49 protein-coding genes (2 of these 49 only partly in view) are annotated in these 56,701 nt (G+C 74.9%); 20 read left to right on the top strand and 29 right to left on the bottom strand.

The annotated features are described in order from the left end of the window. A protein-coding gene (locus C892_RS0120415) for an SDR family NAD(P)-dependent oxidoreductase (protein ID WP_017558695.1) crosses the window boundary here: on the top strand, positions 1-723 show its 3' portion. The gene continues 84 nt to the left of window position 1, outside the view; 723 of the gene's 807 nt are visible here — the last part of the coding sequence; its start codon lies beyond the left edge, outside the window; it ends in the stop codon at positions 721-723. 108 nt (positions 724-831) lie between these two features. Here the strand turns inward: C892_RS0120415 and C892_RS0120410 are convergent, their stop codons facing one another. Continuing rightward, on the bottom strand, positions 832-2,022 hold the full coding sequence (locus C892_RS0120410) for a serine hydrolase domain-containing protein (RefSeq protein WP_017558694.1): 1,191 nt from the start codon (positions 2,020-2,022) through the stop codon (positions 832-834). Positions 2,023-2,196: 174 nt separating this feature from the next. Here C892_RS0120410 and C892_RS0120405 point away from each other — a divergent pair, with 174 nt between their 5' ends. After that, positions 2,197-3,156, top strand: a complete 960-nt coding sequence (locus C892_RS0120405; protein WP_017558693.1) for a cyclase family protein — start codon at positions 2,197-2,199, stop codon at positions 3,154-3,156. 397 nt (positions 3,157-3,553) lie between these two features. Here the strand turns inward: C892_RS0120405 and C892_RS0120400 are convergent, their stop codons facing one another. Together C892_RS0120400 and C892_RS0120395 are read right to left on the bottom strand one after the other, a co-directional pair. Further along, on the bottom strand, positions 3,554-5,134 hold the full coding sequence (locus C892_RS0120400) for an AMP-binding protein (protein ID WP_017558692.1): 1,581 nt from the start codon (positions 5,132-5,134) through the stop codon (positions 3,554-3,556). A 55-nt stretch (positions 5,135-5,189) separates the two neighbouring features. Then, positions 5,190-6,260, bottom strand: a complete 1,071-nt coding sequence (locus tag C892_RS0120395) for an LLM class flavin-dependent oxidoreductase (RefSeq protein WP_017558691.1) — start codon at positions 6,258-6,260, stop codon at positions 5,190-5,192. A 180-nt stretch (positions 6,261-6,440) separates the two neighbouring features. Between C892_RS0120395 and C892_RS0120390 the strand changes: the two genes are divergently transcribed. Then, positions 6,441-6,746, top strand: a complete 306-nt coding sequence (locus tag C892_RS0120390) for a Dabb family protein (protein ID WP_017558690.1) — start codon at positions 6,441-6,443, stop codon at positions 6,744-6,746. A 467-nt stretch (positions 6,747-7,213) separates the two neighbouring features. Further along, a complete protein-coding gene (locus C892_RS0120385) occupies positions 7,214-8,374 on the top strand; it encodes a thiolase C-terminal domain-containing protein (protein ID WP_017558689.1) in 1,161 nt (386 codons plus the stop codon). Between the two features lie 336 nt (positions 8,375-8,710). Here the strand turns inward: C892_RS0120385 and C892_RS0120380 are convergent, their stop codons facing one another. Next, a complete protein-coding gene (locus C892_RS0120380; RefSeq protein ID WP_017558688.1) occupies positions 8,711-9,805 on the bottom strand; it encodes an FkbM family methyltransferase in 1,095 nt (364 codons plus the stop codon). 305 nt (positions 9,806-10,110) lie between these two features. Between C892_RS0120380 and C892_RS31870 the strand changes: the two genes are divergently transcribed. Beyond that, positions 10,111-10,287, top strand: a complete 177-nt coding sequence (locus C892_RS31870) for a hypothetical protein (RefSeq protein ID WP_017558687.1) — start codon at positions 10,111-10,113, stop codon at positions 10,285-10,287. Between the two features lie 509 nt (positions 10,288-10,796). Here the strand turns inward: C892_RS31870 and C892_RS0120370 are convergent. The 9 genes from C892_RS0120370 to C892_RS0120330 form a co-directional block, all read right to left on the bottom strand. Further along, on the bottom strand, positions 10,797-11,528 hold the full coding sequence (locus C892_RS0120370; protein WP_017558686.1) for a TetR/AcrR family transcriptional regulator: 732 nt from the start codon (positions 11,526-11,528) through the stop codon (positions 10,797-10,799). A gap of 284 nt (positions 11,529-11,812) precedes the next feature. Continuing rightward, on the bottom strand, positions 11,813-12,181 hold the full coding sequence (locus C892_RS0120365; RefSeq protein WP_017558685.1) for a hypothetical protein: 369 nt from the start codon (positions 12,179-12,181) through the stop codon (positions 11,813-11,815). Between the two features lie 170 nt (positions 12,182-12,351). Continuing rightward, a complete protein-coding gene (locus C892_RS0120360; protein ID WP_017558684.1) occupies positions 12,352-13,410 on the bottom strand; it encodes a cytochrome d ubiquinol oxidase subunit II in 1,059 nt (352 codons plus the stop codon). A 24-nt stretch (positions 13,411-13,434) separates the two neighbouring features. Next, entirely contained in the window at positions 13,435-14,688 is a 1,254-nt protein-coding gene (locus C892_RS0120355) for a cytochrome ubiquinol oxidase subunit I (protein WP_017558683.1), read from the bottom strand. Between the two features lie 355 nt (positions 14,689-15,043). Further along, positions 15,044-15,712, bottom strand: a complete 669-nt coding sequence (locus C892_RS0120350) for a response regulator (protein ID WP_017558682.1) — start codon at positions 15,710-15,712, stop codon at positions 15,044-15,046. Continuing rightward, entirely contained in the window at positions 15,709-16,944 is a 1,236-nt protein-coding gene (locus tag C892_RS0120345; RefSeq protein ID WP_017558681.1) for a sensor histidine kinase, read from the bottom strand. The genes C892_RS0120350 and C892_RS0120345 overlap by 4 nt, the downstream gene beginning before the upstream one ends. 138 nt (positions 16,945-17,082) lie before the next feature. Further along, positions 17,083-18,033: a DMT family transporter gene (locus C892_RS0120340; protein ID WP_017558680.1), complete on the bottom strand. Its 951-nt coding sequence runs from the start codon at positions 18,031-18,033 to the stop codon at positions 17,083-17,085. A 435-nt stretch (positions 18,034-18,468) separates the two neighbouring features. Continuing rightward, complete coding sequence (locus tag C892_RS0120335) at positions 18,469-19,302, bottom strand: spermidine synthase (protein ID WP_017558679.1); 834 nt, start codon at positions 19,300-19,302, stop codon at positions 18,469-18,471. A 413-nt stretch (positions 19,303-19,715) separates the two neighbouring features. Further along, complete coding sequence (locus C892_RS0120330) at positions 19,716-20,279, bottom strand: flavin reductase family protein (RefSeq protein ID WP_449406523.1); 564 nt, start codon at positions 20,277-20,279, stop codon at positions 19,716-19,718. Positions 20,280-20,457: 178 nt separating this feature from the next. Between C892_RS0120330 and C892_RS0120325 the strand changes: the two genes are divergently transcribed. Both C892_RS0120325 and C892_RS0120320 read left to right on the top strand, forming a co-directional pair. Then, positions 20,458-21,639 carry a thiolase C-terminal domain-containing protein gene (locus C892_RS0120325; protein WP_017558677.1) on the top strand — a complete coding sequence of 394 codons (1,182 nt, stop codon included), beginning with the start codon at positions 20,458-20,460 and terminating at the stop codon, positions 21,637-21,639. Positions 21,640-21,801: 162 nt separating this feature from the next. After that, positions 21,802-22,230, top strand: coding sequence for a Zn-ribbon domain-containing OB-fold protein (locus tag C892_RS0120320; RefSeq protein WP_338040874.1), 429 nt, complete (start codon positions 21,802-21,804; stop codon positions 22,228-22,230). Positions 22,231-22,532: 302 nt separating this feature from the next. Here C892_RS0120320 and C892_RS0120315 read toward each other — a convergent pair whose 3' ends face one another. The 3 genes from C892_RS0120315 to C892_RS0120305 are packed head-to-tail and all read right to left on the bottom strand — an operon-like array spanning position 22,533 to position 26,449. Continuing rightward, positions 22,533-24,248: an AMP-binding protein gene (locus C892_RS0120315; RefSeq protein WP_017558675.1), complete on the bottom strand. Its 1,716-nt coding sequence runs from the start codon at positions 24,246-24,248 to the stop codon at positions 22,533-22,535. A gap of 27 nt (positions 24,249-24,275) precedes the next feature. Beyond that, positions 24,276-25,382 (bottom strand): phenylacetate--CoA ligase family protein, encoded by a 1,107-nt coding sequence (locus C892_RS0120310; RefSeq protein ID WP_017558674.1) that lies wholly within the window; start codon positions 25,380-25,382, stop codon positions 24,276-24,278. After that, positions 25,379-26,449 carry an LLM class flavin-dependent oxidoreductase gene (locus C892_RS0120305; RefSeq protein ID WP_017558673.1) on the bottom strand — a complete coding sequence of 357 codons (1,071 nt, stop codon included), beginning with the start codon at positions 26,447-26,449 and terminating at the stop codon, positions 25,379-25,381. The genes C892_RS0120310 and C892_RS0120305 overlap by 4 nt, the downstream gene beginning before the upstream one ends. 274 nt (positions 26,450-26,723) lie before the next feature. On the opposite strand from C892_RS0120305, the gene C892_RS0120300 reads away from it, so the two are divergent. Together C892_RS0120300 and C892_RS0120295 are read left to right on the top strand one after the other, a co-directional pair. Then, positions 26,724-28,241 carry an endonuclease/exonuclease/phosphatase family protein gene (locus C892_RS0120300; RefSeq protein WP_017558672.1) on the top strand — a complete coding sequence of 506 codons (1,518 nt, stop codon included), beginning with the start codon at positions 26,724-26,726 and terminating at the stop codon, positions 28,239-28,241. 173 nt (positions 28,242-28,414) lie between these two features. Then, positions 28,415-30,166 (top strand): proline--tRNA ligase, encoded by a 1,752-nt coding sequence (locus tag C892_RS0120295; protein ID WP_026124513.1) that lies wholly within the window; start codon positions 28,415-28,417, stop codon positions 30,164-30,166. A 137-nt stretch (positions 30,167-30,303) separates the two neighbouring features. On the opposite strand, the gene C892_RS0120290 is transcribed toward C892_RS0120295, so the two are convergent. Both C892_RS0120290 and C892_RS0120285 read right to left on the bottom strand, forming a co-directional pair. Beyond that, positions 30,304-30,795 (bottom strand): ferritin-like domain-containing protein, encoded by a 492-nt coding sequence (locus tag C892_RS0120290; RefSeq protein WP_017558670.1) that lies wholly within the window; start codon positions 30,793-30,795, stop codon positions 30,304-30,306. Then, positions 30,792-31,295, bottom strand: a complete 504-nt coding sequence (locus C892_RS0120285; RefSeq protein WP_017558669.1) for a hypothetical protein — start codon at positions 31,293-31,295, stop codon at positions 30,792-30,794. The genes C892_RS0120290 and C892_RS0120285 overlap by 4 nt, the downstream gene beginning before the upstream one ends. 315 nt (positions 31,296-31,610) lie before the next feature. Between C892_RS0120285 and rimP the strand changes: the two genes are divergently transcribed. The 11 genes from rimP to C892_RS0120235 all read left to right on the top strand — a co-directional run bounded on the left by rimP (position 31,611) and on the right by C892_RS0120235 (position 44,213). Then, positions 31,611-32,099 carry a ribosome maturation factor RimP gene (gene rimP / locus C892_RS0120280; protein ID WP_017558668.1) on the top strand — a complete coding sequence of 163 codons (489 nt, stop codon included), beginning with the start codon at positions 31,611-31,613 and terminating at the stop codon, positions 32,097-32,099. Positions 32,100-32,123: 24 nt separating this feature from the next. Continuing rightward, a complete protein-coding gene (gene nusA / locus C892_RS0120275) occupies positions 32,124-33,152 on the top strand; it encodes a transcription termination factor NusA (RefSeq protein ID WP_017538996.1) in 1,029 nt (342 codons plus the stop codon). Beyond that, positions 33,136-33,450 (top strand): YlxR family protein, encoded by a 315-nt coding sequence (locus C892_RS30790; RefSeq protein WP_051063578.1) that lies wholly within the window; start codon positions 33,136-33,138, stop codon positions 33,448-33,450. The genes nusA and C892_RS30790 overlap by 17 nt, the downstream gene beginning before the upstream one ends. 213 nt (positions 33,451-33,663) lie before the next feature. Further along, a complete protein-coding gene (infB, locus tag C892_RS0120270; RefSeq protein WP_017558667.1) occupies positions 33,664-36,642 on the top strand; it encodes a translation initiation factor IF-2 in 2,979 nt (992 codons plus the stop codon). A gap of 88 nt (positions 36,643-36,730) precedes the next feature. After that, on the top strand, positions 36,731-37,072 hold the full coding sequence (locus C892_RS0120265) for a DUF503 domain-containing protein (protein ID WP_051060575.1): 342 nt from the start codon (positions 36,731-36,733) through the stop codon (positions 37,070-37,072). A gap of 5 nt (positions 37,073-37,077) precedes the next feature. Next, a complete protein-coding gene (gene rbfA / locus C892_RS0120260) occupies positions 37,078-37,521 on the top strand; it encodes a 30S ribosome-binding factor RbfA (protein ID WP_026124512.1) in 444 nt (147 codons plus the stop codon). 34 nt (positions 37,522-37,555) lie between these two features. Further along, positions 37,556-38,428, top strand: coding sequence for a tRNA pseudouridine(55) synthase TruB (gene truB / locus C892_RS0120255; protein WP_017558666.1), 873 nt, complete (start codon positions 37,556-37,558; stop codon positions 38,426-38,428). A 150-nt stretch (positions 38,429-38,578) separates the two neighbouring features. Further along, entirely contained in the window at positions 38,579-39,073 is a 495-nt protein-coding gene (locus tag C892_RS0120250; protein WP_040685530.1) for a riboflavin kinase, read from the top strand. 387 nt (positions 39,074-39,460) lie between these two features. After that, positions 39,461-39,730, top strand: coding sequence for a 30S ribosomal protein S15 (gene rpsO, locus C892_RS0120245; RefSeq protein ID WP_017539003.1), 270 nt, complete (start codon positions 39,461-39,463; stop codon positions 39,728-39,730). A 381-nt stretch (positions 39,731-40,111) separates the two neighbouring features. Continuing rightward, positions 40,112-42,421: a polyribonucleotide nucleotidyltransferase gene (locus tag C892_RS0120240; protein WP_017558664.1), complete on the top strand. Its 2,310-nt coding sequence runs from the start codon at positions 40,112-40,114 to the stop codon at positions 42,419-42,421. A gap of 457 nt (positions 42,422-42,878) precedes the next feature. Beyond that, positions 42,879-44,213, top strand: coding sequence for a M16 family metallopeptidase (locus C892_RS0120235; RefSeq protein WP_017558663.1), 1,335 nt, complete (start codon positions 42,879-42,881; stop codon positions 44,211-44,213). Between the two features lie 99 nt (positions 44,214-44,312). Here C892_RS0120235 and C892_RS0120230 read toward each other — a convergent pair whose 3' ends face one another. The 11 genes from C892_RS0120230 to C892_RS0120180 all read right to left on the bottom strand — a co-directional run. Beyond that, positions 44,313-44,780, bottom strand: a complete 468-nt coding sequence (locus tag C892_RS0120230) for an Hsp20/alpha crystallin family protein (protein WP_017558662.1) — start codon at positions 44,778-44,780, stop codon at positions 44,313-44,315. Between the two features lie 13 nt (positions 44,781-44,793). Beyond that, a complete protein-coding gene (locus C892_RS0120225) occupies positions 44,794-46,446 on the bottom strand; it encodes a BCCT family transporter (RefSeq protein WP_017558661.1) in 1,653 nt (550 codons plus the stop codon). Positions 46,447-47,102: 656 nt separating this feature from the next. Next, positions 47,103-47,768: a hypothetical protein gene (locus C892_RS0120220; protein WP_017558660.1), complete on the bottom strand. Its 666-nt coding sequence runs from the start codon at positions 47,766-47,768 to the stop codon at positions 47,103-47,105. A gap of 222 nt (positions 47,769-47,990) precedes the next feature. Further along, complete coding sequence (locus C892_RS0120215; protein WP_017558659.1) at positions 47,991-48,470, bottom strand: hypothetical protein; 480 nt, start codon at positions 48,468-48,470, stop codon at positions 47,991-47,993. Positions 48,471-48,526: 56 nt separating this feature from the next. Further along, positions 48,527-48,793, bottom strand: a complete 267-nt coding sequence (locus C892_RS0120210; protein ID WP_017558658.1) for a hypothetical protein — start codon at positions 48,791-48,793, stop codon at positions 48,527-48,529. A 71-nt stretch (positions 48,794-48,864) separates the two neighbouring features. Beyond that, positions 48,865-49,572 carry an SDR family NAD(P)-dependent oxidoreductase gene (locus tag C892_RS0120205; RefSeq protein ID WP_017558657.1) on the bottom strand — a complete coding sequence of 236 codons (708 nt, stop codon included), beginning with the start codon at positions 49,570-49,572 and terminating at the stop codon, positions 48,865-48,867. A gap of 190 nt (positions 49,573-49,762) precedes the next feature. Further along, positions 49,763-51,481, bottom strand: coding sequence for an ABC transporter ATP-binding protein (locus C892_RS0120200; protein ID WP_017558656.1), 1,719 nt, complete (start codon positions 51,479-51,481; stop codon positions 49,763-49,765). Continuing rightward, entirely contained in the window at positions 51,478-53,190 is a 1,713-nt protein-coding gene (locus tag C892_RS0120195; protein WP_026124511.1) for an ATP-binding cassette domain-containing protein, read from the bottom strand. The genes C892_RS0120200 and C892_RS0120195 overlap by 4 nt, the downstream gene beginning before the upstream one ends. Continuing rightward, the gene (locus C892_RS31640; RefSeq protein ID WP_026124510.1) at positions 53,187-54,344 is read right to left on the bottom strand and encodes a nitroreductase family protein; all 1,158 of its coding nucleotides are present in this window, start codon (positions 54,342-54,344) and stop codon (positions 53,187-53,189) included. Before C892_RS31640 ends, C892_RS0120195 begins: the two co-directional genes overlap by 4 nt. A 13-nt stretch (positions 54,345-54,357) precedes the next feature. Further along, positions 54,358-55,821 (bottom strand): YcaO-like family protein, encoded by a 1,464-nt coding sequence (locus C892_RS0120185; RefSeq protein WP_017558654.1) that lies wholly within the window; start codon positions 55,819-55,821, stop codon positions 54,358-54,360. Beyond that, positions 55,818-56,701: the 3' portion of a CocE/NonD family hydrolase gene (locus C892_RS0120180; RefSeq protein WP_017558653.1), read on the bottom strand. The gene runs 142 nt beyond the window's last position; the window shows 884 of its 1,026 coding nt (coding positions 143-1,026); its start codon lies beyond the right edge, outside the window; its stop codon occupies positions 55,818-55,820. Before C892_RS0120180 ends, C892_RS0120185 begins: the two co-directional genes overlap by 4 nt.

The raw sequence follows: 56,701 nt of genomic DNA, 5'->3' as shown, positions 1-56,701 counted from the left end.
ACCGCACTGGTCACCGGAGGGGCCGGAGGGATCGGCCGGGCCGTGTGCGCGGCCCTGGCCCGGGCCGGGGCCGCGGTGGTGGCGGCCGACCTGGACGCGGCCGCCGCGCGGAGGGCCGTCGCGGACCTGCCCGGCGCCGCCGCCGTCGGCGCGGACCTGGCCGACCCCGGCGGCGTGGACGCGGCCGTCGCCGGGGTGCGGGCCGCCGTGGGCCGGGTGGACGTGCTGGTGCACAACGCGGGGGTGGGGGTCATGGGCCCGTTCGTGCAGAGCGACCCGGGCGACTGGGACCTGATGTGGCGGGTCAACGCCCGCGCCCCGATGCTCCTCACCCGCGCGTTCCTGCCCGGCATGGTGGAGCGCGGGTTCGGCCGCCTGGTGTTCGTCTCCTCCGACGGTGCCCGTGCGGGGGCCGGCGGCGAGGCGGCCTACGCGGCGACGAAGGCCGCGCTGCTGGGCCTGGCCAAGTCCCTCGCCCGGGAGACGGCGCGCCAGGGCGTGACGAGCAATGCGGTGTGCCCGGGGCCGACCGACACCCCGATGCTGCGCCGGGTGGCCGAGGACCACCCGGGCATGGTCGAGGCGCTGACGCGCAGGATCCCGGCCGGCCGCCTGGGCGAGGCCGCCGACGTCGCGGCGGCCGTGGCCTTCCTGGCCGACCCGGCGGCGTCCTACATCACCGGCCAGACCCTGTCGGTGAGCGGCGGCATCACCATGCACTGACCGGCGTTCCGGGGCGGGGCGGAGAGGAGGAGCGATGCGGGTGGGGCGTCCGTCCCGTGGCCTTCCCTCCGCCCGGCGGATGAACAGGAGCGGTGAATGCGCGCCGACTCAGCGCAGGCTGTCGTACACGGCCTTCACCAGGCGCATGGACCGCATGCCGCCCGACAGTTCGGCGCCCAGGCCGTTCATCACGTACCCGATGGAGATGCCGTGGTCGAGGTCGGCCAGTCCGATCGAGCCGCCCGAACCGGTGTGGCCGAACGCCCCCTCCTGGGCCGCGCGGGGCAGGGCGAACACCAGGGAGGGGCGCATGAACCCCAGGCCGAAGGAGCTGGTCAGGTGCAGCACACGGTCCGGGCCGCTCACCCGCGGGACCACGGCCGCGCGCAGCGTGTCCGGGGAGACGATGCGCCCGGCGGCCAAGTCCCGGTAGAACCCGGCCAGGCCGGTGGCGGTGGTGGTCAGCCCCGCGGCGGGCCAGCCCGCCGCCATCACGCCGGGGTCGTTGAACCCGCCCCGCACCGCGGTCATGTCCGGGTTGCGGAAGGAGCGCGAGTACAGGCTCTCCGGATCACGGGCGGCCCGCGCCATCTGCGCGATCGGGTCGTCGGAGGGGCCGTCGGCGATGTCCGCGGACCGGGACGGGCCCGCCGCGTGCCGGGTCAGCCGCGCCGCCCGCTCGGCGACCTCCGGCGGCGCGCCCACCCACATGTCCAGCCCGAGCGGCCCGGCGATCTCGTCGGCGGTGTAGGCGCCGACGGCCCGCCCGTCCAGCCGCCGCACGATCTCACCGGCCAGCCAGCCGTAGGTGAAGGCGTGGTAGCCGTGGGCGGTTCCGGGCTCCCAGGCGGGCGCCTGCCCGGCCAGCAGCTCGGCCATGGCCGCCGGGTCGGCGGCCTCCTCGGCGCCGACCGGCGTGTCGAAGGCGGGCAGCCCCGCCTGGTGGGAGAGCAGGTGCTCGCCGGTGGTCTTGCCCTTGCCGTGCGCGTCGTACCCCGGCCACCAGGAGGCGACCGGCTCGGTGAGGTCGTGCCCGCCCCGCTCGGCCACCCGCAGCGCGGCCGCCGCGGTCACGGCCTTGGTGCAGGAGAACGCGAAGCAGGGGGTGTCGCGCCGCCACGGGCGCTCCGCCCGGCGGTCGGCCCAGCCGCCCCACAGCTCGACGACCTGCTCGTCGCCCACGTAGACGCTGACGGCGGCGCCGACCTCCAGCCCGCGCGCGAAGTTGTTCTCGAAGACCGTGCGCACCCGCTCGAACCCGGGCGCGCACGCCCCCTGGACCCCGCTCTCCTCGGTCACTGCCCCCTGCCTTCCCGTTCTCGGGCGATCCGCGCATCGTATCGACCGCCCTGCGGACGCCGGCGTCCGGCCCGGACCGACCGAGCGAGCGGCCCCGGGCCCACTCGCCGGAGCGGTGCGAGCGTCGACGACCGCGATCGCCTGCCCCCTGGGCCCGGACGAGAGGAGTCCCGTATGCCGGACGAGAACCCCGCACCCGCTCCCGACGGGCCGCACAACTGGGGCCGCTGGGGCCCCGGGGACCAGCTCGGCGCCCTCAACCTGCTCACCCCGCCGACGGTGCTGCGCGCGCTGGGCGCCGCCCGCGAGGGGCGGGTCGTCAGCCTCGCCCAGCCGATCGAGGGCGCGACGGCGAGCGGCCGTCCCGCCCGTGTCCCCCACCTGGCCGACCGGCCCCTCCCGCAGCACTACATGGCCGTGGACGGGGGCGACCAGGCGGCCGGGGCGCCGCCGCTGCCCGGGGGCCGCCGGGTCGCCGACGACGCCCTGGTGCTCTCCCCGCACGGCACCTCCACCCACATGGACGCCCTGTGCCACATGTGGGCGGGGGAGCGCCTGTACAACGGCCACCCCGCCGGCCGGGTCGGCAGCCGCGGCGCCGCCCGGCTCGGCATCGAGCACGCCGCCGCACAAGGGGTGCTGGCGCGCGGGGTGCTGTTCGACGCGGCACGGCACCGGGGCGCCGACCGGCTCGGACCGGGCGAGGGCATCGGCGCCGCGGACCTGGAGGGCATGCCCGGCGCGGCGCTGCTGCGCCCGGGGGACGCCGCCGTCGTGCGCACCGGATGGCCGCTGGCCTGGGAGGAGGACCCCCGGATGTACCAGGGGGCCCAGCCCGGCCTGGACGGATCGGCGGTGCGGTGGCTGGCCGCCCGGGACGTGGCCCTGGTGGTGGGCGACAACGCGGCGGTGCAGGCGCTGGGCGCCGACGGCGGGCCGGTGGACGCGCCCGAGGACGACGCGCACCTGGTGCTGCTCTGGCGGCACGGTGTACCGCTGGTCGAGATGGCCCGGCTGGAGGAACTCGGCTCCGCACTGTCCGGGACGGGGCGCGCGGACTTCCTGCTCGCGGTGGTCCCGCTGCCGGTCGGGGGCGGTACCGCCAGCCCCGTCAACCCCCTGGCGGTGCTCTGATGCGTCCGGATGCGGCCGGATCCGGACGCCGAATCCCCCTGGCGAGTCGCTTATCCCGCATTTATCGTTGCTGCTCATGTGGGCCACAGGTGAGGCAGGCGAGGAGGAATCGAGACATTCCGGTTATCGGAAATGGGTACGGGCGTGACCGGAGCGCCGCTAGGTTCTTCTCGGCGGTGCGGCCCCGCCCCCCAGGGCGCCGAATCCCGAGAACCGCACCCGGCCGGGCTCCCCGGACCCCCACGTCCGCAAGGGGAGCCGTGACGGCCGCGGATTTCCCCCCGCGGCCGGCCCCAGGGGCTGTCCCCCGCCCCTGGGCCCGGCTCCTTCCTCCCTGCCGCCTGTGGCCGCGACGAGCCCTCTCCCCGTGCCCCCTTCCTCAAGCGCGCCCGCCGCATCACCCGCCGGGATACCCGCCCCCGCCGTAGGCGGCGTCCAGCGCGTCGTAGTCGGGCAGGTGGCCGTCCTTGGGAAGCGCATCGGTGAACACCACCCGGCGCGGCTTCTTATAGGAGGCGAGCAGGCCCCGCACGTGCGCGACCACCTCCTCCTCGGTCGGCGCCGGTCCGGGAGTGCACTGGACCACGGCCGCCACGCTCTGCCCCCAGGTGTCGTCGGGGACGCCGATGACCGCGGCGTCGGCGATCCGCGGGTGCGCCCTCAGCGCGCGCTCGACCTCGGCGGGGTAGACGTTCTCGTTCCCCGTCTTGATCATGCGCATCCGCGGGCCGATGAAGGTGATCGTGCCGTCGGCCTCCCGGCGCCCGAGGTCGCCGGTGCGGTGCCAGCCCCCGCGGAGCGAGCGCGCGGTCGCCTCGGGGCGGGCGTGGTAGCCGCTGAACAGGCTCGGCCCCCGGGCGGTGATCTCACCGGTCTCCCCGGCGGGCAGCTCCTCGCCGCCGGGCCCGGTGATGCGCACCCGCACCATCGGTGACGGCCGCCCCGCGGTTCCCTCGCCGTCCGGCCCCAGTGCCAGGTAGGTGAGCATGCCGCAGGCCTGCGTCTGGCCGTAGCCGCCCATGCCGGACGCGCTCCAAGGGTCGGTCCCGACGGTGACCTGGGCGTCCCATTCGGGGGAGTGCGAGGCGAAGTTCAGGCTGGACAGGTCGTGCACGGGCGCGCCGTCCTTGCCCCGGTTGGCCTCGGCGACCGCGTCGAGCATGGGGCCGAAGCCGAACATGTGGTCCGCGCGCTCGGTCTCGATGAGCCGCGCCGCCTCGGCGGCGTCGAACGCCGGCATGTACACGTTGGTCCCGCCGGCGTGGAACGTCGCCAGGTTGAACATCATGGTGCCGACATGGAACAGCGGTCCGCTGTTCAGGAAGGTGAACCCGGGGCCGATCCGGCGCACCTGGAACAGGGCGGCGTTGTGCGCGATGAGGGCGCCATGACTCAGCAGGGCGCACGCCGGGCGGCCGTCGAAGGCGGCGGTGTACAGGCCCAGGACGGGGAGCGAGCCGTCGGTGTCGCCCGCCGGGTCCTCCTCGGGCGCCGAAGCGATCAGCTCCTCATAGGGGTCGCCGCCGGCGGCCCCCTCGCCGCCGGCGTCCGCCGCGCCGTCGCAGCGGATCCACAGGCACTTCTCCTGTGCGGGCTCGGCGGACACGGCCGCATGCGCCTCCCGCACGGCCGGCTCCAGGTCGCCCCCCTGCCACAGCACGGCCGCCGGGGCGAGGTCGCGCAGGACGAACGCGAGCTCGTCGGCGCTCTGCCGCCAGTTGGCGGGGACGAAGACCGCGCCCAGCCGGGCCGCCGCGAGCAGGCCCTCCTGGAGCCGGACCGAGTTCCGGCCGATGTAGAGGACGCGGTCGCCGGGCCCGGCCCCGGCGTCGGCCAGCGCGCGGGCCAGCCGGGCGGTGCGGGCGTCGAGCCGGGCGTAGGACAGGCGGAGCGGGCCGTCGACGGCGGCCGTGGTCGCGGGCCGCGAGCGGCGGTGCTCGCGCAGGACGTCGGCGAGGGTGAGCGTGTGCACGGACATCGGGCCTCCGGGGGGCGTGGCGCGGGGCTCGGTCTGCGGCGGGCGGGGGCCGTGATCAGGCGAAGGCGGGCATGACCTCGGCGGCGAAGAACTTCAGGACCTTCTTCATCTCCTCCAGCGGCATCCGCCGGGTGCTGCCGAAGTCGCACAGCAGGTGGCCGTAGCCCATCTCCTGGAGCATCCGCACCTGCCCGACCACGCGCTCGGGGTCGCCGACCACCTCCAGGCGCTCCCAGCGGAAGTCGGTTCCGACCTCGGCGCCCTTCATGTAGCGGTTCTGCCAGTACTCGAAGCCCTGGGCGACCTCGCCGGTGCGCCGGTCCAGCGGGGCGCTGCGCTCGTTGAAGATCCGGGTGCGGTCGAAGGAGGCCTCGAAGCGCTCCAGGTCCTCCCGGGCCTGGGCGGCGGTGGGGGCGACATGGACCGAGCGGCTCACCACCAGCTCGGCGCCGGCGGGGTCGTGGCCGTGGGCGGCCGCGGTGGAGCGCCAGGCCTCGGCGGCCCGGGCGACGCGGGAGAAGGGGGCCGCGGGGTCGGCGAGGATGGGCAGGCCGCGGGCGGCGTAGCGCTCGACGGTCTCGGGGCTGACGGCGGCCACGTGCACCGGCGGGCGCGGCTCCTGCAAAGGAAGGGGCATGAGGACGACGCCGTCCTCCAGGGCCGGGGCGACCGAGGAGTAGGCGCCCCGGCGGCGGACGGGGGCGCCCTCCCAGAGGGCGAGCACCGTCTCCAGTGCCTCGTCGAAGCGCGCACGGGCCTGGGACAGGTCGACGCCGAACCCGTCGAACTCATAGCCCTGGTAGCCGCGGCCGACGCCGAGGTCGAGGCGGCCGCCGGAGAGGACGTCGACCATCGCGGCCTGCTCGGCGACGTGCACCGGGTTGTACAGGGGGAGCACGACGATGCCGGTGCCCAGGCGCAGGCGCTCGGTCCGCCCGGCCATGTGCGCGAGGAAGGCCAGGCCGGAGGGGACCGAGCCGTAGTCGCGGAAGTGGTGCTCGGCGACGCGCGCGCCGTGGAAGCCGAGCTCTTCGGCGAGCTCGATGAGTTCGGCGTGGTGGTCGTAGACCTCTTTGACGGACTGGCCGGCGAACCGGTGGAAGAGGTGGAAGGTGGAGAACTTCATGGCCGCACCCTTCCTCGCGGACGGATCCTCGCGGGCGGACCGCGGGCCGGACTTCTACCAAGCGTTCGCTTGGTAGGCTAGCAGGGAGCCGGAGGCCCGGCCAGGTCCCCGGGTGCGCGCGGTCGTCCGCGGGCGGGGCGCAGCGGCGGCCTCCACGGGCGGCGCGGTAGGTTCGGCACCATGGCGATCAGGCACATCGCGCTGTTCCGCTGGAACGGCGAGGCGACCCCCGAGAAGGTGGACCAGGTCCGCGACGCGCTCTCCCTGCTGCCCGGACGCATCCCCGCGCTGCGGGCCTACACCTTCGGGCCCGACCTGGGCATCTCCGAGGGCACCTACGACTTCGGCGTGGCCGCCGACGTGGACGACGAGGCCGGTCTGGCCGCGTACCGGGACCACCCCGACCACCAGGCCGCCCTCGCGCTCATCCGGCCGCTGCTGGCCGACCGCGCCTCCGTGCAGATCGCCCTGCCCGACCCCGACTAGGAGGGGCGGGGGTCGGCGGGAGCGTGGGCCGCCCCCTCGGGGCTCGGAGTGCTCAAGGCCGTGACCTCTCGGCCGCCGGTGACCGCCGGTCCGCGGTGAGGGCGGCGCGCATCGCAGAGTCCACCCCTGCGGATATCGCTGAACTCCCGGGCGAGCGGCGTGTCCCCTGCCCGGTGACCGGGGCCGGGCCCTCCGGGGGCCTCGGGGCGGCCCGGCCGGTCGGACGTGCCGGCATCGGTGTGGTGTGCGTCATATCGAATCGATTGCGACCCTTGCGTTAGAACGTGTTTCAAAGCTAGCTTCAGTGGCGAGCCGAGCCCGGTGAGGGCGCCCGGTGGGCCCCGCCCGCCAGGCGTGCCGGACGGCAGGCATGAGAACGCGTCGCCTGCCGGGGATGGATCGCGCCCCGTCCCCGGCGGGCGGCGTCCGGCCCCCGCTCCCGCCCGTCCCCGCCTCCGGGAGGCCCCATGGGCGCAGACGGCATCGCCGAGCGTGCCGCCGTCGTCGGTGTCGGGGCGACCCCCCTCACCCGCGCCTCCGGCCGCACCCCTCTGGCACTGGCCGCCCAGGCCGCCCGCGCCGCCCTGGACGACGCGGGCATGGCCGCCGACCGGGTCGACGCCGTCCTCTCCTACCACCTGAACGACTCCGCACCCGCCACCGACCTCGCCCGCGAACTGGGCCTCGCCCGGCTGGGCTGGCACAACGACATGCACGGCGGCGGCACCCAGTGCGCATCGGTCCTCGGCGACGCCGCCATGCTGGTGGCGACCGGCCAGGCCGAGACCGTACTGGTCCACCGCTCGCTCAACGGCCGCTCGGGCCGTCGCATGACCGGGCTCGGCCTGCGCCAGGGCGAGGGAGTGGAGCACCAGTTCACCCTCCCCTACGGGCTGGCCGGCCCGGTCGCCCAGTTCGCCCTGGTGGCCCGCCGCTACCTGCACGACGCCGGGCTCGGCGAGCGCGACCTGGCCGCCGTGGTGGAGTCCTCGCGCGCGCAGGCGGCGGGCAACCCGCGCGCCCTGCGGCGCGAACCGCTGCCCTGGCGCGCCTACCTGGAGGAACCGGTGATCGCCGAGCCGCTGCGGCGCGCCGACTGCTGCCAGGAGGCCGACGGCGCGTGCGCCCTGGTGGTCACCGGCGCGCGGCGCCCCGAGGCCGAGGGCGCGCCCCGCATCCGCGCGGTGGTGCGCGGCGGCCGCCCGTCCCTGTCCCGGCTCGACCGCTCGCCCGACCCGGGGGCGGTCTTCTCCGACGAGGTCGCCCCGTGCCTGTACGCCGCGTCGGGCATGCGCCCCTGCGACGTGGACGCCGCCTACCTGTACGACGCCTACTCCTTCCTGGTCCCGCGCCAGCTCGCCGATTTCGGCCTGGTGGAGCCGGAGGAGATGGCACGGGTGCTGCGGGAGGGCGGCGTCACGGCGGCGGGGGCGGAGCGGGCGGGGGGAGTGCCGGTCAACCCGCACGGCGGCCTGCTTTCGGAGGGGTACGTGCACGGACTCAACAACGTCGCCGAGGCGGTGCGCGAGCTGCGCGGCGACGGCGCGGGGCGGATCCCCGGGGCATCGACGGCGCTGTGCACCGGCTTCGGGGGCGCCTACGGCAGCGCGGCCCTCCTGGTGCGCTGAGCAGTCCGGCCGGGTCCGGCGGTGCTGCGGTCATGAGCGCCGCCGGACGATGCGCGGCGTGCCTGCACGAGGGGGCGTGCTTCCCGCGTCCGTGCGGCCGACGGACGACCAGGACGCGGACCGGCCGGTCGACCCGCCGATCGGTGTCCTCGCGATCGGCCGCCGGCCTGTTCCCACGTCCCCCCGATGATCGGCCGGGGTCTTCGTCGGCTCTGTGGGGCGGGCGAGGCCGGCCCCGGCCGTGCGCGAGGGGCGGCCGGGGCCCGGAGGGTTCCACCGCGCCGGCGGACACGACCCCACTCGGCGCCGCAGGGGCCGACCCCACCCCCGGAACGCTCAGGAGGAGTGGTGTTCCGGCCTGTCGGTGACCGGCGCTTCGCCATGGCGGGAGCGCGAACGCGGAGCGGGCACGCCGCCCCCGGTGCGATCCGCGGCGTCGGCGCGGTGACCCGCGACCGGGATGCCGAGCCCTCTCAGCTCCTCGGCCGAACGGGTGGTGAACAGCCAGTCCCGGAATCGCGGGTCGGGCACCAGCGCCCCGGCGGGGGCCAGGGCCCGTGACCCGACCAGGTGGAAGCGGTACCCGAGCGGTTCCAGAAGACCGGACAGCCGCTCGGCGTCCGCCTGCGGAAGCACCTCGCACAGCACGTCGGGACGGTGCTCGTCCATGAAGGCCCGTCCGTGCTCGAACACGTCGGCCTCGGTGCCCTCCACGTCCACCTTCAGCAGGACCCGGCCGGCGCCCGGCAGGCCGGTGAAGGAGTCCAGGGCCACGGTGCGCACCGGGACACCGTCGGTGAACTCCATGCCGCTGGAGTAGTAGCACGGCAGGGCCGCGTCGCCGGATTCGGCGGGCATGGCGACGGTCGCCTCGGGGACGCCCACCCCCACGTGGTGCAGGGTGCACCGGTGCAGCACCCGGTTGCGCACGCAGTTGTCGAACAGGGCGCGGTAGACCTCGGGCACCATCTCGAAGGCGTGCGCCCGCAGGTCCGCGTTGGCGGCCGTGCCGACCAGGGTGAACAGGCCGGTGTAGGCGCCGATGTCGAACAGGTGCCGGGACCGGCGGGCGAGGGCGGCGAAGGCCTGCACCGCCAGGTCGTCGGCGGCCTGCGGGCGGCGCCCGCCGCCCCAGTACAGCTCCTTGGCGATCACGCAGTCGGCCGGGCGGAGCATCGTGAAGCACGCGCCGCCGGCCGCCCCCTGCACCTCGCGCAGCCGCGCGGGGGCGGGCAGGCGGCCCGAGGAGCGCAGCCCGGGGGCGGCCACGCGCACCGCACCGCGCAGGGCCAGATGGGGGACACGGGCGCCGAGGACCCGCTTGACGTGCCTCTTCGTTCCGTACCAGCTGTGTCGGCGGCCCTCCGCTGTGGAACGGAAGTCGGTCCGGTGGCCGGGACGGGGTGCGGCGGGGTCGGCCTGTCGGGACATGGCGCCCTCCGGGACGTCGGATGTCGGATGCCCGTTGTGGCGGGCCGCCGACGAGGGGTGGAACCGCCTCGCCGGTCAGGTTAGCGGCCGACCGGCCGCCGGCGTAGGGCCCGTTCCGGCGTGTGGACGACGGCGCCGGGAGCCGCCGCGGACCGGGTGACGAACCGGGGCGCACGGGGGCGCAGGGGAGCGACACGGGCGGGACGGCGAGTTTCGGACCGTCCCCCACTCCTGATCCGGACACCGTTATCAAGTCAGCGGTGCCCCCCGGAGACGTGCCCCTGAATTCATGTGAGGAGAGGCCGATGACCGAGAGGAACGCGAGGCTGGCCCTGGTGCTGGCCGCAGGCGTCCTGCTGATCGGAGGGCTGGCGATGGCCGGTGTCCTGCCTTTGGGCGCGGCGGGCCTGGGTGCGGAGAACGGCGTGCGGCTGGCCGCCGTCGACGTCGCGCTGAGCCCCGGGCTCGTCGGCGGGCCCTGACCCCGCCCGCCGCCCCGGGGGCCGTCCGGCGCCCCCGGGTTCGCGGGCCGGTGCGGACCCCGCACCGGCCCGCAGCCGCCTCGGCGGCCCGGCCGCCGACGCGGAGGCAGCCGCGTAGGCACCGTGGAGGCGCCGCGGGTGCGCACTGCCCCGGACGCCCCGCCTGGCGGCCGAGGACGGACACGGCCTTCGTCGAGCGTTGTGCCGGGGATACGGCACCGCCGCCGTCCTCAGGGCCGGGGCGGATGGTCCGGGGGCTCTTCCGCAGGGGGAGCAGGGGGAACGGTCGTCGCCTCGGTCGTGCCCCCGGCGTCGGCGGACCTGTGCCGGGTCGGCGCAGTGGCGCAGCAGGCGCGTCGGCCGTAGGCCGACTGCCGTCCGGGAACCGGCGTCCCCGTCCCCGGTCATCGCCTGCCCACCGGTGTGCGCCGCATTGAAGGCGGCACGACGGGCGCCCGCCGTCCCGCGCGGGCCTCAGCGGACGCCCGCCTCCGAGCTGATGCGCCTCGTCAGCCGTTCGGAGAAGGCTGGGAGTCCCGGCGGCCCACGCTGATCCCGTCGAAGAGCACCGTCATGAAGTGCTCGGCCAGGTCCGCGGTGCCCAGGTTCCCCTCCGGGCGGTACCAGCGCACGGCCACCCAGATGGTGTCGCGGATCATCCGGTAGGTCAGCTTCGGGTCGATGTCGGGGCGGAACGCGCCCTCGCGCTGGCCGTCGCGGATCACGCCGACCCAGATGTCCTCGATCTCCCGCTCGGTCTCGGCCAGATAGCCGAAGCGCGGGAACTGCTGCAGGTAGTTCCAGTCGTTCTGGACGACCGTGATCGCAGCCCGGTGCGGCTCCAGGGACCGGTAGGCCTCCTGGATCAGCCGGGAGAGCACGTCCCGCGGCGCGTCGCCTTCGTCCACCGCGGCGCGGTACCGGCCGAGCAGGTCGTCCAGGTAGGAGGAGAGCACCTCGTCCACGATCGACTCCTTGGAGTCGAAGTGGTGGTAGAGACTACCGGACAGGATCCCGGCCTCGTCGGCGATCTCCCGCACGGTGGTCGCCTGGAAGCCCTTGCGGGCGAACAGGTCGGCGGCCAGCCGGACCAGGTTCCCGCGGCGCTCGGAGGCGGCCGCGGAGGAGCGCCGCCCTCGCCCGCGCCCGCGGGGCGCGGCGCCGGGCGCCGGGGAGGCGGCGTCGTCAGGGGCGTCGTCGGTGGTGGAGACGCCGGAGGCGTCTCGGCTGCGGGTGTTCACGCCACCATTATGCTGCCGGTGTCCAATCGCTTGCTCGATAATCGCCGGACCTGCCCGAGATCGGACCGCGGGGCCGCGCGGCGGAACGCGCCGTGCGGCAGGACCTGCCGGGAGAAGGGGCACCGGAGAGGAGACGGGCCCGGTTGGCCAGGGGCGGTGACAGTCGAACGGGACCGATGTGTCCGCTGTCGGAGGCCCTGAGGGCGCCCCGATACAGGCGGTCACGGTCGCGGCAGGCCGTGCCGCCCCCAGAGGCCGCGCCCTCCCAATAGGGCGCGGTGCGGTCAGCCGAGGAGTTCGGCCATCTCCCGGATCGTCGGGCACGGCCAGCGCAGCATGCAGCACCGGCACCGCTGTGCGGCCGGGGCCGATGCGCTGCTGATGCCGCCGCCGTCCCTCGGGCGGTGCAGCGACAGCAGGTTCAGGCACAGGCCGGCGAAGGCCGAGATCTCATGGCGGGCGTTGGCATAGAACGCCACGTCGTTGATGCGCAGTAGACCGCTGTCGCAGCTCTGGCGGGGGATGCCGACGGTGTCGGGCCCCCAGGGCACCGCCCGGTCGGCGCGCTCGCGCACCCCTTCGATGTAGAGCCGGAGCCGCTCGTGCACGTCGAGCTGGTCGTCCGCGGAAGCGAACAGATCGGAGATCGACATCGGACCCTTCCCCCCGGTCCCGCCTTGCGACCAAGCGTATTAGTCAGGTCACAGAGTGTGGCAACAAAGCGCGGGGAAAACATGGCGCCGCGCCGGGCCACCGCACGGGCCGCCCCGGGGGCGTGGGGCAACCCGTGCTCCGGGATGGTCGGAGCCGGGGCGCCGCCCGGTCACGTTCGGTGGGGTTCCCCCGCCCGCGGGCCGCCAACCCCGGTCGGCCGGAACCGGCTGCCGCCCGGCAGCGCCCCGCCCGCCGGCGCCGGCGACACCCGGGCGAAGAAGCCGGACGCCGGTGCCGGGCGGCGCAGCATCCGGTACAGCGCCACCTGGCCCGCCACCATGAGCGGCACCATGGGCGCCAGCGCCACCGAGACCAGCACCAGTACCGCCCCCGGCACCGGTTCCACCGGCAGCGCCGCGCCCAGCCCCACGGCCGGGACCAGGACCGCCATCGCCGCCGCCGAGGCGTGCCGGGAACGTCCCGGCCCCTCGGTGCCCGCCATGGCCGCCAGCGCCACGGCGACCACCACCGCACCCGCCCCGGCCGCCAGGGGGCGCCCGCCCTCCAGGGCTCCGGGCAGCGCGCCCAGCGCCACCGCGACCCCAAGCACCGCGAGCCCCGCGCGCGCCAGCACCCGGGTGAGCCGGGCCGCCGCGTCCGCGCTCAGTGCGCTCAGTGCGCTGTGCGGGCCCTCGGCGGGACCGGCGTCGGACGGCACCGGCACCAGGCGCTCGGCGCCGAAGGCCGCCCCGCGCAGCAGGAACAGCACCACCGTGCAGGCGGCGACGGCCGGGGCGAGGGGGGAGAGCACGCCGCCGGCCAGCAGCGCCCCGGCGGCCAGGCCCCAGCACACCGCCAGCGTCCAGCTGCCGCCGACGATCGCCGCGTCCCAGGCCGCGTGCCAGGCGCGGGCGTCGGTCCGGGCCCGGAGCCACAGCCCGGCGTCGCGCAGCAGCCACCCGGCCGTCAGCACCGCGAACACCGGCCACAGGTCGGACACGACCGCGGTCTTCAGGCCCGGGAACAGGCCCGCGACCACGCCCACGGCGCCGACCAGCCACACCTCGGTTCCCAGGAAGTAGGGCGCGGCCGCGGAGACGGCGCGCCGCCGCTCGCCGCGGGTGCGCGCCAGGTAGGGCATGAGCATGCCCAGACCCACGTCGCAGCCGGCGAGGACGAAGTAGCCCACCAGCAGTGCGGTGAGGAACAGGACGGGGACGAGCTCCATCGGGGTCTCCAGCGTCGTGGGGGGTCACAGGGGCCGGGCGGGGACCTGGGCCCCGTCCTCGGGCTCGGTCTCGGGGCGCGGCGGGGCGAGCGGGCCGCCCTCGGGGCCGCGGCGGGCGAAGCGGACCAGCAGCCAGAAGGTGGCCGCGGCCAGCACGGCGAAGGCGGCGGTGAAGAAGGCGAAGGAGGCCGTGGCCATGGTCGGCGACAGGTCGGACATGGCGTCGGCGGTGGTCAGGTGGTGGCGCACGACCCAGGGCTGGCGCTCGGTCTCGCGCGCGGTCCAGCCGCCGATGCTCGCGGCGTAGGGCAGCACCGGCAGGGCGATCAGCATCCAGTGCACCCAGCGCCAGCGGTCCAGGCGGTTCATCAGCCACACCAGGGCGGCGGTACCGGCCACGATGCAGATGAGCAGCCAGGAGCCCATCATGACCCCGTCGCCGGCCATGCCCGCGGCCTCGACGGCGGAGGAGGCGCCCTCCGACTCGATCGCGGCGATCTCCTCGGCGCTGTAGGTCATGCCGCTGGTCGGCGGCTCCTGGCCGTAGAGGACGAACTGCGCGCCGCCGACCGTGACCACCGGCATCACCGCCAGCAGCAGGATCGCGGTTCCGTGCCGCACGCCTCGGTGGAACATGCGGTCGGGGTCGTTCCCCCGGCGCAGGTGCGCGGCGCTCACCGCGCACACCAGGGCGCCGCCGACCAGCAGGGCGGAGGTGGCCACGTGGCCGAAGGCCATCAGCGTCGAGGGGTTGCCCATCAGCGACCAGGGGCTGTCCAGGACGGCGACCCCGTCCTCGATCCGGAACCCGGCGGGCCACTTCAAGAAGCCGTTGGCGACCAGCACCCAGTAGGCCGAGGCGTAGGCGGTCGCCGTCACCACCAGGAAGCAGGCCCAGTGCGCCCACCGGCCCATCCGGTCCCAGCCGAAGATCCACAGGCCCAGGAAGGTGGACTCGACGAAGAAGGCGCCCATCGTCTCCACGGCCAGCGGCGCTCCGAAGGCGTAGCCGAACATGTCGCTCAGCCCGCTCCAGTTCAGTGCCAGCTGCAGCTCCATCACCAGGCCGGACAGCACGCCCATGGCGTAGTTGAGCACGTAGAGGCCGCCCCAGAACCGGACGGCGCGCATCCGCGCCCCGTCTCGTTTGCGGACGGCCGTGAGCTGGTTGAACAGGATGTAGGGCGCCAGGCCGAGCGTGAGCGCGACGAACATGTAGTGCGTCGCCGCCGTGCACGCGAACTGGAGCCGAGCCAGGGACAGGGGATCGTCGAGCATGCCGTGCGCCTTAACCGTCGGGTCCGGGGGAACGGTGACGATGGTGGGGGGACGGTCATGCCGAGGACATCGACCAGGGGAAGGCAATCCCGCTACGGCACCCGGTGTGCGGTGGAAGGACCGGATACCTCTCCGGGCGTAGGGGGAACCCCCGGCGCCCTTAGGGGCGAAACGAGGCCGTCTGCGGAGGAGGGGGAGGAAGGCGGGGGAGCCGTCCCAGGGACGCTGTCACCCGGCGGCCGGTGCTCAGCGGTCGGTCATGCCGCCGGTCGGCACCCCTCCGGCCCCAGCCGCGGACAGGGGGTCCGAGCGGCGCCGTCGACGTGCCGCGCCCCGCCCGCCCCGCCTCAGGCGGTCAGTCCAACCAGCCAGGGGTCACCAGGGAGGTCTCGTAGGCGATGACCACCAGCTGCGCCCTGTCGCGCACCCGGAGCTTCACCATGGCGCGGCTGACGTGCGTCTTGGCCGTGGCCGGGCTCAGCACCAGGCGTCCGGCGATCTCGTCGTTGGACAGCCCCGCGCCCACCAGCGCCAGTACCTCCCGCTCCCGCTCGGTCAGCTCGGCCAGGCGCTCCGTCGGGGCGGTCCGGCGCGCCGGGCGGGAGGCGTAGTCGGCGATGATCCGCCGGGTCACCGCGGGTGACAGCAGCGCGTCCCCGCGGGCGACCACCCGCACCCCTTGGAGCAGCTCCTCGGGCTCGGTGTCCTTGACCAGGAACCCGCTGGCGCCGGCGCGCAGCGCCTCGAAGATGTACTCGTCCAGGTCGAAGGTGGTCAGGATGATCACCTTGGTCGAGGCCAGCGCCGGCTCGGCCAGGATGCGGCCGGTGGCGGCCAGCCCGTCGGTACCCGGCATGCGGATGTCCATGAGCACCACGTCCGGGCGCTCCTGGACGGCGCGGCGGACCGCCTCCTCGCCGTCGGCGGCCTCGGCGACCACCTCGATGTCGGGCACGCTGTTCAGCAGGGCCCCGAAGCCCGCGCGGACGAGGGACTGGTCGTCGGCCAGCAGAACCCGGATCACTCGCGCCCCTCTCGAACGGCACCGCCGTCCGACCCAGTATCCCGCGGCGGCTCCGCACCCCGCGACGGCTCCGCGGCCGCCCCGTCCGGGTACGACGGCAGCCGCGCGTGCACCGCGAACCCCCCGTCCGGTCCCGGGCCGGCCGAGAACGCGCCGCCGAGGGCCTCGGCGCGCTCCCGCATGCCCGTCAGGCCGTTTCCGGGGCGGGGGGCGACGGCGCCCCGGCCGTCGTCGCGGATCCGCAGGTCCAGCGCGTCCGGGCCGTAGGCCACCTCGACCTGGGCCCGCCCGGCGCCGCTGTGCCGCACCACGTTGGTCAGGGCCTCCTGGGCGATCCGGAAGGCGGCCGCCTCGGTGCCTGAGGACAGGCGCCGCCGTTCGCCGCGGACCCGCAGGTCGACGCCGATCCCGGCGCCGCGGGTGTCCTCGGCCAGCTGCTCCAGCCGGTCCAGCCCCGGCGCCGGCGCGCGCGGCGCCTCCTCGTCCACCGCCCGCAGCACGTCGAGGGTGGCGCGCAGGTCGCGCAGGGTGTCCTTGCTGGTGCGCTTGATGGCGGCCAGGGCCTGCGCGGCGCGCTCCGGCTCGGCCTCGATCAGGTAGAGCGCGGTCCCGGCCTGCACGTTGATCAGGGAGATGCTGTGCGCGACGGTGTCGTGCACCTCGCGGGCCAGGCGCAGCCGCTCGTCCGTGGCCCGCCGCAGGATCTCCTCCTCGCGGGTGCGGGCCGCGTCGGCGCGCCGCTGCTCCTGCACCGCCTGGTACTCGCGGCGCCAGCGGACCACCTCGGCGGTGCACAGGATCACCAGGACCCAGGCGAGCACGCCGAAGGCGGGGCCCAGGCGCGGGGCGCCGAAGGCGTGGACCTCCCAGCCGTGCACGAGCAGCCACTGCGACAGCCCCAGCGCCCACCCCTGCCACCGGTAGCCCCGGGACACGGCGGTGAACAGCGCGATCGCCCCGCACACCAGGACCGGGCCGTCGGGGTAGCCCAGCGGGTAGTAGACGGTGGTCGAGAACATGCTGACCAGGGCGACCGGCAGGGGCGCGCGGCTGCGCCACAGCAGCGGGACGACCGCCGTGAGGAGCAGGGCGTACCCGAGGACGTCCAGGCTCCGTTCGAAGGGCGGCTCGTGGAAGAGGTCGAGCCAGACGGTGGGGACCAGCACCAGGGCCGCGAGCGCGGAGGCGAGCACCGCGTCGGCGGTCGTCGGGCGCAGGCGGGAGACGGTCATGGCGTCCAACGGTACGCAGGGAGGGGAGGGGCTGCGCGTCCCCCCTGAGGGGATGGTCCGGACGGGGCGCGTACTCCGGGGGGAGTACGCGCCCCGCCGGCCCGCTCGCCCCGGAGCACCGGGGCGAGCGGGCCGGGCTCAGCGCCTCAGGCGCCTGCGTACCGCATCGATGGCGGGTTCGGCGGACATGGACACCGCCAGCAGCGCCGTGCCGATGAGGCCCGGCACCGTCATCTGCTCGCCGAGGAAGAGCGCCGACAGCAGGGCGGCGGTCATCGGCTCGGCGAGCGTCCCGACGGCCGCCCCGGCGTCCGAGGCGGTCTGCAGCCCGCGGAAGTAGGCCAGGTAGGCGAGCACGGTCGGCACCAGGCCCAGGAACGCCAGCAGTGCAAGGGCGTCGGGGCGCGCGGGCACGGCCATGCCGGCGGCCAGGCCGCCCGGCAGCAGCAGCACGGACCCGGCGAGCATGCCCAGGCCGACGTTGACCAGCGGCGGCAGTCCCTCCACCGGGCGCCGGTTGACCAGCGTCATCGCCGAGAACGCCAGGCCCGCCCCCAGGGCGCACGCCAGCCCGGCCGCCAGGCGCGCGGGGGAGGCGTCGACCGAGGGGAAGCCGGCCAGCAGGGCCAGCCCGATGACGGCGGGCACCACCGAGGCGGCCAGCCGTCCGGTGGGGCGCCGCCGTGCCAGCAGGCAGGCCCCGGCGGCGACGAACACCGGGACGCTGCCGATCTTCACCAGCGTCGCCAGCCCCACCGGGATGAGGGAGAGGGAGGCGAAGTAGAGCAGCTGGAAGACGGCGTGCAGCACGGCGTTGGCGGCCAGGCGCACCGCGAACGCCCGGGAGCGGGGCAGCCGGCGCAGCGCGCCGGTCGCGGCGAGGACGGCGGTGATCAGCAGGCCGGCGATGAGCAGGCGGTAGGTCGCCACCGCCATCGGCGCGACGCCGACCGAGGACTGGAGCAGGTGCCCGGCGGGGCCGCCGGCGCCCCAGAGGACCCCGGCGGCGGCGAGCAGGACGAGGCCGCGCCGGGCGGGCGCGGCGGACGACGCGGCGCGCGGGGCCGCGTCAGCGGGAGGGGAAGGCACGACGAGGACTCCTCCGTCGATGGGGTGTTCGGCCGCATCTCGGAGCGTCGGCGGTGTCGGCGGGGTCGGACCCGCCGGTCGGTGCGGCGCGCTGCGCCGCTCACGGACGCCCCGGTCAGGCGGCCGGAGGAGGAGTGACGAAGAGAGTGGTCGGGTCGCCCATCGGTGTCCTCGCAAGCGGTGGTGGAACGGCCCCGACTCTAGCGGACCTGGGGTGACCCGATGTATCCCGGGGAGTGCGAACGCACCCCGGGGGACAGGGCGACACCGCGCAAGGGTCCACGCGGTCGGGGCCCGTGGGGGCCGGGTGCGCGGGCGCCGGCACGGCAGCGGCGAGGCAGGAGCCCAGGACCGTGGCGTCGCCGGCCCCCGGGCACCGGGGCCGGAGAGCGGCGACCGGGCGCGCATCGGCGGGAGCGGCCTGCGCAGACCCGGTCAGCGCACGAAGGTGCCGCTCGGCGGGGCGGGGGAGTCGTCGGCGTCGGCGTCGTGCACAGGACGGGCACCGGCCGTGAAGCGGTCGAGGTCGTCGCCGTGCACGAGTCGGGCCATGTCGGGGTCGCGGTGGGCCCGGTGCGCCAGCTCGTCGGTGGGCAGCGGCCGGTCCGAGGCCACCAGCACCAGGTTGCCGAACCGGCGCCCGCGCAGCACCCCGGGCTCGGCCACCACGCCCGTGTGGGTGAAGACCTCGGCGGCCGTGGCGAGCTGGCGGCGGGCGTGCAGCAGGCGCCCGCCGTCGGCCACGTTGACCACGAAGACACCGCCGGGACGCAGCACCCGGGCGGCGTCGGTGAAGAACTCGACGGTGGTCAGGGCCGCCGGTGTGCGGGCGCCGGCGAAGACGTCGCAGACGATGAGGTCGGCGCGGCCGTCGCGGCGCTCGGCGAGCCAGGAGCGCGCGTCGCCGATGCCCACCCGGATGCCGGAGCGGCGGTCCCAGGGCAGGGTGGAGCGGACGGCGGCCACCAGGTCCTCGTCGATGTCGACGGCGCGCTGCCGCGATCCGGGGCGGGTGGCGGCGATGTAGCGCGCGAGCGTGAGCCCCCCGGCGCCGAGGTGGAAGGCGTCGACGGGCCGCCCTGCGGGGGCGAGGAGGTCGGCGACGTGTCCGAGCCGGCGGACGTACTCGAAGTCCAGATAGGTGGGGTCGGACAGGTCGACGTGCGACTGCGGCGTGCCGTCCACGACGAGCAGCCAGGAGTCGGGACGGTCGGCGTCCCGGACCAGTTCGGTGTGCGTGCGGAATCCGCCCTCGGCGCCGGTCGACATGCTCCCCCGTAGATCCTCCGTGCCCGCCGGGCCACCCGCGGCGGTTCCACGGTGAAGGCTACGCAATCCCGGAGGTCCCTGCGCAGCGCACGGCCCGCGGTCCTGCGCGGCCCTGTGGACCGGACGACGGCTCCGTCGCGGAGCGGCCAGGGGCGGCGTTCCCGGATCCCTGACGGTCACCGGCAGGCCCCAAGCCCACGAGCGGTCCCGCTGGACGCTCGGAACCACCTCAGTGCTTCTCACCGATGTTCGCGGAAGTCCGGCGGGGTTCGAAGTGTGGATGCCATGACCCGTGCAGGGGCCGGTCGGTCACGTCGACGCCGTCGCGCCTTTCTGATGCCCTTACGTTCTCGGGCGGGCCCGTGGGGTCCGGTGAGGCGAGGGGGAATGCCCGGTGCCCTCCCCGCGGGCGCCTAATCGTCCAGGCGGCGGTACTCGCTCCGGTAGTACACCAGGGGGGACCGCCCTTCCCGGGCGGCGAGGTGGTGGACGCGGGCCACCACGATCACGTGGTCGCCCGCGGGGTGCTCGGCGTCGACCTCGCACTCCAGCCAGGCCTGGGCGCCCTCGATGACCGGCGCGCCGGACGGGGACTCGTGCCAGGGGACCTCGGCGAACTTGTCCCCGCCCTTGGCGGCCAGGCGGAGGGACGCCTCCTCCTGGTCCGCGCCGAGGATGCTCACCGCCAGGCGGGACGCCGCGCGCAGTGCCGGCCAGCTCGTGCTCGCCCGGCCGACGCAGAAGCCCACCAGCGGGGGCTCCAGGGACACCGAGGTGAAGGAGTTCGCCGCCAGCCCCACCGGGCGGCCGGTGCGCGGGTCGCGGGCGGCCACGGCCACCACCCCGGTGGGGAAGCGCCCCAGCGCCTCCCGGAAGTCCCGGGGGCCGAACGGGGCCGCCGCGGTGCGCGTCCCGTTCCAGCGGGTCCGGGGCGCCTCGGCCACGGCGCGGTGCGCGCTCCCACGGTCTGCTGACACGGGCCTCGCCCTCCTGATTCCTCGGCCGGGGCCGTTCCCCGGATGTTCACCCAAGCGCTTGCTTGGTTTCCCTCATCGTACCCGCCGCCGCCCGTCCCGTCACCCGTGGGCGCCCGCCTCTTGACACCAAGCGTTTGCTCGGTCTTGACTCGGAGGCGACCCGAGCAGGGAGGCGGCCGTGGCGGGAACCGGACTCAGCGGAGCGGCCTCGCTGGCCGGGGTGGGCCGCACCCCGTTCAGCCGCGACTCCGGCGCCAGCACCACCGCCCTCGCCTGCCGCGCGGTTCTCGCCGCCCTCGACGACGCCGGGCTGGGCGTCGGCGACGTCGACGGTATCGCCACCCACCGCGTCGGGGACTCCAGCCCCCCGTGGGTCGTGGGCCCCGCCCTGGGCATCGACGACCCCGCCTGGCACCTCGACCAGTTCGGAGGCGGGGGCGTCTCGCACGCCGTCGTCGGGCAGGCCGCCATGGCCGTGGCGGCGGGCGTCGCCGAGGTCGTCGTCTGCTACCGGGCCATCAACGCGCGCTCGGAGTTCCGCATGGGAGGCAAGGGCCGGGCCCCGGCGGGCGCCTTCGACCTGCAGTACCAGGCCCCTTACGGGCTCCTCGCCCCCGTCCAGCACTACGCCGTCCCCGCCCGCGCGCACATGGACGCCTACGGCACGGCCCCCGAGCACTTCGGCGCGATCGCGGTGCGCCAGCGCGCCAACGCCGCAGCCAACCCGCGCGCGCTCAAGCGCGACCCGTTCACGCTCGACGACTACCTGGCCTCGCCCTGGATCTCCGAGCCGTTCCGGCTGCTCGACTGCTGCCTGGAGACCGACGGCGCCTGCGCCCTGGTGGTCACCTCCGCCGAGCGCGCCCGCGACCTGCGCCGACCGCCCGTGGACATCGCCGCCGCGGCCTGGGCCGGGGGCCACTCGACGTACTCCCCGCCCGTCCCCGGCGGGCTGGGCGACGACCTGACGACCTCGTCCGCCGCGCGCCTGGCCCCGCGGCTGTACGCGATGGCGGGCCTGGGGCCGACCGACGTCGACACCGCCGAACTCTACGACTGCTTCACCTGGACGGTCGTGGTGCAACTGGAGGACTACGGCTTCTGCGCCAAGGGCGAGGGCGGCCCCTTCGCCGCCTCGGAAGCCATGGACATCGGAGGAGCGCTGCCTGTCAACACGCACGGGGGCTTCCTGTCCGAGGGGTACGTGCACGGTATCAACCACGTCGTCGAAGCGGTCGACCAGCTCCGGGGCGACGCGGGCCCGCGCCAGGTCGAGGGGGCCGAGGTCGCCCTGTCCACCGGCCAGCCGGGCTACGTCCTGGCCGGCACGTCCGCCCTCCTGCTGACCGCGGGCCGCTGACCGCACCCGGACCGCCCGGGCGGCGCGCCCGAACGATGGACACCCCGGAGGTGACCGATGGGAAAGGCGATACGGACCCCGCGGCCGGACGCGGACGGGGTGGGCGCCGGCGGCGCCGGTGGGCCGGGCGCCGGTGGGCCGGGCGCGCCGGGGGACACGGCCGTGCGGCCGCGCCCCGCCCCCGACCGGGACTCGGCCTACTGGTGGGAGGCGGTCAGGGACCGCCGCTTCCTCGTCCAGTACTGCGCCGACTGCCGGAGCCCGCGCTTCCCTCCGCGGGAGGTGTGCGCCGTGTGCCTCTCCCTGGAGTGGCACTGGCACCAGGGGACCGGCACCGGGACGGTGGACGGGTGGACCGTCACCCGGCGCACCTTCCACCCCGCCTTCCCGGCGCCTTACACGGTGCTGCGGGTGGCCCTCGACGACGCGCCCGCCCTCTACTGCTGGGGCGGACTGGTCGGCGCCGACCCGGCGGACCTGCGCCGCGGCCTGCCCGTGGAGGCGGAGTTCACCGAGCTCCCACCGGAGAACGGACGCACCCTTGGCGAGGACGGGCCCGACGTGGTCGTCGACTGGCGCCCGCTCGGGTGACGACTCCGGATGCCGGCAGGCGGGGTCGCGCTTCACCACCAGAGACCGTCGGCTGATTCGCGATGATCTCGGGGAAGGCGGCCTTATCAGGGCGCTCTTAAGGCCGACTCCCCCGAGATCATCGAGGGAAAGCGGGAAAGAGAGCGGGCCATGGGAAGGCCAGGTCCAGTAGTCGGTCGGGTGGAACAGGTCTGGACGGAGCGTCGCCCCGACTCTCTTCGGCGCCCTCCGCTGTGTCGCGAATGTCCTGCGGACAGGCGCCCGGCGGTATCGGTGCCGTCGGGCGAGGCCTTTGGCTTCCCTCAGGGTACGGACAGGCGCTTCCTCAGGGCCGCCTTGTCGGTCTTGCCGTTGGCGTTGACCGGGAGGGAGTCCACCACCTCGACCCGGCGCGGCACCTTGTAGTTCGCCATGTTCTCCCGGCACCAGGCGATGACCTCGGACTCCAGCCCCGGTGCCCGTGCCGGTCCGGCGGCGTCCGCACCGCCGCGGCCGGTGCCGTCGCCGCCTCCGTGCCCCGCACCGTCGGCCGGGACCACGAACGCGCAGCCGACCTCGCCCAGCCGCGCGTCCGGCACCGGCACCACCGCCGCCCCCGCCACCCCCGGGCAGCGCAGCAGCAGCGCCTCGATCTCGGCCGGATAGGCGTTGAACCCGCCGACGATGAACACGTCCTTCTTCCGGTCCACCACCGACAGGTCGCCGCGCCCGCTCAGCACCCCCACGTCGCCGGTCCACAACCGCCCCCGGCCGTCGACCGCCTCGGCGGTGCGCTCCGGGTCGCCCCAGTAGCCGTCCATCACCCCGTGCCCCCCGACCACGATCTCCCCGCGCCCGCCCGGCGGCAGCGGCCGTCCCTCCCCGTCCACGACCTCCACCGTCACGCCCGGCATCGGCCGCCCGGCGGTCCCGGCCACCACCTCCACCGGGTCGCCCTCCCGGGTCATCGAGACCACCGTGCCCTCGATGAGCCCGTAGGCGTTGACCATCCGCCGCACCACGCCCGCCTCCAGTAGCCCCCGCACCAGCTCCGGCGGCACCGACGCCGCCCCGCAGACGCCCACCCGCAGCGCGGGGAACCGCTCCCCGGCCTCCCGGCGCGCCAGCAGCCCCTGGAACAGCGTCGGCGGCCCGGCCAGCACCGTCGCCCCCTCGTCGGTGATGAGCCCGGGCAGTCCGCCCGGGTCGAAGACCGCCTGCGGCAGCAGCCGCGCCCCGCGCATCACCCCCGCCAGCAGCCCGGCGTTCACCCCGAACCCGTGTGAGAACGGCGCGATGACCGGGTACCGGTCCCGCCCGTCCAGCCGCACCACCGAGGCCCAGTCCCAGTACCCCCGCAGCAGCTGACCGTGCGGGATCATCACCCCCTTGGGGTCCCCCGTGGTGCCCGAGGTCGCCAGCACCTCGGCCAGGTCGGCCCCGTCCACCCCCATCGCGCGCAGCTCGGCCTCGGCATCGGACACGGCGCCGCCCCGCCCGAGGAAGTCCGCGAAGGCCGCCGCCCCCGCCCGCCCGGCCTCCGGGTCGTCCGGGCCGACGTCGAGCAGCACCGCCTCCCGCAGATCGGGCAGGCCGGCGAAGGGGCGGCCGGGCCGGCCGCCCCGCCCAGCCCCCACCGCCCGCTCGATCAGTCCGGTGACCGGGGTGCCCCGGAAGCGCTCGGTGCACATCAGCAGCCGCGCCCCGGTGCGGCGCAGGAACCCGCCCGCCTCCAGCCCCCGGTACCGGGTCGACAGCGGCACCAGCACCGCCCCGGCCTCCCACACCCCGAAAGCGGCCGCGCCCCATCCGGGGGAGTTGGGGGCCATCAGCGCGACCCGGTCGCCGGGCCGCACGCCGGAGGCGATCAGGGCACGGGCGATCCCGCGGGCCCGCGCGGCCAGGTCCGCGGCGGTCAGGCGCTCGCCGCCGGCCGCGAGCAGCACCGAACCGGGCGTGCGGCGCGCCCGGTCGGCCAGCATCCGGGGCAGGGTCGTCCAGCCGTCGGGCAGGGGAGGGAACTCGGGGGAGTGGGCCATGGGGGTTCCTCCTCGCGTGGGGCGGTCTCAGCCCGCGCGGGCCCGCGCGCCGTCCCGTTCGCGCGCCTGGTGGTGCCCGCGCTCGTCGGTCAGCCGGCCCGCGCCGCCCTCGTCCCGGGCCTCCTCCTCCACCGCCACCGCGATCCGCACCGGGGAGAAGGACGCCAGCGCCTGCTCGATGCGCGACGTCCACATGCGGTCGCCGATCAGCGAGGAGCGGGAGAAGGCCACGCGCAGCTCGGCCAGGTCGAGCGTCCCGGGGCGGGACACCCGCAGCTCCCATGCGCCGACCCCGTCCACCCGGGCCAGCTCGCGCTCCAGGCGGGGCAGCGGCAGCCAGCGGCCCCGCACCAGCACCCGGTCGCCGACGGTCCCCGTCGGCGCGGGCACCGCCCGTGCCCCGTCCCGCGGTCGGGCGGTGAACCCGGTGCGCACCACCGCGCCGCCGAGCGAGGAGTGCCAGTGCGGCAGCGTCACGATCTCCGCCGTCCCGGCCGGGTAGGGCGGCTCGGCGACGGTGTCGGCGTCCAGCGGAGCCAGCCCCAGGGTCCCGGGGCGCGCCGGCTCCAGGCCTGCGGCGCCGTCCGGCCGGTGCGCCACGGGCACCTGCAGCAGCGGGTCGGTGAACAGGTCGACCACCTCGGCACCGAACTCGGCGGCCAGGCGGCGCCGCACCCCGTCCGAGGCCACCTCCCCGGCCAGCAGGATCCGCCGCAGTCCCAGGTCCAGCGGGTCGGCCTGGAACTCCAGGTGCAGGCGGGACAGCAGGTCCGCCGCCCCGCAGGGCGTGGCGACCAGCACCGTGGCGCCCATCGCCTCCAGCGCCGCGTGCAGCCGCATCCGCCCGCGCGGGCCGACCACCGCGGCCTGGGCCCCGGCGGCGGCCGCCGCCTCGGCCACGAGGGCCCCGGTCTGGTCGCCCTCGGCGCTGAGCGCCACCGCCGCGCGGTCGCCTGGGCCCACCCCCGCCGCCGCCAGCACCCCGCCGCCCAGCTCGGCGGCGAGCGCGCGGTCCCGGGGGCCCAGTGCGGCGGTGGCCCCGCCTTCGGGGCCGACCAGTAGCAGTCCGCCGTCCGTTCCGGGGGCCGCCCCCGGGCCGGGCCGGTCGGCCCGGATCCATTCGCGTCCGCTCACGACGGCGCCACCTCCTGGCGGAACAGCTTCAGGCAGTTGCACACGTGTTCGTGGTCCAGCCCGCCCACCTGCGCCTGGAGCAGCAGGTCGGTGGCGCCGGCCTCGGTGATGCGCCGCACCGCCTCGCGCGAGCCGGCCGCGTCGTCGATCACCACCATGTGGTGCTCGCGCAGCACCTCCAGCGCCTCTTCGGGCGGCATGCCCGCGGCCAGCTGCCCGAGCACCCGGTGCGTGGCGTGCCGGGCGTCGTAGTAGCCGGGCGGGGTGACCAGGTTGACCTGGCGGCGGATGTACCACAGCACCGCGTCCGAGGCGGTCTCCAGCGCCTCGTCCCGGGTGGGGGCCACGTGCCAGGGCACCATCAGCGCCACCCGGCGGGTGTCGGGGTCGAACCCGCTGTCGGCCAGCTGCCGCCGGTAGGCGGCGATGTCCTCGGCGACGCCGTCCAGGCCCTTGAGCATGGTCATGCCGAGCAGGTTGTGCCCGCGCCGCGCCGCCGCCAGGTAGCCCTCCAGGCTGGTGGAGGCCACCCACACCGGCGGGTGCGGGTCCTGGACCGGGCGCGGCAGCACCGACACCCCGGGCACCTGGAAGTAGGGGCTGTCCAGGGTGACCGGGGCGCCGTCGGCGCGCCAGATCTCCAGGACGGCGTCCAGGGACTCCTCCCAGATCCGCCGCGACTGCTCGAAGGGGCGCTGGAAGGCCTGGTACTCCAGCGGGGACGCGCCGCGCCCGGTGCCGAACTCCACCCGGCCGCCGGAGAGCACGTCCAGGGTGGCCACCCGCTCCGCCGTGCGCACGGGGGGCTGGAAGGGCAGCAGCACCACCCCCAGGCCCAGCCGCAGGCGGCGGGTGCGCTGGGAGACGGCGGCCAGGACCAGGTCGGGGGCCGAGGAGTGGGAGAAGCCGCGGGTGAAGTGGTGCTCGACGAACCAGGCCGCCTCGTAGCCCAGCTCGTCGGCGAGCTCGGCCTGGGCCAGCGTGTTCTCGAAGGCGCGCCGCTCCACCTCGCGGGTGCGGCCGCGGACCTCCACCTCGTAGCCCAGGCTGATGCGCAGGGACGCCATGGCGCCTCCGGGGTCGATACCAACCAAGCGAACGCTTGGTAGTGTATCAGCGCGGTGACGACCCCACAACGAATCGCCCGGCGGCGGCCGGCGGGGCGCGGCCGCGATGTTTGTCCCGCTCCGGCGCCTCCGCTGCCGGTTCGCGGTCGTCCGGTGAGGAACGGCGCGCCCTTCTCCGAACCGTTACCGGAGGTTCGGCGGCCGTGCGCTGTGCCATCGTCGTGCGCCGTCAAGGTGTGCACCGCACACGGGCACGATCGAGAACGGAGGCACGATGCGAGGCTGGTGGAGACGCGCGACCGCGTCCGCCGCGGCGGCCGTCGCCGTCCTGGCCGGGCTGTCCGCCCCGGCGCAGGCCGACACGGCCGGCACTCTGGCCCCGGCCGGACCGGTCGCCCAGGGGGAGCAGGCCCGGTTCGCCTACAGCACGCCCGAACCGCACGACACCAACTGGATCGGCGTGTACCCCCGGGGCGAGGGGCCGGTCGATGAGGAGTACACCGAGCCCTCGCTGGCCTGGAGCTACGCCCCGGAGGCCGAGGGCGAGGCGACCGTCGACACCGCTGCGCTGCGCGCGGGCGACTACACCGCCTACCTCCTGGCCCGGGACGGCTACGCCTGGCTCGCCGACCCGGTCGACTTCACCGTCACCGACGACCGCCCGGTGTCCTTCCCCACCGACGGGATCACCCTGCGCAACGCCCGCGAGGGCGACGCCTACGAGGCCTCGGTCGGCGGCCTGGCCTCCGGCGGCGGCGAGGTCGCCTTCCGCAAGACCGGCGGCCCCGCCTGGGCCGCGGTCGCCGAGGACGGCACCGTCACCGGCACCCCCGACGGCGACACGGACGCGCGGATCACGATCGAGGCCGCCGGCGAGGACGGCTCCACGGCCGCCCTCACCGCGACCGTCCCGGTCCGGAAGGCCGGGCAGGACCTGGTCGGCGAGCTCGACGTGATGACCTACAACACCTGGCACGCCGGGACACAGGTCAACGGGCACCACGAGAAGCAGCTGCGCTACCTGATCGAGTCCGGCGCCGACATCGTCGGCCTCCAGGAGACCGAAGGCGAGGCCGCCGAGCGCCTGGCCACGGCCCTGGGCTGGGACCACTGGCAGACCTCCGGCAGCCTCGGCGTGATCAGCCGCTACCCGATCACCGAGGAGCGCGGCACCGTCAACGCCTCCGGCAGCGTCGAGGTCTCCCTGGACGGCCCGGACTCCCGGGTCGCCGTCTGGGACGCGCACCTGGGCTACACCCCCTACGGCCCCTACGACGCCTGCGACTCGGGCATGAGCGTCGACCGCATCCTGGAGCGCGAGGCCGAGTCCGGCCGCACCCCGCAGATCGAGGACACCGTCGCGGCCATGGAGGAGGACCTGGCCGCCGCCGACGAGGTCCCGGTCCTGCTCATGGGCGACTTCAACTCCCCCTCCCACCTGGACTGGACCGAGGAGCTGCGGGAGAAGAACTGCGGCTACGCCGACGTGCCCTGGCCCGCCTCCACCGTGCCCACCGAGGCCGGGCTGACCGACTCCTTCCGCGAGGCCCACCCCGACCCCGCCGCCGAGCCGGGCACCACCTGGTCGCCGCTGTTCCCCAAGCGCGACGGCGACTCGGGGGTCGACGAGCCCCAGGACCGCATCGACTTCGTCTACTACAAGGGCCCGCTCGCGGTCGAGCGGTCGCAGACCCTAGTGGCCGGCGAGCCCGAGGTGTACCCGAACCACGCCGACAACGAGTGGACGTCCGACCACGCCTCGGTCATGACGACCTTCTCCCTGGACGGCTGACGCCCCGCCTCCCCCTCCCGGCGCCGCCCGCCCCTCGATCCCCCGAGGGGCGGGCGGCGCCCCTGTTCCAGGTGCGGCTACTCAGCGCCGCCGCTAGCCTGGAATCCCTCCCGACCGACTTACGACCCGTCTTTCCGTGCACCTGAGCGTGCACCGTTTCCCAAGGAGTGGCCGTGCTGCTACGGATGTCGAACCTGTTCCTGCGCACCCTGCGTGAGGACCCGGCGGACGCCGAGGTGCCGAGCCACAAGCTCCTGGTGCGCGGCGGGTTCGTCCGCCGGACCGGCCCGGGGATCTACTCCTGGCTGCCCCTGGGCAAGGTCGTGCTGGAGAACGTCGCCCGCGTCGTGCGCGAGGAGATGAACGCGATCGGCGGCCAGGAGCTGCTGCTGCCCGCGCTGCTGCCCCGCGACTACTACGAGGCCACCGGCCGCGCCGTCGAGTACGGCGACACCCTGTTCAGCCTCAAGGACCGCAAGGGCGCCGACTACGTCCTCGGCCCCACGCACGAGGAGGTCTTCGCCCACCTGGTCAAGGGCGAGTACTCCTCCTACAAGGACTTCCCGGTCACCCTGTACCAGATCCAGGAGAAGTTCCGGGACGAGGCCCGACCCCGGGCCGGGATCCTGCGCGGCCGCGAGTTCCACATGAAGGACTCCTACTCCTTCGACATCGACGACGCGGGCCTGCAGGAGTCCTACGAGCGGCACCGCGCGGCCTACATCCGGATCTTCGACCGCCTCGGGCTGGACTACGTCGTCGTCAAGGCCACCTCCGGCGCCATGGGCGGATCGGCCTCCGAGGAGTTCCTGGCCGAGACCCCCATCGGCGAGGACACCTTCGTCCGCAGCACCGAGTCGGACTACGCCGCCAACGTCGAGGCCGTGCGCGTGGCCGCCCCCGAGGCGCTCCCGCTGGAGGGGCTGCCCGAGGCCGCGGTCCACCACACGCCCGACACCCCCACCATCGAGACCCTGGTCGACCACCTCAACGGCGCCGGGCTCGGCCGCACCTTCACCGCCGCCGACACCCTGAAGAACGTGCTGGTCAAGGTGCGCGCCCCGGGCGGGCAGGAGTGGGAGGTCGTCGGCATCGGCGTGCCCGGCGACCGCGAGGTCGACGTCAAGCGCCTGGAGGCCGCCCTGGAGCCGGCCGAGGTCGCCCTGCTCGACGAGGAGGACTTCACGGCCCGCCCCTACCTGGTCAAGGGCTACGTCGGCCCCAACGCCCTGCTCGACAACAAGTGCCGCTACTACGCCGACCCGCGCGTGGTCGAGGGCACCCGCTGGGTCACCGGCGCCGACCGCCCCGACCACCACGTGGTCGACCTGGTCTGCGGCCGCGACTTCACCCCCGACGGCGTGCTCGACGTGGCCGAGGTCCGCGACGGCGACCCCTCGCCCGACGGCCGGGGCACCCTCTACACCGCCCGCGGCATCGAGATCGGCCACGTCTTCCAGCTGGGCCGCAAGTACACCGACGCCATCGAGCTGGACGCGCTGGGCCCCGACGGCAAGCCCAAGCGGGTCACCATGGGCTCCTACGGCATCGGCGTCTCGCGGGTCGTGGCCGCCGTCGTGGAGCAGTCCCACGACGACAAGGGCATCGTGTGGCCGCGCGCGGCCGCCCCCGCCGACGTGCACGTGGTCGGCACCGGCAAGGGCGAGCAGATCGAGGTGGCGCTGCGCCTGGCCGCCGAGCTGGAGGAGCGCGGCCTGCGGGTGCTCGTCGACGACCGCAAGGGCGTGTCCCCGGGCGTGAAGTTCACCGACGCCGAGCTGCTGGGCGTGCCCACCGCGCTGATCGTCGGCAAGGGCCTGGCCGACGGCGTCCTGGAGCTGCGCGACCGCCGCACCGGCGACCGCCGGGAGATCTCCCTGGACGGCGCCGCCGACGCGGTCGCGTCCGCGGTGGCCGCCGAGTAGGGCGCGGCCCGGCCGCGCCCACCGGGCGGGGACGGCGCGAGGACGGCGGGGGCGCCGGCCGCGGGGCCGGCGCCCTCCCGCACGTCCGGCGCATGTCCGGCGGCGGCACGGGCGCGCGAGTGGTCGGGAGGGCGTCCTCAGTCGTCCTCGTCGTTGGGCTCGTCCGGGTCCCCGGTCGGGTAGGCCGGGAACGCGACGACGCCCCCGCCCCACTCGATGGCGCGGACCGTCGCCGCCTGCAGCGCCTCCGCGGCGAACTCCCGCACCGGGCCCGACTCGGCGGCGCCCGCCACCTCCAGGTACGCCTGCGCCGAGGTGTTCTCCATGCCCTGCGCGAACCCGGCCAGCTCCTCGCGCCCGTCGGAATCGGGCAGCGTGTAGGCCGCCTCCGGGGGCGCGGGCACCGCGTCCAGCTCCACCAGCTCCTCGCGCACCGTGTCCCGCTGCGCCCGGTGGGCGTCCAGGTGCCGCGCGGCCCGGTCGCGCTCACCGTCCCGGCCGCGCGCCCCGATGAACCCGTACCCGTACACCGCGGCGTGCTCGGCCCGCAGCGCCTTCTGCAGCGCCGCGACCTCGGCCGTGGCCTCCTCATCCGAGGGCGTCGGCGACGCCCCGCCGGTCCCGCTCATCCGACCTCCTCACCGAGCCTGTGCGCATGGGCGGCCTCGCAGGCGCCGATGGAGGCGACCAGCTGGGCCAGCGCCGGGTCCTCGGCGTCGGCGCACTGCCGGGAGCGCGCGCCCGCGGACGCCTCCTCCGCGGTGCGCAGCCCCGCCGCGTCCACCGGCCCGTCCCCGACCGGGGAGGGGGAGGGCGAGGCGTCCGGGGCCCCGGGGTCGGTCCGCGTCCGGTCCTCGTCGGGCAGGCGCTCCCGCAGCGCGCCCAGGTGCTCCTCGTGGTGCACCAGGAAGGACTCCAGCAGCTCCGCCGGACCCTCGTCGGCGGCCAGCGCCGCCCGGTAGCGTGCGATCATCCTCTCCTTGCCGGCGACCGCCCCGCGCAGAACGCGCTCGTCGGGCCCGGTCTCGCTCGGATACCAGCGGCCGCCCCGGCAGCCGCTCGCCCACACCGCCGCGACCGCCAGGACCGAGGCCAGGGCCGTGCGGCGGGTGACGGGGATCCCGGCCACGCCGTGCCTCGCGCCCAAATCCGCCCTCCTTCGCCGTCGTCGCCGTGCGCCGCCAATCCTTCCATGCACCGGGGGTGGGGCCGCGCGATGCGGCGGTGTGGCGCCCGCCGTGTTCCGGTCCGCTTCCCCTCGTGCGGAGGAGCTCCGCGAACGCGTGGGGCCTCGGGACCGCGCGGATTGCCTGGAGAGGCCGCGGTTGTGGATACCCTTGGAGGCCCAACCGCACTCGCAGCGACGTGCGGAAGACTTTTGTGCACAGCTGGACCGCCCCGGCGCCCGACCGGGACCGGGCGGAATTCCCGAGGAGGAACGCAGATGGGGGCGCAGGCTCGCCAGGACCGCTTGGCCGCCCTGCTCGAGCCGGTACTGGCCGAGGCCGGACTGGACCTGGAGGCCGTGGAGGTCGTACCGGCCGGCAAGCGGCGCCTGCTGCGCGTCGTCGTCGACTCCGACGACGGCGTCGACATGGACGCGGTCGGCACGGTCAGCCAGGACGTCTCGGCGGCGCTGGACGCGTCCGACGTGATGGGCAGCGCCCCCTACGTGCTCGAAGTGACCTCCCCCGGCGTGGACCGGCCGCTGACCCTCCCCCGCCACTGGCGCCGCTCCCGCGGACGCCTGGTGCAGGCCCGGCTCGCCGACGGAGGCGAGGTCACCGGGCGCGTGGTGGAGGCCGGCGACGACGGCGTGGTGCTCGAGACGGCCGGCGCGGAGCAGGCCGAGTACCGCTACGCCGACCTCGAACGGGGCAGGGTCCAGGTGGAATTCCGCCGCCAGGCCGACGACGACGCCGCGGCGGACTAGAGGGGGAGCCCCGTGGATATCGACATGAGCGTCCTGCGCAGCTTGGAGCGCGAGAAGGACATCTCGGTGGACCTGGTCGTCAAGGCGATCGAGGACGCCCTGCTGATCGCCTACCACCGGCAGGAAGGGACCGAGGCCTCCGTACGGGTCGAGCTGGACCGCTCCACCGGGCACGTGATCGTGTGGGCCTCCGAGACCGACGAGGAGACCGGGCAGGCCCGCGAGTACGACGCCACGCCCACCGGCTTCGGGCGCATCGCCACCTCCACCGCCAAGCAGGTCATCCTGCAGCGGCTGCGCGACGCCGAGGACGAGCTGACCCTGGGCGAGTACGCCGGGCGCGAGTACGAGGTGGTCTCCGGCATCATCCAGCAGGGCAGGGACCCGCGGAACGTGCTGGTGGACCTGGGGCGGGTGGAGGCCATCCTGCCCCCGCAGGAGCAGGTGCCCGGTGAGGACTACGGGCACGGCGAGCGGCTGCGCGCCTACGTGGTGCAGGTCCGCAAGGGCCACCGCGGCCCCTCGGTCACCCTCTCGCGCACCCACCCCAACCTGGTGCGCAAGCTCTTCGAGCTGGAGGTGCCCGAGATCGCGGACGGCACCGTGGAGATCGCGGCCATCGCGCGCGAGGCCGGGCACCGCACCAAGATGGCGGTGCGCTCCAACAAGCCGGGGGTCAACGCCAAGGGCGCCTGCATCGGCCCGCTGGGCAGCCGGGTGCGCAACGTCATGGCCGAGCTCAACGGGGAGAAGATCGACATCGTCGACCACTCCGAGGACCCGGCCGTGTTCGTGGGCAACGCGCTGTCCCCGGCCCGGGTCGACCGGGTCGAGGTGATCGACGCCGCGGCCAAGGTGGCCCGGGTGACCGTGCCCGACTACCAGCAGTCCCTGGCCATCGGCAAGGAGGGCCAGAACGCCCGGCTGGCCGCCCGGCTCACCGGGTGGCGGATCGACATCCGCTCGGACGTGCCCGGCGCCGAGCCGATGGAAGGTGCGACGCACGGCCCGGACGGCCCAGAGGACGGCCTGGACGATGCCGGAGCGCGCTAGAATCGGGGAAAGCGGCCGGCGTCCCCCCGTACGCACCTGCGTGGGGTGCCGGTCTCGGGCGGCTCAGTCCGACCTGGTACGTCTGGTGGCCGACGGCGCCCTGGTGACCCCCGATCCCGACCGGCGGGCGCCGGGACGGGGCGCCTACCTCCACCCCGACCCCGCATGCCGGGCGTCGGCGGAGCGGCGCGGAGCGTGGCAGCGGGCCTTCCGGGTCCGTGCACGGCTCGACGCCTCCCGCGTGGCCGCCTACTTCTCCGGCGGTCCGCGCGTTGGAGACGGCGACCGTTCCGGATAGGGTTGGAATGATCACGTCGGCACCGCGGTTGTACCGAACAGGCGTCGGCGGGTCTTGCTATGCCGGGACACCGGCGTAACTGACCCATTGTTGTGTAACGACGAGGAAGCGGGTCGAGATTGCGATGAGCGCTCGATGAGTACGCAGCGATGAGTACGTCAAGCTAGCGACGGTCCGGCACAGCGCATGTCCCGGACCGAGTAGAGGAGAGCAGTGGCGAAGGTCCGGGTGTACGAGCTCGCTAAGGAGCTCGGAGTTGAGAGCAAGGTCGTCATGGCCAAGCTCCAGGAGTTGGGAGAGTTCGTCCGTTCGGCGTCCTCGACGATCGAGGCGCCGGTCGTGCGCAAGCTCACCGACGAGCTGAAGCCGGGCTCCGCCGGCAAGAAGGGCGGCTCCAAGCCGTCCGCCCCGGAGTCCAAGCCGCGTCCGCGCGGCGAGTCCGCACCGGGAGGGGGAGAGGCCGCCAGGCCCGCGGCCCCCAAGCCCGGTCCCAAGCCGGGCCCCAAGCCCGGCCCGCGCCCCGGTGCGCCGAGCGCCGAGGCCCCGAAGGAGGCTCCGCAGGAGGCCCCGAAGGCCGAGGCTCCCAAGGCAGAGGCCCCGAAGCCGGGCCCCAAGCCCGCCCCCAAGCAGAACGGCGGCGGAACCGGCGGCGGCCAGGCCGCCCCCAAGCCCGGTCCCAAGCCGGGCCCCAAGAGCGAGCGCGGCGGCGCGCCCAAGCCCGGCCCCAAGCCGGGTCCGCGCCCCTCCGGCCCGCGCCCCGGTAACAACCCGTTCTCGACCCAGGCCACCGGCATGGGCTCCGCCAAGCCGGGCCCGCGCCAGGGCGGCCAGGGCGGTGCGCGTCCCGGTGGCGGCCAGGGCGGTCCGCGACCGGGCGGCGGCCAGGGCTCGCCGCGTCCGCAGGCGCCGCGCCCCGGCGGCCAGGGCGGTCCCCGCCCCGGCGGCGGCCAGGGTGCCCCGCGTCCGGGCGGCGGCCAGGGCGCTCCGCGTCCCGGCGGCGGCCAGGGCGGTCCCCGCCCCAAGCCGGGTCCGCCCTCCAGCGGTCCGCGCCCCAGCCCGATGAACATGCCGGCCTCCCGGCCCACCCCGCCCGCGGGCGCGGGTCGCGGTGCGGGCGGCGGTGGCGGCCGCGGGCGCCCCGGTGGTGGCGGCGGTGGCCCCCGTCCCGGTGGCGGCGGCGGTCCGCGTCCGGGCAGCGGCGGCTTCGGCGGCCCGCGTCCCGGGGGCTTCGGAGGCCGTCCGGGCGGCGGTCGCGGCCGCGGCGGCACGGCGGGCGCCTTCGGGCGTCCCGGCGGCCCGCGCGGGCGCTCCCGCAAGTCGAAGAAGATGCGGCGTCAGGAGTTCAACGACCTGGGCGCCCCGTCCTTCGGCGGCGTGAAGATCCCCAGCGGCAACAACAAGACCATCCGTCTGTCCCGCGGCGCCTCGCTCGCCGACTTCGGGGACAAGATCGAGGTCAACCCCGCGTCGCTGGTCCAGGTCATGATGCACCTGGGCGAGATGGTGACCGCGACCCAGTCGCTGCCCGACGAGGCGCTGCAGCTGCTCGGCGAGGAGCTGAAGTACCGGGTCGAGGTCGTCAGCCCCGAGGACGAGGACCGCGAGCTGCTGGAGTCGTTCTCCATCGAGTTCGGCGAGGACGCCGGCACCGACGAGGACCTGCGTCCGCGTCCGCCGGTGGTCACCGTCATGGGCCACGTCGACCACGGTAAGACCAGGCTGCTCGACACGGTGCGCAACAGCAACGTGATCGGCGGCGAGGCCGGCGGCATCACCCAGCACATCGGTGCCTACCAGGTCTCCACCCGGGTGGACGAGGAAGACCGCAAGATCACCTTCATCGACACCCCGGGCCACGAGGCGTTCACCGCCATGCGTGCCCGCGGTGCCCAGGCCACCGACATCGCGGTGCTGGTGGTCGCGGCCGACGACGGCGTCAAGCCGCAGACGGCCGAGGCCATCGACCACGCCAAGGCGGCCGACGTGCCGGTCGTGGTGGCGGTGAACAAGATCGACGTCGAAGGCGCCGACCCGCAGCGCGTCCGGGCCCAGCTCACCGAGTACGGCCTGGTCGCCGAGGAGTTCGGCGGCGACGTGCAGTTCGTCGACATCTCCGCCCTGAGGGGCGAGAACATCGACGCCCTGCTGGAGTCGATCGTGCTGACCTCCGACGCGGCGCTGGACCTGCGGGCCAACCCGGGGATGGAGGCCCAGGGCCTGGCGATCGAGGCCTACCTCGACCGCGGGCGCGGCTCCACCGCCACCGTGCTGGTGCAGCGCGGCACGCTGAACGTGGGCGACTCGATCGTCTGCGGCGACGCCTACGGGCGCGTGCGGGCCATGCTGGACGAGAACGGCCGCAACGTCGAGAGCGCCGAGCCCTCGCGGCCGGTCCAGGTGCTGGGCCTGACCAACGTGCCCAGCGCCGGCGACAGCTTCCTGGTGGTCAAGGACGACCGGGTCGCGCGCCAGATCGCCCAGCAGCGCGAGGCGCGCGAGCGCTTCGCCCAGCAGGCCAAGGCCACCCGCCGGGTCACCCTGGACAACTGGCAGAAGACCCTGGAGGAGGGGGAGCGCACCGAGCTGCCCCTGCTCATCAAGGGTGACATGTCCGGTTCCGTGGAGGCCCTGGAGGAGTCGCTGCTCAAGATCGACGCGGGCGGCGACGAGGTCGGCATCCGCATCGTCGGCCGCGGTGTCGGTGCGATCACGCAGAACGACATCAACCTGGCGTCGACGTCGGAGGCGATCATCATCGGCTTCAACGTCCGGCCGGAGGGCAAGAACAGCCAGCTCGCCGACCGCATGGGCGTCGACATCCGCTACTACTCGGTCATCTACCAGGCGATCGAGGAAGTGGAAGCGGCCGTCAAGGGCCTGCTCAAGCCGATCTACGAGGAGGCGACCCTGGGCACCGCGGAGATCCGCGAGGTCTTCAAGGTCCCCAAGATCGGCAACGTCGCCGGTTCGATCGTCCGCAGCGGCATCATCCGGCGCAACGCCAAGGCGCGGCTCATCCGCGACGGGGTGGTCGTCTCCGACAACCTCAACGTGGACTCGCTGCGCCGGTTCAAGGACGATGCCACCGAGGTCCGCGATGGATACGAGTGCGGTATCGGCCTGGGTCTCAACGACCTCCGCGTCGAGGACGTGATCGAGGTCTACGAGATGCGCGAGAAGCCGCGCGACTGACGAGGCGGTACGGGGCCCCGCTCCGGCGGGGCCCCGGCCCCCGTCCCACCACCCCTCGACGGCCCGCCACTCCGTCATGTGGCATGTGATGACATCCAGATCGCGCAACGCGAGGAACCGCGCCCGGAGCGGCGCCTACGTGGGGTCCCTGACCCTGGACATCCTGCTGGGCGACGTCCGCTCGCTGAAGCAGAAGCGGTCGGTGGTCCGGCCCATCGTGGCCGAGATCCAGCGCCGCTTCTCCGTCTCGGTCGCCGAGACCGGGGAGCAGGACCTGTACCGCCGCTCCGAGATCGGGATCGCCGTCGTGGCCTCGACGGCCGCGCACTGCTCCGAGGTGCTCGACACCTGCGAGCGCATGGTGGCCGGACGGCCAGAGATCGAGCTGCTCTCCGCGAGGCGGCGGCTCTTCGGTCCAGAGGAGGAATGACGACCATGGTGGACGCCGCACGCGCGCGCAAGCTCGCCGACCGCATCCAGAAGATCGTGGCGGAGATGCTGGAGCGCCGGATCAAGGACCCGCGCCTGGGGTTCGTGACGGTGACCGACGCCCGGCTCACCAACGACCTGCGCGACGCCACGGTGTACTACACCGTCTTCGGCACCGACGAGGAGAAGGCCGGCACCGCCGCCGCGCTGGAGAGCGCCAAGGGCGTGATCCGCACCGAGGTGGGCCGGCAGACCGGGCTGCGGCACACCCCCAGCCTCACCTTCGAGGCCGACGAGGTGCAGGCCAACGCCCAGCACATCGAGGACCTGCTGGCCCAGGCGCGGGCCAGCGACGCCGAGGTGGCGCGCTCCGCCGCCGGGGCCAGCCCGGCGGGGGACCCCGACCCGTACAAGACCCCGCACGAGGACGAGGCCGAGTCGGCCGAGTAGCCGCCGCACCGACAGACTGAGGACCACCCGACCCATGACCGACAGCGGCGTCGCGATCGTCGACAAGCCGGCCGACTGGACCTCGCACGACGTGGTCGCCCGGGTCCGGCGGCTGGCCGGCACCCGCAAGGTGGGCCACGCCGGGACCCTGGACCCGATGGCCACCGGGGTGCTGGTGCTCGGCATCGGCAAGGGCACCAAGCTGCTGGGCCACCTGACCCTCACCGAGAAGGAGTACGAGGGCACGGTCCGGCTGGGCGCCACCACCAACACCGACGACGCCGAGGGCGAGGAGACCTCCCGCACCGACGCGAGCGGGGTCGCCGAGGAGGACGTGCGCGCCGCCGCGGCCGCGCTGACCGGCGAGATCATGCAGATCCCGCCGCAGGTCAGCGCGATCAAGGTGAACGGGCGCCGGGCCTACAAGTCGGCCCGCGCGGGGGAGTCGGTCGAGCTGAAGGCGCGGCCCGCCACGGTCGCGCAGTTCGCGGTGGACCGCGTGCGGCAGGCCGACGGCTTCGTCGACCTGGACGTGCGCGTCACCTGTTCCAGCGGCACCTACATCCGCGCGCTCGCCCGCGACATGGGCGAGGCGCTGGGCGTGGGCGGCCACCTCACCCGGCTGCGCCGCACCCGGGTGGGGCCCTACGGGCTGGAGCAGGCGCGCACGCTGGACGAGCTGGCCGAGGAATTCACCGCGCTGCCGCTGTCCCAGGCGGTGGCCGCGGCGTTCCCGGTGCGGGTGCTCAGCGAGGACGAGGCGCGCAAGGTCGCCCACGGCAACCGGATCGCGCCCAGTACCCTGGGGCCCGGGCCGATCGGCCTGTTCGCCCCGGACGGCGGGGTCGTGGCCCTGGCCGAGGACCGGCCCGGGTACAGCAAGCCCATCGTGGTGTTCGCCGGCTGAGCCGGTGGGGCCTGACCGGCGGGGTGTGGACCGGTGGGGCCCGAGCCGGCGCCCGGAGCGGGGATCCGGGGCGGTGAGCCGGTGAAGGGATCCGGTGCGGACGACCGCACCGGGCCCCGGAGCGAAGCCCGAACCGAGGAGGAGGGGCACGTGCCGCAGCAGGGGGAGACCGCCGGAGCGCGGGAGCTCGCCGCCCAGGGGCGGGTCGAGGAGGCCGCCGCGGCGCTGGGCCGCCCGCACCGGGTGGAGGGCGTGGTGGTGCACGGCGCCGCGCGCGGGCGTGAGCTGCTGGGGTTCCCCACGGCCAACCTGGACGTCACCGAGGGCGGAGAGGTCCCGGAGGACGGGGTCTACGCCGGGTGGCTGCTGCGCGCCGACCCGGACCGGGGCGCCGAGGCGCACTGGCCGGCCGCGATCTCGGTGGGCACCAACCCCACCTTCGAGGGCACCGAGCGCACGGTCGAGGCGTACGCGCTGGACCGCGACGACCTGGAGCTGTACGGGGAGAAGATGGCGGTGGACTTCGTGTACCGCATCCGCGGGCAGCGCCGCTTCTCCGACGTGAACGAGCTGATCGAGGCGATGCACGCCGACGTCGGACGCGCCCGCGAGATGATGGACACCGCGGAGAAGCCCGAGGCCTAGGGGGAGGGAGCGGGCCGCGTTGTTGATCTCGGGGGAGTCGGCCTTGTACCGGCCGGTACAAGGCCGACTCCCCCGAGATCAACAAAGGGCCTGCGTGCTCCCCGCACGTGCGGGGATGACCGGTCCATCTGCCCCCGCCCTCCCGCCTGCTCACGCGGCGGTCTTGGGCGGGGCGGATGTGCGTTAGACTCGTGGAGGCTGTTCAGCCCTGCCCTCCCCGCGTGGCGCGGGGGAGGAGGACGCCCGACCGGGGGCCGGCGCCGATGCGCCGCCCGAACGCGGGCCATCTGGGACGGTGACTGCTCGTACGCGCGGTCACCGCGGCCCGCCGCCGACCGAACGGAGTCAGGCGGCACACGCGTACCGAACCATCGACAAGGAGCACCTTTGGCGATCGACGCCGAGACCAAGAAGAAGATCGTCGCCGAGTACGGCACGGTCGAGGGCGACACGGGCTCGCCGGACGTCCAGGTGGCGCTGCTCACCCACCGGATCACCGAGCTGACCGAGCACCTGAAGTCGCACAAGCACGACCACCACAGCCGCCGCGGCCTGCTGCTGATGGTCGGCCGTCGCCGCCGCCTTCTGAAGTACATCCAGAAGAAGGACATCAACCGCTACCGCGAGCTCATCCAGCGCCTGGGCTTGCGCCGCTGAGCGGTCAGAAGAGAGGGAGTGGCCACGGCCGCTCCCTCTCTTAGTAGTGTGGATCTACCACATCTCGCCGTGGCCAGGCAGTATGGTCCATGGTGAGCGCAGGTTCACACCTGCGCCGACAAACGAATAAGCAGTGAAGGACAGCGCTCCCGCGCCCGCACCTCGGCCGCCGCGTCGAGGCCGGTCCTCGGTAGTGGCTCGCGGCCCGCCCTGAGGGGCTTGCCGCGGGCTTCGATCGAAGGCCGGCCGTCATGGGCCGGGCCCGCCGGAAAGAAGAACCGGCGCGCTCGGTACCGAGCATGACCCTCGGCGACGCAAGAGGACCCTCCGGGGCTCGGACGCGGGTGAGCGCACCCGATTTTCCGAACGAGGAGGACGCCCATGGAGGGCGCGTATTCCGCCGAGGCCGTGATCGACAACGGCCGCTTCGGCACCCGGACCATCCGGTTCGAGACGGGCCGCCTGGCCCAGCAGGCCGCCGGCTCCGCCGTGGCCTACCTTGACGACGACACGATGGTGCTCTCCGCCACCACCGCGTCCAAGCGGCCCAAGGACAACCTCGACTTCTTCCCGCTCACGGTGGACGTCGAGGAGCGCATGTACGCCGCCGGGCGCATCCCCGGCTCGTTCTTCCGCCGCGAGGGCCGGCCGTCCGAGGACGCCATCCTCACCTGCCGGCTGATCGACCGCCCGCTGCGCCCGTCGTTCAAGCACGGCCTGCGCAACGAGATCCAGGTCGTCGAGACGATCATGTCTCTGCACCCGGACCACCTCTACGACGTGGTCGCGATCAACGCCGCCTCGATGTCCACCCAGCTGGCCGGCCTGCCCTTCTCCGGGCCCATCGGCGGCGTGCGGGTGGCCCTGATCGAGGGCCAGTGGGTGGCCTTCCCGGCCCACTCGGAGCTGGCGAACGCCACCTTCGACATGGTCGTGGCCGGCCGTGTGCTCGACGACGGCGACGTCGCGATCATGATGGTCGAGGCCGAGTCGACCCCCGGCACCCTGAAGCTGGTCGCCGACGGCGCCGTCGGGCCCACCGAGCAGACGGTGGCCGAGGGCCTGGAGGCCGCCAAGCCCTTCATCAAGGTGCTGTGCCGGGCCCAGCAGGCCCTGGCCGAGCAGGCCGCCAAGCCGACCGGCGAGTTCCCGATCTTCCTCGACTACGAGGACGACGTCTATGCCGCGGTCGAGGGCCAGGTGCGCGAGGCGCTGGCCGAGGCGCTGACCATCGCCGACAAGCAGGACCGCGAGGCCCGGCTGGACGAGGTCAAGGCCCAGGCCGCCGAGAAGCTCGTCGAGGACTTCGAGGGCCGGGAGAAGGAGATCTCCGCGGCGTTCCGGTCGCTGACCAAGCAGCTCATGCGCGAGCGCGTGCTGCGCGACCAGGTCCGCATCGACGGGCGCGGCCCCAAGGACATCCGTCCGCTCAGCGCCGAGGTCGGCGTGGTGCCGCGGGTGCACGGCTCGGCCCTGTTCGAGCGCGGCGAGACCCAGATCCTGGGTGTCACCACGCTGAACATGCTGCGCATGGAGCAGATGGTCGACACGCTCAACCCCGAGCGGACCAAGCGCTACATGCACAACTACAACTTCCCGCCCTACTCCACCGGTGAGACCGGCCGGGTGGGCTCGCCCAAGCGCCGCGAGATCGGCCACGGCGCCCTGGCCGAGCGGGCCCTGCTCCCGGTACTGCCCTCGCGTGAGGAGTTCCCCTACGCGATCCGGCAGGTCTCCGAAGCGGTCAGCTCCAACGGGTCGACCTCGATGGGCTCGGTCTGCGCCTCGACCATGTCCCTGATGCAGGCCGGCGTGCCGCTCAAGGAGATGGTGTCCGGCATCGCGATGGGCCTGATCAGCGACGGCGACCGGTTCGTCACGCTGACCGACATCCTCGGCGCCGAGGACGCCTTCGGCGACATGGACTTCAAGGTCGCCGGCACCCGCGACCTCATCACCGCGCTGCAGCTGGACACCAAGCTCGACGGCATCCCCGCCGAGCAGCTGGCGGCCGCACTGCAGCAGGCCCGCGGCGCCCGCCTGGCCATCCTGGACGTGATGCAGGAGGCCATCGAGCGCCCCGCGGAGATGAGCCCGCACGCGCCGCGCATCCTGACCGTGAAGATCCCGGTGGAGAAGATCGGCGAGGTCATCGGCCCCAAGGGCAAGATGATCAACTCCATCCAGGAGGACACCGGCGCCGACATCACCATCGAGGACGACGGCACGATCTACATCGGCGCCGTCGACGGCCCCTCGGCCGAGGCCGCCCGGGACACCGTCAACAGCATCGCCAACCCGACGATGCCCGAGGTCGGCGACCGCTACCTGGGCACGGTCGTCAAGACCACCGCCTTCGGCGCGTTCGTGTCGCTGCTGCCCGGCAAGGACGGGCTGCTGCACATCTCGCAGATCCGCAAGCTGCACGGCGGCAAGCGGATCGAGAACCTCGAGGACGTGATCGGGATCGGTGAGAAGATCCAGGTCGAGATCCGCGAGATCGACGACCGCGGCAAGCTCTCGCTGGTGCCCGTCGAGGTCGTGGAGGCCGAGTCGGCCCCGGCCCCGGCCGCGGACGCCGACGAGTCCGCCGAGGACGGCGGCGAGGAGTCCGGCGACGGTGAGGGCGAGGGCGGCGCGCCGCGCCGTCGGCGCCGCAGCCGTGGGGCCCGCAGCAGCGAGAACACCTGACCGACCGAGCCCGGTACCGGGGCGGCCGCACCCTTCGGGGGCGGCCGCCCCGGCCGTTCGGCCCCCTCCACCGGCACCGACGGCCGCAGACCAGGGGGCGGTGCGGCTCTTCTCCGGGCCGGAGCAGAGGGCACCGCCCCTCGCGGGGCCGGTTCTCCGCTTCACCACCGACCGCCCACCGGACCGAAGGCGTGGGGCGGGCCGGCCATCGGCCCTGGAACCAGCCCCGCAACAGGCTCCGCACCGAATCCACTGATCCCGCCGACCCTGCCGCAGGCCGACCCGGACCGGCGTTCCGGCTCGAGTCGGCCCGAGCAGGCGCGGACGGCGGGATCAGCGCACCGTCTCCCGGTGCGCGGATTCGGCCGGAGCGGTGGGCGGACCCCTGCACTGCCCCGCTCTGCCGGGGCCCGCTTCCTCCCCGGTCTGAAGGCCGGGCCTCTTCGAAAGGAATCAGGTGAGCACTCCCTGCACCGCGGCCGAGCAGGACCCGGGCACCTCCCTCACCCTCCTGGAGCCCGCCGAGGGGTCCGGGCTGGTGCGCCGCACCGTCCTGCCCGGCGGACTGCGGGTGGTCAGCGAGGCCGTGCCCGGCATGCGCTCGGCGGCCTTCGGGATCTCGGCGACCACCGGCTCCCGGGACGAGGACGACGACCACGCCGGTGCCGCGCACTTCCTGGAGCACCTGCTGTTCAAGGGCACCGGGCGGCGGAGCGCGCTGGAGATCTCGGCGCTGCTGGACGGCGTGGGCGCCGACCACAACGCCTACACCACCAAGGAGCACACCAGCTACTACGCCAAGGTGCTCGACCGCGACCTGCCGCTGGCGGTCGACGTGGTCGGCGACATGGTGGCGAACTCGGTCCTGGACCCGGGGGAGGTGGAGACCGAGCGCGGGGTGATCCTCGAAGAGATCGCGATGTACGAGGACGAGCCGGGCGACCTGGTCGACGACGTCTTCGCCGCGCACTTCTACGCCGGCAGCGGGCTGGGGCGGCCCATCCTGGGCACCAACGACACCATCGGGCGCCTTCCCCGCGAGCGCATCGCCGAGCAGTACGCGCGCGCCTACCGGCCGTCGGAGCTGGTGGTGGCCGCCGCCGGCGGGCTGGAGCACGAGGCGGTGGTGGAGCTGGTCCGCGAGGCCTTCTCCGAGGTGCTGGCCCAGGCGCCCGACGCGGCCCCGGCCGCACCCCGCATCGGCGGCGCCCGGGTCCCGGTGCACCCCGGCACCGCGCTGTTGTCCCGCGAGACCGAGCAGGCGCACCTGATCCTGGGGTGCGAGGGGGTGAGCCGCACCGACCCGCGGTGGTACGCGGTGCGGGTGCTCGCCTCGGCGCTGGGCGGCGGCATGTCGTCGCGGCTCTTCCAGGAGGTCCGCGAGAGGCGCGGCCTGGCCTACGCGGTCCAGGCCTTCCACGGCGCCCACGCCGAGACCGGGGCGTTCCAGATCTACGCCGGGTGCCTGCCGGAGAAGATCGACGAGGTCCTCGGGGTGTGCCGGCAGGAGCTGGACGCGGCCGCCCGGGGCGGGCTCACCCCTGAGGAGATCGAGCGGGCCAAGGGCCAGATCAAGGGGTCGTGGGTGCTCGGCAGCGAGGGCTCCAGCGCCCGCATGGGGCGGCTGACCGCCCACGAGCTCGGCTATGCCAAGCACTACTCGCTGGACGAGGACCTGGCGCTGTTCGACGCGGTGACCACCGAGGAGGTGGCGCACGTGGCCGAGGAGCTGCTGTCCGGGGAGCACACGCTGGCCGTGATCGGCCCCTATGACCAGGGGCGCGAGTTCTAGGAGCGCGTCCGCCGCCCCCCGTGTGCACAGGCGCGGGCACGAGGAAGGGCCGGTCCCGGGGAGTCCCCGGGACCGGCCCTCTTTCTCGGGCAGCGGCCGCTAGGCGCGGCGCTTCTTGCTCTGCACGTTGATCTGGGCCGGGCCCTCGGCGTCGGCCCCGTTCTTCACGGTGATCTCCAGCAGGCCGTCGTCGAACTTGGCCTCGATGTCGGTCTCCTCGACGCCCTCGGGCAGGGTGATCTCCCGCCGGAACGCGCCGCGGAACCGCTCCTCGGCGTAGTAGATGACCCCTTCGTCGTCCTTGTTGCGCTCGCCGGCGATGGTGAGGTAGCCGTGCGAGAAGGTGACCTCGACGTTCTCGGGGGACGCCCCCGGCAGTTCGCTGCGGATGACCAGGTTGTTCCCACGGGCGAAGATGTCCGTGGTGGGGCTCCACGCATCGGAGTAGCCCCGCTGCGTCGCAGTGCCCGTCTCCAGGTTGGCCATGGTGTCCGAGATGCGGTTCATCTCGCTCATCATGTCCATCACGCCGCGGAACGGGTTACGGGTCCTCTTCTTGGGCGGCATCGTCGACCTCCTCTCACTTCTCGCCGGTGTCGTTGGGTGCGGTGTCCTTGGGCGCGGTGTCGCCCGGCGCGGTGCGGCCCGCGGGCTCCTCGACCGGGATGCGGTCGCCGTCGACCTGGATGGTCGGCGGGCCCTTGCCGTCCGTGGGCACCACCAGGCCGCTGGGCAGCATGGACGCGGGGCTCTCCTGGCGCAGCGCCTTCAGCAGGCTGAACGCGATGACGATCAGGACGATCGCGAACGGCAGGCCGGTGGACACCGCCGCCGCCTGCAGGGCGTCGATCGCGGCCGTACCGCCCACCACCAGCAGCACGATGGTGACCAGGCCCTCCATGGTGGCCCAGAAGATGCGCTGGGCGCGGACGGGGTGCGGGTCGCCGCCGTTGGTGAGCATGTCGACCACCAGCGAACCGGAGTCCGAGGAGGTGATGAAGAAGATCGTCACCACCGCGATGGTCAGCAGGGCCAGCAGGGCCAGCAGCGCCGCGGGGAGCGGGAAGGCGTCGATCAGGTTGAAGGTCGCCGCCCCTTCGTTCGCGGAGTTGGAGATCATGTCGTCGCCCTCGAGGCGGAACATGTCGTAGAAGATGCCGGTGCCGCCGAAGACGCCGAACCAGATCACGCTGACGCCGACCGGGGCGAACAGGGTGCCCAGGACGAACTGGCGGATGGTCCGCCCGTAGGAGATGCGCGCCAGGAACATGCCGACAAACGGCGACCAGGAGATCCACCAACCCCAGTAGAAGATCGACCAGCCCTCGGAGAAGGTGCGGGCCGCCTCGTTGCCCTGGGGCGAGATGAAGTTCAGGCTCATCTGAACGAGGTTCTGCAGGTAGTCGCCCAGGCCGGTGACCATCATGCTCAGCTGGAACAGCTTCGGGCCGACCAGGAACATAACGACGAGCAGGGCGAAGGCCATCCACAGGTTGATCACCGACAGGCGGCGGATGCCTTTGTCGATCCCGGCCACGACGCTGACCACGGCCACGGACGTGATCAGGCAGATGATGACCACCTGCACCAGCAGGTTGTCGGGGATCCCGAACACGTGGCTCAGGCCCGCGCTGACCTGCTGGGTGCCCAGGCCGAGCGAGGTCGCCAGGCCGAACAGGGTGCCGAACACCGCGAGGATGTCGATCAGGTTGCCGATCCACCCGTAGATGCGGTCGCCGATCAGCGGGTACAGCGCAGAGGCCGGCCGCATGGGCAGGCCCTTGCGGAAGCAGAAGTAGCCCAGCGCGAGCCCGAGGACGATGTAGACCGCCCAGGGGTGGAAGCCCCAGTGGAACAGCGTGTACTGCATCGCCTGGGCGGCCGGGTCGTTGCCGACGCTGTTCACGAACTCGTCCTGCAGGTGCAGGGTCGGCTCGTAGACGCCGTAGAAGACCAGGCCGATGCCCATGCCCGCGGTGAACAGCATGGCGAACCAGGCCAGGGTGCTGAACTCGGGGCGTGAGGAGTCCGGGCCGAGCCGGATGTTCCCGTAGCGGCTCAGCATCAGAAAGACCGAGACGCCGAGGAAGAAGGTGGTGGCCAGGATGTAGAGCCAGCCGAAGTACTGACCGATCCAGTCCCGGGTGGCGGTGGAGATCTCACCGAACCGGTCGGGGATCGCCACGCCGACGACGAGGAACGCCAGGACAACCGCGCCTGAGATGAAGAACACCGGCGGGTTCGTGTGCTCCCGGATGTATGCGTTTAAGCGAGAGATGGCGATTACCTCCTCGGGGCCGCCCGGGCCGCGATGACGGTCGGGGTGCGCGCCGATTGCCTCGATGTCCCGCTATCGTCGCAGGTGAAGCAGGGTGCTCGCGATGCCGCGCCCCCGTGTCCTCTCGCCCGGTGACTTGTTATCCAATTACGTTCCGCCAATAGCGGCAAGCTTTCGGATAAATCATAGACCGGAGTGGCGACAGTGCAGCATATGCGACGCGATCGGTTATCGTAAATTAATCCGAATGTAGGGTTCTCTGTAGTATGCGGCGTGTTCGGGGACGCTGGGTGTCGGCCCTGTCGCCCCCGGTCGCACCGGGCCCTGGTCATATACCCCGGCCGTGCCCCGGTGAAAAGGGGGGCGGCGGTTCGTGTCGCCGAGTGCGACAAAAAGGGCATAAGGGGGATTTGGGGTAGATGTTCCGGCTGGTCCCGGGGCGGGCCGCATCCGGCCACGCGCTCCGGCCCGCACTGTCCGCAGGCCCGGCCCGGGCCCGGCGGCGGCGCACCAGGAACGGCCCCGGAACGTCCGCGGGCGTTCCGGGGCCGCTCCCCGCCAGGTGTCCGGGGGCGGCGAGCCGCCCCGCCCGGACCTCGCTCGGAACCCGCTCAGACCTCGTGCGGGGCGACGAACGCCGTCGGGACGGCCTTGCCCGGCTCGGAGCACATCACGTCCGCGCCCCCGGTGGAGCCGTAGGTGCCCGGATCGCCCTCGAAGCGCAGGTACACCTGCACGCCCGCGACCGGTGTCGGGTCGCAGTCCTCCTCGGGGTAGTTCAGCGGGTTGGGCTGGCGGATGGTGAGGTCGGTGACGCCGCCGGGCTCCACGACGAAGGGCTCGGGCGGGTCGGGGTCGTACCGGGCCCAGTCGCCGACCCGGTCGCCCCCGTACTCGTCGACCCAGTGCATCGAGACCATGTTGTCCTGGAGGCACGGCTCCTGACCGGGGCCGTCGCCCATGATGCGGGCCATGGAGAAGCGGATGTACATGGTCCCGGCGGCGGCGTCGCGCCCCTCGTAGATGAGCTTGTAGTCGCTCGACTCGCAGTGGCGCATCCCCGCGCCGGAGCCGCCGCCGGGCACAGCGGCCCGGTCAGCCGTGTCGGCGGCGGCCGGCGCGGCGGCGGCCAGGGCCAGAGCCGAGGCCGCGGCCGTCGCGGCGGCGCCCCCGAGCAGGCCGCGACGCCGCCGGGCGGCGGTCCGGCCCCGGGTGGCGGTGGAATCGGCGCCGGCGCCGTCAGCGCCGGCGGGGTCGTTGGACGGGTCGGAATGCATCGTTCGGTCCCCCTTCGATCGCCCGGACCCGGGCTGCGGCCCGGATCCCGTACACCGTGTGGGACGCCTCTCCCGTCACACGGGTTCGCCCACCGGATTGGCCCTAAGTGGACGTCGATGCAGGTCAACCGGAAAGGCGGGTCAGACGTGCCGATCCTTCGGTCGGGCCCTCCCACTCCGGCCCCGCCCGCCTGCCGCGGCGGCCGGGGCCGCCTCGGAGCCTCATTCGCGCCGGGCGCCGTCGGGCCAGACGACGTCGACGGGGACGCCCCGGGCGCGTGCGGCCTCGACCGCGTCGCCGGTCCCGCCCTTGCCGCCCGAGGGGCGGCCGTCCCAGACGGCGACGAGGCGGTCGGTCCCGGCGAGGACGGACTCGTTGGCGTCCCTGTAGGCGTCCGGCCCGGCCGACCTGTGCGGCATGTACCTGACCAGCGCCGACCGCATCAGCAGCGCGTCGAACCGGCCGAGATCCCCGGGCGCGACCTTGGCCTCGCGGTAGTCGACCGAGGGGAGCACGACCTCCAGCGTCCCGCCGGCGTCCAGCACGGCCTCGGCGAAGACCTGGTCGGCCCCCCGCGCCAGGCAGGAGACGCCGACCAGGTCGCCGCCGTAGGGGGCGAGCACCTCGTCCAGAGCGGTGCGCACCAGCGGAACGGTGTCGGCCGAGAGGTTGGAGTGACCGGTGATGCCGATCCGCGTCATGCAGGCTCCTTCGAGATCGCGGGAATCAGGGCCCGGCGTCCTCGGGCCCTCGCCGTTCAGGACTCGACCGGGACGTCCGGGAACATGCCGAACCGGTCGCCGTCGAAGGTCAAGGTATCGGTGCCCTCCGGCGGGGCGGGAATGGAGAAGTAGCCGTACATGGAGTGCCCCTCGTACAGGGAGGGAGGCCAGTTGGCCGGGCCGACCGTGTCCAGCCACTCGCTGGGACCGTCCATCCGCACCCCGCCGTAGATCGTGCCCTCCGCCGGGTCGATCGCCTGGAAGTCGAACCGCTCCGCGTGTCCGAAGGGGGTCCAGCTCATGCCGAGGTCGTCGCTCCGAGGGCCGGGTGAACTCTTTGCCCGATGTCCGGCCGGCTTCCCGATCTGCCTGCTCACCAAGGCAGGGCGCCGTCGATGTCGAAGTAGCCGCCGGTGGGGCCGTCCGGTCCCACTCGGGCCAGGCGGACGATGACCTCGGCGCCCTCCTCCACGGACGCCGTCCCGGTGTTCGCGTTCAGGTCGGTCCGGACGTAGCCGGGGTCCACGGCGTTGATCCGCATCTGCGGGAGCGCCTTCGCGTACTGCACCGTGAGCATGTTGACGGCGTTCTTGGAGAGCGGATAGGCGATGCCGGGGTAGGCGTGGAACGGGGTCCCGGGCGTGGTCATGCGGGCCATCGACGCCAGGCCGCTGCTGAGGTTGACCACCACCGGCGCCGGCGACCGCCGGAGGAGCGGGAGGAAGGCGTGCATGACCCGCACCACGCCCAGCACGTTGGTCTCCAGCACGGCCCCGACCGTGTCCGCGGTCTCCTCCTCGGCGCCGCGCACACCGCCGCCGCTCAGCCGCCCCTCCACGCCCGCGTTGTTCACCAGCACGTCGAGCCCGCCGTCGGCCTCGACGGCCCGTGCCGCGGCGTCGACCGAGGCGTCATCGGTGACGTCGAGCGGCACGAACCGCGCCCCCACCTCCTCAGCGGCCCGCCGCCCGCGCCCGGGGTCGCGGCTCCCGATGTACACCCGGTGCCCCACCGCGACGAGCCTGCGCGCGGTCTCGTATCCGAGCCCCTTGTTCGCTCCGGTGATCAGTGTGGTCGTCATGCCCCAAGTCTCCGCCGCCCCCGGCCCCCACCGGAACCGGGGCCCGGGCCCGGACGTCTGGAAGAGGCGTCCCCGGGAGGACAGACCGTGCCGGGGCGCGCCGGGGCCGCTCGTCCGCGGGTTCAGGGCTTTCTCACCCTCGTGGCCGTGGAGCGGAGGCGCAGCCCCCGGCCTTCCGGCGGGGACACGGTCACGACCCGTCCTGCGCAGGGTGGCGGGCACGGTCCTTTTCCGGCTCGCCGTCCGGGGCGGGGGCCTGGACGTGCACCACGCGTTCGAAGTGGGCGAGGGTCTCGTGGCGGTGGGACGCGGCGAGGACCGTTCCGTCGAACCCGGCGATGACCTCGGAGACCACGCGCTCGGTCTCAGGGTCCAGGCTCGCGGTGACCTCGTCGACGAGCAGGACGCGCGGCCGCCTGACGAGCGCGCGTGCCAGGCACAGCCGCGCCTGCTGCCCGCCGGAGAGGCGCACCCCGCCTTCTCCCAGCTCCTCGTCGAGGCCGATCCACCCCTCGGCGCCCACGCGTTCGAGCACCCCCCGCAGCTCCGCGTCGGGCCGGGGCCCGGTCCCGCGCAGGAGGTTGTCGCGGAGCGTGCCGTGGAAGAGCCGGGCGTCCTGCTCGACCAGGGCCACGGCGTCGCGGAACGCCTCGTCGTCGATCCCGGTCACGGGCACGGCCGTGCCGTCGGCGGCCACCAGCTCCACGGCCCCCGCCGACGGGTCCCACAGGCGCGCCGCGAGCGCGACGACCGTGCTCTTGCCCGCCCCCGAGGGCCCGGCGAGGCCCACGTGCTCGCCGGGCGCGACGTCGACCGACCACCCCTGAAGGGTCGGCCGCCGATCGTCGTAGGAGAAGGAGACCCCGCGGAACCTCACCCCCAGGGGCCCGTCCGGGACGCGCCGCGGCCGCTCGGGCGCGGACACGACCGGCGGGCGGGCGATTCCGTCGGCGACGCGCCGCGCGCTCGCGGTGAGCGGGTGGAGCTCGGTCACCGTCGTGGCGGCCTCGGTGACGGCCGAGACCCCCGCGAGGGCGAGGGCGATGAGCGCGGGCAGGACGGCCGGGGACAGCCGCGCGTCGGCGGTGTCGGAGAGCACGCCCGCGGCGGCGGCGCTGACCGCGATCACCCCGATCACCACGGCGGTGACGATCACCTCGCGCACCCCCGCGCTCAACCGGGAGAGCAGCTCCCGCCGGCGGGAGACCGCGGCCGCGCGCCCGGTGGCCTCCGCGGCCTCGGCGACGATCCGCGGGGCGAGGCCGTAGCCGAGCACCTCGCGCAGCGCGCCGAGCGCGTCGACGGTCCGCGCCGAGAGCGTCTCGCGGTCCCGCTGCTCCCGCTCGCCGATCCGCCGCGCGGCGCCCGCCCAGCACAGCGCCGTGCCCGCGACGAGCGCGCTCCCGCCGAACATGACCAGCGCCGCCTCGGGCAGCAGGACCGCGGCGGCGGTGAAGGAGGCGAGGAACACCGTCAGCGAGGCGCCGAGCTGGGCCACGGTGTGGGCGTAGAAGAACTCCAGCTTCTCGATGTCGCCCATCGCCACGGCCGCCGCGCGCCCGGAGTGCTCGCGGCGGCGCGCGGGCACGCTGCGCGCGTAGGCGTCGAAGAGCGCCATCCGCAGCCGGGCCAGCACGCGGTAGGCCAGGGCGTGCGACACGTCCATCTCCTGCCAGGTGAGCAGGGTCCGCAGCAGCACGAGGCCGATGACGGCCGTCCACCACACCGGCCCGGGGGGCGTCCGGTCGACGATGGCGTGGCCGACCGCCCACGCGGTCAGCACCGACAGGGCCGCGAGGCCGAGCGCGCTCGCGGTCGCGACGAGGTAGCTCCCGGCCATCGCGCGCCGTTCGGGGCGCAGCGCGGGCAGCAGGCGGCCGAAGCCGCGGATCGCGGCGCGGGTGCTCACGGAACACTCCTGTCCAGGCGGCCCGCGTCCAGCCGCAGCACGGTCGGCACGCCGGCGAGGGCCTCGGGGCGGTGGCTGATCATGATGACGATGCGCTCGCGCGCCACCCGGTGGAGCGTGGCCAGGACGTCCGCGGCGCGGCCGGTGTCGAGCGCGCTGGTCGGCTCGTCGACCAGCAGCACCGGGCGGTGCGCGAGCAGCGCCCGGGCCAGGGCCAGGCGCTGGCGCTGCCCGCCGGACAGGCTGGAGCCGGCCTCGGCGACCTCGGTGTCGAAGCCGTGCGGGAGCGCGCGGACCTCCTCCAGCACCCCGGCGGCGCGGCACGCCGCGACCAGCTCCGCCTCCCCGGCGGCGGTGCCGGTGGCGTCGAGGTTCTCCCGGACCGTGCCGGCGAAGAGCACGGGGCGCTGGGAGACCACCGCGATGTCGCGGGTGCGCAGCGGCCGGCCGTCCAGGGTGATCCGGCCGCGGGCCGGGGTGAGGAAGCCCAGCAGCAGGTCGAAGAGGGTGGACTTGCCCGAGCCCGACGGCCCGGCGATCGCGCTGAGCGCGCCGCGGCGGGCGGTCAGGTCCAGGCCGCCGATGACGTCACCGGCCGCGCCAGGGTACCGGAAGCCCAGGTCCGACACGCGCAGCACCTCGGCGGAGGAGGCGGACGCGGCCCCGCCGCGCGGGTCGCCGTCCCGTCGCCCGCCCCCGGCCCCGTCCTCGTCCGCAGCCTCAGGGACGGAAGCGGGGACGGGCGCCCCTTCGCCGTGCTCCCGGTCGAACGCGCCGATCTCCTCCAGTCCGGGGACCGCGGTGAGCCCGAGGAAGCCCGCGTGCCAGTGCCGGGACAGCTCCCGGACCGGCCGGAACGCCTCCGAGGCGAGCAGCAGCACGAGGTAGACCCCGCCCGCGGGGGCCTGCCCCGAGACCGCCCCCCACACGGCAACGCCCGCGGCCGCCACGATCCCGCCCTGGACGGCCAGGTCCGTCACCGCGGTCTCGGCCAGGCCCGCGCGCATGACCCGCTCCGTCGCCCGGCGCAGCGCCTCCGATCGGGCGTGCAGGCGCGCCCGGGTCCCCGACACGTCGCCGAGCGCCCGCAGCGTCGCCATGCCCCGCAGGGATTCGAGCACGTCGGCGCTGAGCGCCTCATAGCCGTCCCAGTGGTCGAGCCCGCGCCGGGCGATCAGCCGCTTCCACGCCATCGGCCCGAACACCGCCAGCAGGACCGCGGCGGCCACGCCCGCCGCCGCCGGAGGCGAGAGCAGGGCGAGCAGGACCACCACGGCGGGGCAGGCCACCGCCACCTGCGCGACGGCGGGGATGTACTTGGAGACGTAGGCGTCGGTGCCGTCGACGCCGTCGCTCAGGCTCGCCCGCATCGTCCCGTCCCGGACGGCGGTGTCGTGCAACCGCTCCGGCACCAGCGCGGCCTCCATCGCCCGGCGGCGCAGGGCCTGCCTCACCCGGCCGCCCAGCCCGGCGGCGGCCGCCGACTGCGTCAGCGACGCCAGCAGCCGCAGCACCGCGATGCCCACGATCAGCAGCAGCGCCAGCAGGACGTCCTGCGGCGCGCCGCGCAGCACCGCCGACATCGACCAGGCGATGGCGGCGGCCTGGGCCAGGTGGGTGAGGAACACCAGCAGGAGCAGCGCGGTGCTCGACAGGAGCGCGGCGGGGAACCGCGCGGCCTCGCGCCACAGGTGTCCGACGATCATCATGGGCGGTCCTCCCGCCCGGGGCGTCCATCGCCGGGGAGCACCGCCAGCGCGTGGACGATCCAGGCGCCGTCCCCGGCCGTGAACCCGGAGACGGGCCTGCTCCGCCATTCGCCGCCGGCGGCGCCCGAGTAGCAGACGACGGCCGCGGCGCGGTGGGCCTGCCACAGCGCCTCGGCGAGCTCGGCCGTGGCGGCGCCGGTGGGGACGGACCAGGCGTGCAGGCGCCGGGCGCCGCGCACCCATGCCTGGCCGGAGGCCCGGGCGACGCGTTCGGCCGCGGCGTCCCCGCTCGGGGCCGGCTCCGCGGACTCGGCGAACGCGGCGAACTCGGCGATGGCGGGCGAGCGCCGCACGGCCAGCGCGTCGCGGCGTGCGGGGGCGATCGGCCGCGACCGCGGGAGGTCGACCGCCGCGAGCGGGATCTCGGGGGCGAGCCCGCGGTCGAGCCACCGCCGCGGTTCGGCGGCGGGCGGGACGCCGAGCAGCGCCCGCAGGGCGGCGCCCGGGCCGAGCCGCACCGTGAGCGGCTCCGGGGCGTACAGGAACTCCACGGCGGCGAGCGCGTACGCGGTGTCCGCGATCCACAGGGGCCACGCGCGGTGCCGGTAGCGGCCGAAGCTCCGCCCCGGCTGCACCGTCAGGACCAGGCGGGTCCCGGCGGCGGGGCGGTCGGCGGCGCCGGGCCACCCGGCCGCGCGGTCCGCCGTCCCGTCCCGCCGCAGGAGCACGTCCTGCTCCATGTCGTAGGCGTACCGCCCGGGGGCGAGCCCTCCGGCGTCCGCGCCGGCGACGAGGTGGGTCCGCACCGGGTAGGCGCCCCCGGCGGACGGCACGGGCCGCCGGGCGACGGAGGTCGGGGTCCCGTCGGGGAGGCGGTGGCGGCCGTCGGCGCGCCAGAGCCCGTGCAGGAGGTCGCGTTCGCGGGCGGGGACGGCGACCGGTTCGGCGCCGGCGGCCCGCCACGGGTTGGCGCGCGGTCCGGGCGGCAGCGGTCCGCCCGGCGGGTCGCCGGTGAGCGCCCGCGCCAGGGCGGCGGGAAGGTCCGTCGGCCGCCCGGTCCCCGGCCGCTCGGTGCCCGGGCGCCCGGTGACCGGCCGACGGCCGGGGGAAGGGTGGTCGCCCGCGGGTCCGGCGGGCAGGTCGGTGCTGGTCATGGTGGGCTCTGGTTCACATGTGGGGCGGAGGGACGAGGGTGAGGTCGGACGGGTCGCCCGTCCAGGAGGTGCGCCACCCGCGTTCGAGCGCGGCCTCCTCGAAGCGGGCCATGCCGAGGTAGGCGAAGGCGGCGGGGGCGTTCGGCACGAGGCCGGTGATGAAGGTGCGCACCACCCGCAGGGGCGTGCGCCGGATGTCGGCCGTGGTCAGGTCGCGGGTCAAGACCCGGTGCCCGCGCCGGCCGAGCCTCCGGTAGACCTCGTCCATGGTCACCGAGGGGATCCGGTCGACCGGGACGGTGCCGAGCGCGGGATCGGTGAACCGCCGGGCCTGCCCGTGCAGCCGCGGGTCGAGCCAGAGCTGGACGTGCGCGCCCAGGTCCACGATGTTCGCGCAGTGCTCGCCGGCGGCGTCGAGGTAGGCGGCGTCCTCCCGGAAGTCGAGGTAGAGGCCGCGGGCCATCAGGCCCTCCTCGACGGCTCGGAAGACCCAGCCGTCGGCGGTGGTGCACCCCTGGGTGTAGACCCAGGTGTGGACCGCTTCGAGCACCGCCTTGCGCGCCGCGCGGACCGGGTCGAGCGCGGCGGAGAACCCCGCCGCGTACAGCCCGCGCCCGGCGTCGTGCACCAGCGCCGCGACGGCCGGGGCGAACTCCGAGGGCATGGCGACCAGGGACACGTCCAGGGCGCCGCCCCGCAGGTCCTCCTCCAGGCCCGGGACGCTCGCCGGGTCGATGGAGTGGGCGGGTCCGTCCAGGTGCCACCACAGTTCCAGGGCGTCGCGCTCCACGACCTCCAGGACCCCGCGGTCGCGGGCGTCGTCGACCCCCTGGCCGGTGGCGATGCCCGCGTAGTTCAGGTGGTGCGTGCGCGGGAGGTGCCGGAAGCGCGACTGCCGCCAGTTGAGGTGGACGAGCGCCGAGGGGAGCCAGGCGGGGGCGCCGTCGAGGCCGGTGCACCGGGCCCACAGCGCCGGGGTGCCGTCGGTCAGGGGCGCGTAGGGGAAGCCCTCCCGGGTGTACTGCCACGGGGCGAAGCGCGGGAGCTCCTCGCCGCCGAGGACGGGCTCGCCGTCCGCGCGCAGCTCGTCGGCGGTCGCCACGCGCAGGTCCCCGTGCGGCGGGTCCGCCGGGAGCCAGTTCCCGCAGTACCGCTCGACGCCTTCGGCGATGGCGGCGATCCGGGCCTGTTCGGCGTCGCCGAAGGAGGTGCCCAGGGAGACCCGGTCGGCGGGCCACTCGCCGAGCCGGCGGGCGTCCGCCACCGCCGCGGTGAGCGCGAGGTAGGACGGCGGCGCCCCTTCGGGGTGCGGGACGGGGCGGACCGAGCGGACGACCCCGCACTCGGGGTCGACGAGCGCCTCGACCGGGAGGTCGCCGTCGGGGGCGCCCCCGTCCCGCCTCTGCCGCGGTGCGTCCTCCTGTGGGACGGCGTCCGCGGCGAGGGGCGGGCGCCGGGTGCTGGTGGGGGCCGTCATGGGGTGCTCCGTTCGTGGTGCCAGGTGGCCGATGCGGGGTCGAAGACCGAGCGGGAACGCGATCCGGGGGCCGGCAGGAGGATCCGGGTCCAGGGCGCGGGGGAGCCCCGGGGGCCGTGGACCGCGAGCCAGGCGTCGATGACCCCGCCGATCCCGCCGGTGCTCCGGACGCGGGCGCGCAGGCCCTCGTCCCGGATCCCCCCGACGAGGCCGTGCCCCCAGGGGCCGCCGACCAGGTGGCTCGGACCGGTCCAGCCCCGGGCGAGGCGTTCGGTGTCGGCGCGGAAGTGGTCGTCGTCCCCGCCGATCGCCAGCAGCGGGGCCGCGACCCGGCCGTACCGGGCACGCGGGTCGATCCGCCGGGCCGACCACAGCCTCCGCCAGCCGCTCATCGTCGCGGCGGGCCACGCCCAGTCGGCGGCCGCGGCGACGGGGCCGCGCTCGCGCGCCTGCGCCGCGCGCCGGTCGAGCTCGGCGGCGGGCAGGGCGGGCCGTGACCGCGGGCCCCGCCCGTGCATGTGCCACCAGCCGATCCGGTGCCACAGTTGCGGGCGGCCGCCGGCGTCCCAGGCGGTCTCGGCGAGGCCGAGCGCCGGCACCAGGGCGATGATCCCGGCGACCGCGTCCGCCGCCGACCGCCGCGGCGCCCCGCCCGTCCCTTCGCCGACCGCCTCCCGGGCGGCCTCCAGGGCGCAGTGCGCGGCGTAGGACGCCCCGAACAGCAGCAGCGGGAGCCCGGGGAACTCCGCACGGAGGCGGTCGAGCGCGTCGCGGCCGTCGGCGCCCTCGTGCTCGTAGGGGGACCAGGCGCCCGCGGACCCGTAGCGCCCGCGGACGTCCTGCACCAGGCAGTGGTAGCCGCGCCCGGTCCACGAACGGG

It is taken from the genome of Nocardiopsis baichengensis YIM 90130 (genome assembly GCF_000341205.1).
In the GTDB taxonomy this organism is placed as follows: Bacteria; Actinomycetota; Actinomycetes; order Streptosporangiales; family Streptosporangiaceae; genus Nocardiopsis_A; species Nocardiopsis_A halophila.
This window is presented reverse-complemented; position numbering and strand designations above follow the sequence as displayed.

Excerpts from the sequence above, each read along its gene's own strand:
- C892_RS0120405 (WP_017558693.1), top strand. The coding sequence starts at position 2,197 with ATGCCGGACGAGAACCCCGCACCCGCTCCCGACGGGCCGCACAACTGG.
- C892_RS0120400 (WP_017558692.1), bottom strand. The coding sequence starts at position 5,134 with ATGTCCGTGCACACGCTCACCCTCGCCGACGTCCTGCGCGAGCACCGC.
- C892_RS0120395 (WP_017558691.1), bottom strand. The coding sequence starts at position 6,260 with ATGAAGTTCTCCACCTTCCACCTCTTCCACCGGTTCGCCGGCCAGTCC.
- C892_RS0120390 (WP_017558690.1), top strand. The coding sequence starts at position 6,441 with ATGGCGATCAGGCACATCGCGCTGTTCCGCTGGAACGGCGAGGCGACC.
- C892_RS0120385 (WP_017558689.1), top strand. The coding sequence starts at position 7,214 with ATGGGCGCAGACGGCATCGCCGAGCGTGCCGCCGTCGTCGGTGTCGGG.
- C892_RS0120380 (WP_017558688.1), bottom strand. The coding sequence starts at position 9,805 with ATGTCCCGACAGGCCGACCCCGCCGCACCCCGTCCCGGCCACCGGACC.
- C892_RS31870 (WP_017558687.1), top strand. The coding sequence starts at position 10,111 with ATGACCGAGAGGAACGCGAGGCTGGCCCTGGTGCTGGCCGCAGGCGTC.
- C892_RS0120365 (WP_017558685.1), bottom strand. The coding sequence starts at position 12,181 with ATGTCGATCTCCGATCTGTTCGCTTCCGCGGACGACCAGCTCGACGTG.
- C892_RS0120360 (WP_017558684.1), bottom strand. The coding sequence starts at position 13,410 with ATGGAGCTCGTCCCCGTCCTGTTCCTCACCGCACTGCTGGTGGGCTAC.
- C892_RS0120355 (WP_017558683.1), bottom strand. The coding sequence starts at position 14,688 with ATGCTCGACGATCCCCTGTCCCTGGCTCGGCTCCAGTTCGCGTGCACG.
- C892_RS0120345 (WP_017558681.1), bottom strand. The coding sequence starts at position 16,944 with ATGACCGTCTCCCGCCTGCGCCCGACGACCGCCGACGCGGTGCTCGCC.
- C892_RS0120335 (WP_017558679.1), bottom strand. The coding sequence starts at position 19,302 with ATGTCGACCGGCGCCGAGGGCGGATTCCGCACGCACACCGAACTGGTC.
- C892_RS0120315 (WP_017558675.1), bottom strand. The coding sequence starts at position 24,248 with ATGGCCCACTCCCCCGAGTTCCCTCCCCTGCCCGACGGCTGGACGACC.
- C892_RS0120305 (WP_017558673.1), bottom strand. The coding sequence starts at position 26,449 with ATGGCGTCCCTGCGCATCAGCCTGGGCTACGAGGTGGAGGTCCGCGGC.
- C892_RS0120300 (WP_017558672.1), top strand. The coding sequence starts at position 26,724 with ATGCGAGGCTGGTGGAGACGCGCGACCGCGTCCGCCGCGGCGGCCGTC.
- C892_RS0120290 (WP_017558670.1), bottom strand. The coding sequence starts at position 30,795 with ATGAGCGGGACCGGCGGGGCGTCGCCGACGCCCTCGGATGAGGAGGCC.
- rimP (WP_017558668.1), top strand. The coding sequence starts at position 31,611 with ATGGGGGCGCAGGCTCGCCAGGACCGCTTGGCCGCCCTGCTCGAGCCG.
- nusA (WP_017538996.1), top strand. The coding sequence starts at position 32,124 with ATGAGCGTCCTGCGCAGCTTGGAGCGCGAGAAGGACATCTCGGTGGAC.
- C892_RS30790 (WP_051063578.1), top strand. The coding sequence starts at position 33,136 with ATGCCGGAGCGCGCTAGAATCGGGGAAAGCGGCCGGCGTCCCCCCGTA.
- C892_RS0120265 (WP_051060575.1), top strand. The coding sequence starts at position 36,731 with ATGACATCCAGATCGCGCAACGCGAGGAACCGCGCCCGGAGCGGCGCC.
- rbfA (WP_026124512.1), top strand. The coding sequence starts at position 37,078 with ATGGTGGACGCCGCACGCGCGCGCAAGCTCGCCGACCGCATCCAGAAG.
- truB (WP_017558666.1), top strand. The coding sequence starts at position 37,556 with ATGACCGACAGCGGCGTCGCGATCGTCGACAAGCCGGCCGACTGGACC.
- C892_RS0120240 (WP_017558664.1), top strand. The coding sequence starts at position 40,112 with ATGGAGGGCGCGTATTCCGCCGAGGCCGTGATCGACAACGGCCGCTTC.
- C892_RS0120230 (WP_017558662.1), bottom strand. The coding sequence starts at position 44,780 with ATGCCGCCCAAGAAGAGGACCCGTAACCCGTTCCGCGGCGTGATGGAC.
- C892_RS0120220 (WP_017558660.1), bottom strand. The coding sequence starts at position 47,768 with ATGCATTCCGACCCGTCCAACGACCCCGCCGGCGCTGACGGCGCCGGC.
- C892_RS0120215 (WP_017558659.1), bottom strand. The coding sequence starts at position 48,470 with ATGACGCGGATCGGCATCACCGGTCACTCCAACCTCTCGGCCGACACC.
- C892_RS0120210 (WP_017558658.1), bottom strand. The coding sequence starts at position 48,793 with ATGAGCTGGACCCCCTTCGGACACGCGGAGCGGTTCGACTTCCAGGCG.
- C892_RS0120205 (WP_017558657.1), bottom strand. The coding sequence starts at position 49,572 with ATGACGACCACACTGATCACCGGAGCGAACAAGGGGCTCGGATACGAG.
- C892_RS0120195 (WP_026124511.1), bottom strand. The coding sequence starts at position 53,190 with ATGATGATCGTCGGACACCTGTGGCGCGAGGCCGCGCGGTTCCCCGCC.
- C892_RS31640 (WP_026124510.1), bottom strand. The coding sequence starts at position 54,344 with ATGACCAGCACCGACCTGCCCGCCGGACCCGCGGGCGACCACCCTTCC.
- C892_RS0120185 (WP_017558654.1), bottom strand. The coding sequence starts at position 55,821 with ATGACGGCCCCCACCAGCACCCGGCGCCCGCCCCTCGCCGCGGACGCC.